Here is a 57671-nt window from a genome sequence, read left to right as displayed (position 1 = left end):
GTCGCGCGGCGAGCCCGGGGGCCGAGCGTGACCGATGGCGAGGGGTGCAAGACCATCCCTGTCACTGCGGCGCTTTGGCCCGGCACATGCGCGACGATATCCATTTACATATTGCAAAACGCGAAATTTTCGATACTAAATCCATCAACGCGATAAGAGGCGAACAATGATCGACATCCGCCGTGCCATCCTTGATGCCCTTCCCAAGCACCTCCTGCTGGATTTGGAAGATCGGTTGCGGGCTGAAGCGCTGAAGGCGCACGAGGTTGTGCGTAAAGAGTTGCCGCTGAACCCGAAGCGCAGCCGGGAAGCGGAAGGCCAAATTCGCTTCCGCCTTCAGGAGGAAGGCTACGAAGAGGTCGTTCAGCTTCACGGCGGGCACCTGCTTGTCGATGGCGTGATGCTCGGCACCGACCTGAAGGTGTTCCAGCCCTTCGCACGATTCGCTGGTCCCGAACTGGGCGTGATTCTCGGTTTCGCCGCCATGCCTGAGCGGCGGAAAATCCCCGCCAAGAACATGTCGCGAGCAGCGGGTGTGACGCTCAACGTCCATCTCCAGCCCAGCCTTCTCGCGGACGAGAAAAGCCCTCGTCCGACAGACATCTTCGCGCTGTTCTTAACTGCCAGGGATCGCGCACGCACCGGGATGATCGAAGAGATTGCGATCGGCGTGATCGGGTCGAATTATAAGGACTTCATCTTCTACGAGTCGCTGGAGAAGTTCCTTGGCGGTTATGCGGCCGATCCGGTTGTCCCTGATGGACCTGCTGGCCCGGATGACGGCGGCAAGGTCGTGAAGCTACGTCGAACCCGCAAGCTGTTCGTTCCGCCCGAAGCGCAGCCCGATACCGATACCGAAGACGGAACCGCCGGTTAGCCGGAACTCGGTTTCAGAAGGTGTGGTTGCTCCGTATCCATCGGGTACGGAGCCGATGGGATTCGAAATATGCGTACTGGCACACCGGGGTTTATACCCGCCCGTTTGAGCGAAGCTCGTGACGCGCGTCGGATTGCGACGAAATCCGCGCTCGCCAAGCGCCTCGGCGTCAGCCCTACCTCGGTGTCGCGGTGGGAAGATCAGGAAGCCGGCCAGAGTCCTGATTATTCCACGCTCGTGCGACTAGCCGGTGAGCTGGGCGTCCGACCGGAATTTTTCCTACGCCCCTCCTATCAGAGTGAACGTCCGACATTCCTGCGCTCGTTGGCCAGCACGCTCGTGCGCGATCTCGCCTACCAGAAGGCGCAGATGCATTGGCTTCAGGAAGTCAGCTTCGTGCTCGGGCATTACGTCGATCTGCCCGAGATCGATATTCCCGACGTTCTGGATGGCGCGACATACGGCGAACTACGGGACGAGGACATTGAGGCCATCGCGTTACGCCTGCGCCGGCACTGGAATATGGGCGAAGGCCCCGCCGGCGATGTCGTTGCGCTCATGGAGCGGATCGGCATCGTGGTGGCGACGATCTCGATGGGAACGACGAAGCTGGACGGGCTTTGCAGTTGGTCTCCCGTAGATGGGCGCCCGCATGTGCTTCTGGCGACCGACAAGATGTCCTTTCCCCGCCGCCAGATGGACGCCGCGCACGAACTTGCTCACGCGGTATTGCACCAGCAGGTGCCGGAGGAGGAGTTCCAGGACAATCTGCGGATGATCGAACGGCAGGCCTTTCGCTTGGCAAGCGCACTTCTCATGCCTTCGACGACCTATCCGTACGAAGTCAAACATCCTTCGCTGGCGATGTTCACCAGCCTCAAGGAGCGGTGGCGCGTCTCGATCAAGGCTCAGATCAAGCGCCTCGGTGACCTGGAGATCGTCCCCGAGGAATATGCCCGGCAACTCTACAAGCTTTACTCCGCCAAAGGCTGGTCGAAAGGTGAGCCGCTGGATCAGCATTGGCCGATCGTGGCGCCGAAGGCGCTGCGGGACAGCCTCAACCTGATCGTCGAGAACGGTGTGCGCGGTAAAGCCGACCTGCTTGCGACGGAGTTTACGATTTCGGCGGCCGACGTCGAGAGTCTGTGTGGACTGCCAAGCGGCTGGTTCGAGCGGGAGCCTGCGGAAGTCGTCTCGCTCAAATCGCGCGCCGAAGTCTCGCCCCGCGATGCCTCAGCTGTTGGGGAGTTGATTCCCTTTCCCGACAGGCGACGATAGGCCGAACCTCGACTTTCGATATCGTCGCGACGCCCTGTCTCGCATTCCGCCGACAATCTCCGGCTACCTAAGCCGCGCGGTGAGCGTTACGCTACCGACAGGAGAATAAATTGAAACGCTCGGGGGATTGCATGGCGGCTGAAGGCGCGGGTTTGGCATCTGTTTTTAAGCACGAGACGGAGGCTGTTCAGCGCCCGGATGATACGCACGTTCCGCGCGGATATGTTTGATGCCGTGCAGGCCGTCGCACCCTAACTTCGAAACGTCGCTTAAGCCCATTCCTCGGCATTTCTAAACCACCGCAACTTCAACAACATAGGTGTTCGTAGTTTCACTCTGGTCGGCGCGCCAGCAAACTCAGGACATCCCACACAGCCGAACCACAACCCAAGCTGTGTGGAGCTCGGATCATGGCTGATTCTGAGATTAGCACCAGTCTGTCCCGACCATCCCGAAGGGACATTATGTCTGCCGCCCTGCTCACGATTGGTGGCACTTCCTTCAACAGTTCGGCTGCGGCCGAGCCGCGTGACGATAGCGCGACGGAAGCGACTATCCTTGCGCGGAAAGCGTGGCGAGCCGTGCATTGGCGCACGCTCGCTCTGTGCCGGAAGCAGCGGCGTCTGGAATCCGAACTCGCCAGGAAGGTCGGGTTTCCGCATGTGCTTCTGACTGGGGCTGAGCTGCTCTCTCCGGTGCGGATCAGCTCGCTGCGGCAGTTCGATGAGCTTGCCGACGATCTGCCGTCACTCTGCGCTCGACGCGCCGAAGTCACTGCCGCTCTTCGTGCGCATCAGCAGCGTTGGGACGACGCGGATCGCGCCATTGGCTACTCCGTCACTCGGCAGGAAGAGGCGGAGGCTTCCGACTATGAGGAGCGACTGATTTCGTGGCTCTTTGCAACGGACGCCGCCTCTCTGTTCGGTCTGTCTGCGAAACTCGACGTGCTGATCCCCGTCGGCGCCGAGGGGCGGCATTTCCCGTGGCCCGAACTGCGGCGAAGCCGCAGGGATGTTGCACGACTGGCGCAGTTGTAGCCGCGAAGGGAAGCCACCCTCAGTTCTTGAAGCAGCCTCCGCGATGCCGGCGCAGGAAGTGGAGGCGGCCGCTCGAACGCCGTTGCGGGGCGATGACGCGTTCGATTCGATGAAGACGTGCTCACTGGTTGAATCCACGCCCCCGTGTGGGGGGCGACCGGCCGGCGCCGCGGTGGCGTCCGGCAAGCTGCGCGCGTTTCGATCCACGCCCCCGTGTGGGAGCGACGTGCCGGTAATTGCACGGCCGATAGCTGGTGGGTGTTTCGATCCACGCCCCCGTGTGGGGGCGACGTTCCAATGTACATGGCCGCACTGAGAGCTTGATGTTTCGATCCACGCCCCCGTGTGGGGGCGACGCGACCTACGCCGAGATCAAGGCCAACCACGATGTTTCGATCCACGCCCCCGTGTGGGGGGCGACCGTCCATCGCTCTGGCGTACTTATTGTTCCAAATGTTTCGATCCACGCCCCCGTGTGGGGGGCGACGGTGGCCTGCGGCGCCTGTGAATGCCTCCTCCATGTTTCGATCCACGCCCCCGTGTGGGGGGCGACGCCGGGTCCTGCGTCGCCAACCCGCTACCGATCGCGTTTCGATCCACGCCCCCGTGTGGGGGGCGACGTGAGCGGGACCTGCAAGCCGGCCGGGGTCAACTGGTTTCGATCCACGCCCCCGTTTGGGGGGGCGACCATCCACCCCGGCAGCGACGCGCAGGGCTTCCTTGTTTCGATCCACGCCCCCGTGTGGGGGGGCGACTCTTCGATTTCGCCCTTCGCGGTGCGGATGTCCTGTTTCGATCCACGCCCCCGTGTGGGGGGGGCGACGGCTTCCTCACTAACATGCTGGCGGCGAAGGGAGAAAGCCGCCTCTTGCGCGATCCTCGATGCCTCGGGGGAGGTCGGCGGGCGGTTGAGGCGCTCGGGGCGAGGCGTGGCGAGCGGCCGCAACGGGTTGCGGGCTGCGCGAACCGGCCCGGACCGGCATGTGCGCTTGTGGTTCGCGCGAGGCTCAGAACAGCAGCGGCCCGTCGAGATCGAGGATTGGTTTTGCCCCGACATGCTCGACCCGGCGTTTGCCGTCCGCACCGAGCCGATAGAAGCGGAGGCTGTCGGTCACCTCGTCGATCTCGGCGATGAGCCGTGCCCGCAGTGTCACCCATTGCGATGGGTCGACCTCGCATTCGAACACCGAATTCTGCACGCGCTAGCCATAGTCGAGGCAGGCCCGCGCGACGCGGCGGAGCCGGCGGCGGCCAGCCGCCGTCTCGGTTCGCACATCATAGGCGACCAGCATCAGCATGAATTATTTCCAGATGAAGCCGGGATAGCCGTCAAGATCGCCGCGCAGATGGCGGGCCAGAAGCTGCGCCTGGGCATGGGCCACAAGGCCCAGCGGCAGCGTCTCGCCGAGAAAGGGGTGGGTGAGTTCATCGCGCTTGCGCTCCTGCCAGGCGACGAGAATCTGCTTGCGCGCCGCGTCGGTCAGCCGCACGCCACCCGCCTCCTCGACGGTGAAATCACCCGGTGCGAGCTGCCGGCGATTGATGAGACTGAGCGCAAGCCGGTCCGCGAGGACGGGGCGCAGTTCCTCCATCAGGTCCGGCGCGAGGCTGGCGCGGCCGGGCCGGTCGGCATGGAGGAAACCGACCTGGGGGTCGAGGCCATGCGCCTCCAGAGCGGACCGGCAGTCATGACCGAGCAGTGCGTAGAAGAACGACAGCAGCGCGTTCACCCGGTCGAGCGGCGGGCGGCGCGAGCGCCCGCCGAAGACGAAGGCGGGATCGCCGGAGCGCAGCAGATGGTTGAAGCCGCCGAAATAGACCTGCGCCGCCTCGCCCTCCAATCCGCGCAGCAGCTCGACGCTCGGCGCGCTAAGGATACGGCGCGCCACATCGGTGAGGCGTCGCTCAGCGGCTTCCAGCGCCTCGCGGCCCTCGGCGAGCAGGGTCGCACCATGGTCGCGCAACGCCCGGCGGATGACGGTGCGCTGGTTCGCGGCTTTTGCGGCGACGATGCCGCGCACGATGGGCACCCCGCGCGCGGCATCGTCCGCGGCGCGGAACTGCGCGCGGCGGAGCAGTACGTTGCCGGTGCGGGGACCCTCGACACCGGCGAGGAAACGTCCGTTGGGATCGAGATGCGACACGGTGATGCCTGGGCGCAGAGTTGCACCTCGTCGGCGCGGTGCGCCTTCGGCTTGCCGCGCTTGTATTCGACGGGGAACGGCACGCCGGCCTCCCCGCGCCGCGCGCCGTGGAATTCCACCACATCGGCCTTGCCGGTGACGCCGAGCGCCACCGAGCGCAACGCCACGCCGCGCGCCACGCGCACGCCCGGGCGGGTTTCGGGCCGGCCGGAATCCGCCTTCTCATGCAGCAGCCGCCCTTCGGCCGTGGCGATATCCTCGGCCCAGAGCTGCTCGACATGAATGAGCGCGCATTGACGCGGGCAGAACAGATAGTGCTGCAGTGCCGAGAGTGGGATCAGCGCCTCCTCCGTCGCGCGGTCGATGGGGGAGGCGGTCATCGGCTGCCTCCTACCTCTCGATGATCTCGATGCCGTCGGGCAGGCCCTCGCGGTCGATGGTGATGGCATAATCCTCGAAGCTACGGGCCGGCGGGGCGTTGTCGAGCTTCTCGACGCCGGGATTGTGCTTCTCGTCCCGGAACAGCCGCCAGGTCTTCACGCGGTCGAACAGCTCATTGGCCTTTGCGTTGCCCAGCGCCGAGGCGTGGCGGAAGATGACGAGCTTGCGCGTCGCCATCTCCCCGCGGGCGGCGGAGCGATCATGCTGGAACATGTTGGCGAGCGCCTCGAACAGCAGGTCGAGATCGGCCTCGGAGAAGCCGGTGCCCTTGGTCGGGTGCGAGGCGAGCGGGGCGGAGACATAGCCATGCGCACGGTAGAGCCCGTAAGGCACGATGTGTTTGCGGCCCATGGTGCGCCCGCCCTTGGCGTCGGCGTCGGCTTCCGTGGTCGCGGCGAGGCGGGTGATGGAAATTTCCAGCGGCAGGATCGGCTCAACTGAGCGGGCGAAGTTGATCTGCACCGGGCCGCGCACCTGCCCGGCATTGACGCCGGTGGTCATCACCGCGCCGAAGCTGCGGATGTCCCAGAAGTTGGCACACATCCAGGCGGTCAGCTCGCGGGACTTGGCCTCGTCCTTAGGAGCCTTCTTGAGGTCCTCGGCCTTGGTCACATCCGGCAGCACGGCGGCCCAGGCGCGCTTGTGCTCGTTGTTGAGCGTTGCCCCGTCGCGCATGTAGATCTCGTGGCCCGGAGTGTCGGGCCGGGCCAGCGCCACGTAATTGCGGATCTTGCGCTTCAGAGCGACGTCGGAGACCAGCCCCTGATTGGTTTCCGGATCAAGGCGCGGCATGTTGCCGGCATCGGGGTCGCCATTCGGGTTGCCGTTGACCACGTCAAAATACAGCACGAATTCGTGGCGGCGCGTGAGGGCGTGCGACTCACTCGTCATTGTCATGGTCCTCTGCGTCGGTGCTGGCGAGTTCGGCTTCGGCCTCACGGGTGGCGAACTGTCCCTTGCGCTGGTGGTAATAGCCGATGACGAAGCGCCCCTGGGCCTCGAGAGGGAGAGAGCGCGGCAGGTGGTCGTCGAGGCGGTTAGTGATCTCCTCGATCTCGCGCTCCAGCCAGATGCCCTTGCCGCTCTTCCTCAGCTTGCCGAGATGGTTCTGCACGCCGCGCATGAGGATCGGGAAGACGCTAGCCGGCGTTGCCGAGGCGGCGCCGAAATAGCGGTCACGAATGGTGGCGTTCACCTTGCCGAGCGCCATACGCTGCGCCGTCTCATAGGCAGCGAACAGGCGGCCAAGCTGATAGGCGGGATCGGCATTCTCCCTGTGGAGACTCACGGGCAGTTCCTCCTTGGCGCGTTCGGGGCTTTCAGGCGCGTCCTTGTCGATCTTCCTCAAGCGATCCTCACGCGCGAGGACGGCCTTGATGACGGCTGCGTGCCAGCCGCTGGCGGGATCGTCGCCCGCGCGCAGCCGCATGATCGCCGCCGCCAGCAGCGAGCGCGGATAGCGGGTGCCCTCCAGCACAGCGCGCGCGACCTCACCGGCCAGCAGCGGCGGGATGTTGTCGTATTTCTCCAGCATGGCCGTGGTCTTGAGCAGCAGCCAGGAGATGGAGGGCGGCCGCTCGCCCCACGGCTTCGGCTCGATGGCGAGGTCCAGATAATGCGCGGCCAGGCGCTGCACGAAGATGCCGAAATCGTCGCTCAACCAGTAGCGCACCGACAGCCGGGCGGCGTTGGGCGCGAGGCCGAGCACATGGAAGCGGGTCTGCGGGTGCAGTCGGGAGTCGAGCGTTTCGACGCCCCGTCCCTCCATGACGAGTTCGAGCTGCTCACGGACTTTTCGCGCGGCGTCGGCATCGCTCGGCGGTTCGACCAGCGCCGCGAACCAGTCCTCCGCCGCCTGCGCCGCCGCCTCGTCAGCCACGGCGGATGTGTCGGCCCAGAACACCACCGTGGCGTCGCCAATGCCACGCGACAGGCGGTTGCGGCTGGTGTCCCGGTCCAGCAGTGCCGTCAGAGCGGCGGTGTATCGGCCTGCTGCCTCCTCGGAGGTTGGCGCGTTATAGCCCTGTTCCTTTCCGTAGGAGGTGAAGGAGGGCTCGTTGAACGACACCAGCGGAACCTCGGCCGAGGCGGTATTGTCGACGCCCTTGATCTTCGGATGGAGCCGTACGACCGGGAGTCGCTGCCCTCGAACAAGACAGAAGGCTTTGACACTGGCAGCCACCTCCGTCCGCAGCTGGTCGCAAACGGCGATGGCGGCGGCCCGCTCGTGGATAAACTCGCGTTCCGAGCCGTCGAACTGAAAGGCAACATTGAAAGCGGTCATTTTTTCGTGGAAGTGCGGCGCGGTAAACTGCTCCGGTGTCCACTTCTCCAAGAAGAGGCGTAGCGCCACTAGGGCTGGGTCGGTCTGGTCGCCGAGCATACGTCGATGGAGCGTCTTGAAGGCCTCATGATCTCGGCTGGTTTTTCCGGGCTCTTTATTACTGACACCGAGGGCATAGGCCGTGTTGTCCCAGAACAGGAACGGCGTAGACCCCTGGCCGGAGCGGCCGAACCATTTGGGAACGCGGGCCGGCAAGCCGCGCTTGCCCTTTTCGTCCAGCCGCTCGAAGACGCGCGCGATGCTGCCGTCTTTGCTGAGGACAACTATCACGCCTACAGGTTCCATAGACCATCCGGGAGGTGTGACATCGCCCCGTGCGGCCATCCGCTCATAATAGCGGTCGAGCGCCTGGAGGACGGTCACGCCACCGTCCCCCCAGCGAGGCAGGCGTTGACGTCCAGCACGCCGTCGGTCAGCCGCGCCAGAAAGAAGCGCGAGGTGTTGTCCTCAGTGAAGTCGATATCGTGAAGCATCCAGCCGAGATCGCGGTTGCGTTGGTTCTCCGGCAGCCGGCTCTCGGGGAGCGGCGCGCCGGGCTCGATCAGGGCGAAGTCAGCCACGCATTCGCGGGTACCGAGGCAGGGGCGGTGAAAGCACTGCCCGGCCGCCGCCCGGCGGTTGAACATGCTGAGATGCTTGGCCTCGCTGTCTTCCGGACCCGCTTTCGCCGTCAGCTCGAAATGCGCCTCGATGACATAGGCGACATCGTTCAGGAACATCGTCGCGCGCTGCTGGCGATTGTCCTCGACCACGAGGCCGAGACCCGCCGTGCTGCCGGCGCGCATCGCCGTGCCCGCAGTGGCTGCGCTGGCCTTGGCGCCGACCTCGTTGCGCCTGAAAGACTGAAACCGGATGGGCTTCAGCACATGAATGCGGTCGACGACCCAGCGGATCGCCGGCTTCCAATGGATCGCTTCCAGAATGCCGCGCGCCGCCGAAGGGGTCATTACGTCATAGGAGACGCGCTCGACCTTCATTTCCGGCCGGGTGAAACACGCCCGCTCACCCCAGACGTGAAGCCTGACACCGTAGGACATGCGAATCACACCTCCGCCGACAACCCATACGAGCGTATTTATTTACCGCAATCAATCGCATCTAAGGAGGTGCCCCCGGTTTGAACCGGGGGCTTGCGGCATCACAACGCGCAGCAATGTTTCAATCCATGTCACGCCTGAGGCGTGACGGACTATATGGGCTCGATCTTAACCTCGATGGAGCCGTCGGGCTGGACGAGAATGGCGATGCGTTGCCGTTGCATGCGAATCTCCCCGGTTCGTAATCCGAAGCCGATTCAGTTTCATTATCAACGGAGGTTAATATCAGCGCGCGGCACACTCCGCGCTGCAATGAAGTAAACGCGCTTATACGCCCGTCAATGACGACTTAGTCAAACACGTTGCACACCGCATCCCGATAGGTGAGATTCGCCAGATCGACGCCCGTCTCTGGCAGGTAGAGGGCGAGATCGGTGAATGTCAGCATCGCGTCGCCGAGCCCGGGATGAACCGGGCGCAGCACGCCGCGCAGCAGCCACTCGTCCCGCGCCGTCTTCGGGATCGGCACCACATATTGCTGCAGGCGCCGCAGGTCGGCGGTGCGCGGCAGTTCCTGCGCCGCGATGCTCGCCAGCAGGTTCTCCGCGTCCTTATCGTCAGCGTCGACCTTCCACGGCACCACCACCGGCTCCATCACTTCATCGATCATGCGGAACGCTTCGGCGATGGAACGGAAGGGAAAGTCCAAACTGCTGGCCGAGTCGGCGATGGCGGGAAGAATGCCGCGATAGGCTCCCACCTTCGCGGCATCGAACACCTCGGCCGCGTCGCCCTTCTGCCAGTACAGCTCGGCAAAATAGTGCTTCACCGCGTCGAGGCCGAGCGGGTCCGCGTGCTTGTTCAGCACCGGCTGCGCCGCCTGCCAGCGCAGCTTTATGTCATGTTGCAGATGGCCTGCCGCCGGTTTGAACACCACGACGCGCCCGAGCCGGGGCCGGTCCTCGGCATCGCGCAACTCACCCTCGCGGTTGCAGCGCCCGGCGGCCTGCGCGATGGCATCAATCCCCGTTGCGGCGCGCCAGACCTCGGGAAAGCTGATATCGACACCCGCCTCGATCAGCGAGGTCGCCACCAGCCGCACCGGCTCGCGAGCCTCCAGCTTCGCCCGCAGATCGGCCAGCACCAACCGTCGATGGCGGGCGCACATCTGCGTGGAGAGATGCACGGCGCCCGGCAGCGAGCGGATGGAGTCGAACAGCACCCGCGCGTGCCGCCTTGTGTTGACGATGCACAGCATCTGCGGCTGCTCGGCGAAGCGCGCGGCGATGACGTCATCGGCGATCGGGGTCTCGAACCGTTCCACGGCCACGCGCTTCAGCGCCGCATAGAGGGCGGCCGGATCGGGCGCCATTTCGCGCTCCGGGGGCAGGTCGAGCCCGATGGGCCTGCGGGCCTTGTCGAGCAGGGCGCCATCGACCTGGCGCAGCGCCGGCTGGGTCGCCGTGCACAGCACCACGCTCGCGCGGTAGTTGCGCGCCAGCTGATCGATCGCCGCCAGGCTCGGCAGCAGCAAGGGCAGGGGCAGCATCTGCACCTCGTCCAGCACCACTACGCTGCCGGCGATGTTGTGCAGCTTTCGGCAACGCGAGGTGCGATTGGCGAACAGGCTTTCGAAGAACTGCACCGCCGTGGTGACGATGATCGGCACGTCCCAGTTCTCCGCCGCCCGTTGGAGCTTGGCGACCGCGCTGGGGGCCTCGTCGTCAGCCGGCCGTTCTCTGCGTGCCTTCTCCCAGTCGAAGCTGGCGTGATGTTCGAGAATGTCGTCGTTCCCACCAAGCGCCTGCCGGAAGACGTCGGCCGTCTGCTCGATGATCGAGGTATAGGGAATGACGTAGATGACCCGGCGCAGCCCGTGCCGGGCCGCGTGCTCCAGCGCGAAGGAAAGCGAGGTCAGCGTCTTGCCGCCGCCGGTCGGCACGGTGAGGCTGAACAGGCCCGGCGCCAGTGCCGCCTTGGCCATGGCATGGTCGAGAATGCCGGCGCGCAGCGCGTTGAGCGGCGTAGCTGGGGCTGCGATGCGTTTTTCCGCCATGAAGGCGGCGAGCCGGTCGCGCAACGTGGCGAGATCGGTGTGGTTGCCCCGCTCGACTGTTGCGCCGGTCGCTTTCGAATAGAAGCGCTCCGTCGCGATGAAATCGGCGTCAACGAGGCAGGAAAACAGCATCCGCAGCAGGAAGCTTAGGGCGAAACCCTTCGGCCCTCCCGTAGGTAGCGGCACGCGCGGTTTCAGCTCTGCCACTTCCGGCAGAGGCGCGGCATGGTGTTGCCAGTCCGCAGGGACCAGCCGATGAGCCGCTTCCATACGACGGCTTAGATCACCGCCATCGGCGAGGCCCGCATGATGGGCGGCTATGATGGCGGCGAGGACCGTGCCGAGCGCCCGGCCAGACCCGGTGCCATAGCGGTCGAGCGCGATGCGCGCCCCGGCGGAGGAATGGTCGCCGCCCGAGGGACGCTGTCCGGCAATGTACGCCTGGAACTCCGGCGACACCTTGCCGATGTCATGCAATAGCCCGGCGAGGCGCAGGACCTCCGCCCAGCCGAGGGGTTCGGCCAACTCGCCGGCCAACTGGCCGACCGCAGCGCCGTGGTCGACGAGAGTCTCCCACTCGTCGCGCGGGCGACCTATAACCGAGTGCGCATAGACGGTGGACATGGGCGCGACCAGCATTCCGACTCGTGACGGGCGCAGCGTCGACCCTCGACGCCTCAGCCAAGGTTAGGGGAAGAGATATCCTGGCTGATGCCAGCAACTGCGTCGGCACGCCGACCGATGGACCACTGGGCTTTGGCGTCCCACAGATTGATTGCGGTCACTTTATCCTCCTGACCAAGTAGAAAATTATATAGTGGTTCGTGCTCGAAATTCACAGCTGGGGTTGACGTGTAGCATTCTCGGAAGCGGGCTTTATCTCCGCTGCCCTACCCACAATTTCGCTACATGGAGCCTGGTGCGCAGCGGGTGTCTCTCGTCTGCCGCGTTCGGTTTCGAACGCCTGCCTTCCCTTTCAGGCCCAAAACGCCAGCGCCTCGCTCGCTCTCATCGCTCCTAAGCTTCCCCGGCCACCCAGAGTAGCGCGTCGGCGCCGGTGGCGATCACCAGATCGCCAAGCTGCTGAACTTTGCGGGTCTTGAGCTCTCGTCCCTTGTCCTCAAATGCCTTCAGGTCCGCGTCGAAGTCCCGTGGCTTGCGCATTGGTGTCTCCATCAGCAATCGATCGGAGGATGATAGTTGAGCGGGTCGCGATGGCTGTAATGTTGCCGGGACAGACTGGGATGGGCTCGTCGCTCCCGAGATTTTTTCGAGGGTGGGCGCGCTTATACGTCGTTCCGACGTGCGCTTCGCCGTGGTGATGTTCGGATCGCGATGGCGGCCAGTAGGCGGCGAGGCTGGCAGTGCCCCTGGCACTCCGCGAAATTCGAGGCGATCGGAGATTCAGGCCAAAAACAAAAAGAAACGTCCTAAAAACAAAAGCGCCTCCGTCGGCATCAACGCACCATGCGCGTGTCAATTAGATCTAGAAAACAAGACGCGATATTGACGTTGTAATGAAGTGTAATTTTCGCATGGCTTACGTCATGCGTGAATATATCGAATAAATTCTCGTCAATAATCCGTTTATCTATCGTTGGGTGGCCTAGAATGCGCATTTTCTCGGCGGGATTATCTCTCGAAGTAAATACATTCTCACCGCTGACGACAAGCTACCAGAGTTTTCTCGACGATCAGACTTTCCGGCCCGGCGAACACCCGCCCGAGCCACGTATGTCGACCGCGGCATTCTGGGTCGCGCGAGAACGCGCAGAGAGTGAGGGCTACGATTTTATTCCAGGCTCGTGCTTCTGGGCGATGCCCAATGGCATTGCCACCCGCAGCGCCTATGAGTGCATGCGCGACGAGATCCTGAGCCAGCTCGAAGCTGCGCTGCCGGTCGATGGCGTGGTTCTGATGCTGCATGGCGCGATGGTTGCCGATGGCTATGATGACTGCGAAGGCGACTTGCTCGATGGCGTGCGGGAGATCGCCGGGTCGGATGCGGTCATCGGCGTGCTCCTCGATCCGCACTGTCATCTGACCGCCCGTAAATGTCGGGCCAGCGACATCATCGTGCTGTTCAAGGAGTATCCGCACACCGATTTCGTCGAGCGCGCCGAGGAACTGCTGGATCTGGTGCTGGCGACGGTTCGCGGCGAGATCCGGCCGGTGACGTCACTGTGGGACTGCCGCCTGATCGCGTCGTTTCCGACCAGCGCCCCGCCGATGCGCGGCATCGTCGACCGGGCGATGGAACTGGAAGGACGGGATGGAATCCTCTCGGTCTCCATCGGCCACGGCTTCCCGCAGGGGGACGTGCCCGAGAGTGGCGCTCGCGTCCTGGTGATCACCGACGACGCCAAAGAGGTCGGCGACCGGATAGCTCGCGAACTCGGCGAGGCGGTGGCTGCGATCAAAGAGATATCCGCGCCGGCTTTCCTTCAACCTGCGGCGGCCATCGACGCCGCGCTGGCACGGGTCTCCCATCGACCGGTCACCATTGCCGATACCTCGGACAATGCCGGGGGCGGCGCGCCCTCCGACAACACCACCTTCCTTCGCCTGCTGATCGAACGCGGCGTATCCGGCGCGTCCGTCGGGCCGATCTGGGATCCTGGCGCCGTGCGCCTCGCCTTCGATGCCGGCGTGGGCGGGAAAATCCGCCTGCGCTTTGGAGGCAAGGTGTGCTGGGCCTCCGGGCAGCCGATCGATGCCGACGTCGAGGTTCTCACCTGCGTCGCCGATGCCATGCAGAGCTTTGCCGGATCGCCGGTCGAGATGGGAGATGCCGTTGGGGTACGAACGGCAGAGGGGGTCGGCGCTGTGCTGGTCTCGAAGCGCTGTCAGGCGATGGGGCACGACCTGTTCGCCAATCTCGGCATCGACCCGTTAAGGGAGCGCCTGCTGGTGGCGAAGTCTAACCAGCATTTCTTCGCGTCCTTCGCGCCGATCTCCGAGCAGGTGATCTACGCGACCGGCGACGGCCTGCTGTCGTCTGATTACGCCTGTTACCCCTGGCGAAAGGTCCAGCGGCCGATCTGGCCGCTGGACGAGGCGGTCCGCGGCCGCCTGCTGCTCTGACGCGGCACCGGCGCCGGGACACTAACCAGACACATCGAACGACAGGCCGGCCGCCCCGCGCGCCCGCAACGGTGACGTGCGCCGTCTCGGCGGAAGTGCGGACCATCCGACACCAAGGGCGACGCCGGCCGTCGATCTCCTGCCTGCCTCGGCTGCGAGGCGAAGACCATGAAGGCCTGACGATGACCATCGAAGCCCCCGCCCCGCATGCAGGCGCCGCCGCCGGTGAACGGCCGCTCATTCTCCTGACCCCCGATCTTGCCGTTACCGAGCGAGGAGCGACCGAGCGCGAATATGTGCTGCGCGCCAACTATGCCGACGCGATCTCGGAAGCCGGTGGGCTTCCACTGGTGGTTCCGCTCGACCTGCGCCATCTGCCGGAGGCTCTCGACCGGGCCGCGGGGATCGTCGTCACCGGCTCGGGAGCGGGAGCGCAGGTGCCGGCGCGGCGCATCGCCTTCGAACACGAAGTGGTGGAGCAGGCGCTCGAACGCGGCATGCCGCTGCTCGGCATCTGTCACGGCATGCAACTCCTCGGCGAGCATCTTGGCGGACGGATCCAGCGTGATGTGCCGGAACTGATCGGTGACGACACTCTGCACCTGCCGGCGGAAGTGCCCGACCGGGTGGCTCACGACGTCACCCTCGCGACCGGCAGTCTCCTCGCGGGATGGTCGCAGACCGCAACGGTCCGGGTGAACAGCCTGCATCGCCACATTCTCGTCGGCGCGGGCAATTTCCATGTCACCGCCCGTTCGCTGGACGGCTTCATCGAGGCGATCGAAGGCACGGGAGATAGCTTCTGCCTTGGGGTCCAGTGGCACCCGGAATATCGGTTGACCGCCCTCGACCGGCAACTCCTCGCCGCCTTCGTCGACGCGTGCAGGGCGCATGCCGCGCACGCAGCGGGCTCAGCGCCGACGCGACGGTCCGTCGTCGCCGTGGCGAAGGGAGGCTGAGATGGCGCGCATCGCCGTCGTCGGGGCCGGCATCGTCGGCGTGGCCTCGGCCTATCTCCTGTGCAAGGCGGGGCACGACGTCACCCTGGTCGACCGCCACAGCGGCCCGGCGCAGGGAGCCAGCCGGGCCAACGGCGCCCAGCTAAGCTATGCTTACGGCGATGCGCTCGCGACCCCGTCGATGCTCGGCCATCTGCCCGCCATCGTGCTCGGCCGCGATCCCGCCTATCGCGTGCGGCTGAACACAGACCCGGAATTCCTCGTCTGGGGCCTGCGCTTCCTTGGCAATTGCCTGCCGGGTCGCTTCCTCGCCAATACGCAGCATCTTCTCCAGATGGCGGCCCGGACCAGCCTGCTGCTGAAGGATCTGCTCGACGAGTTCGATCTCCCCTTCGACTACACGGTCGCTGGCAAGATGATCCTCTATCCGAGCATCGCCGCCTGCGAGAAATCGGCGGCGGTGCAGGCGCTCAAGCGGTCGCTCGGCCTGCAGCAGGACATACTCACCCGCTCCGAAGCCACGGCCATCGAGCCGGCGCTCGACCTGTACCCCGACGAAATCGGCCGGGTTCTCTACAACGCGGACGACGCCGCCGGACGGCCCGACGCCTTCGCCGCCGCGCTGATCGAGCGGCTGAAAGAGGCGTATGGCCTGCGCACCGTCTTCGGGCACCCGGTGCAAAGCATCCTCGACAGCGGCGGCAGCATTCGAGGGCTCGCCTTTGCGTCCCGCGAACCGCTGGAGTGCGATCTCGTCGTGGTCGCGTCAGGTTCGCCGCCCGATTTCCTGCCGTGGCGCGACCGTGGCTTCGGCAGTGTCTGGCCCGTGCAGGGCTATTCGATAACGGCGCGGGCGACACCGGCGGCGATGCGTACCTCCCTTACGGATGTGCGGCGAAAGATCGTGTTCGCGCGCATCGGCGACGAGGTGCGCGCCGCCGGGCTCGCCGATATCGGCCCTCGGGATTTCCGCTTCGACGGCGCGCGCTTCGACACTTTCCGCACTGCCGCCACCACCGCGTTCGGCGGCGCCTTCGAGCAAGAAGCCAACGGTGCGGGGCTGCAACCGTGGTCGGGCGCGCGGCCCTGCGCGCCGTCCTCGCGCCCGATCATTCGGCAGGGCAGCTTGAACGGGCTCTACCTGAACCTCGGCCATGGCACGCTCGGCTGGACGCTCAGTCTCGGTTCCGCCAGCCGGCTCGTCGACATCATCCAGCCTGCGACCTCATTCGCATCTGTGTCGAAAAACCAAAGAGAATGTCGAAATCCTGAAATCCACGATCCGGCCGCCAACCCATCATGTGCTCAATCGGTGAGCGCGCCTAAACCCTGACCGAAACATCAAAACCTCCAGAGACAACAGGAACACGACGATGACCACGCTTTTGACGAGACGCATGTTCACGCTGGCCGCCGGCGTTAGCCTGGGCATCCTCACCGCCACGCTTCCCGCCTACGCGGCCACGCCGCAGGACACGCTGGTCGAGGCATTCGCCATCGACGACATCATCAGCCTCGATCCGGCGGAATCTTTCGAGCTCTCCGCTGCCGAAGTCATCAGCAACAGCTACAGCCAGCTTGTGAAGCTCGACATCAACGACACCACCAGGGTCGTCGGCGATCTGGCGGAAAGCTGGACCGTGTCGCCGGACGGGCTCACCTTTACGTTCAAGCTGAAACCGGGCGTGACGTTCGCTTCCGGCAACCCGCTTACCGCCGAGGACATAGCCTGGGCCTTCGAGCGCATGGCGAAGCTCGACAAGAGCCCGGCCTTCCTGATCGGCCAGCTCGGCATCACCGGCGACAATGTGACCGAAAAGGCCAGGGCCGTCGACGCGACGACCTTCGCGCTGACCATCGACAAGGCCTATGCACCGAGCTTCGTGCTCAACGTCATGGCCGCGAGCCCGCTCTCGGCGGTCGATAAGAAGCTCGTGCTCCAGCACGTCAAGGAAGTCACCCCGTCGGCCGACTACAAGTACGACAATGATTTCGGCAATGCCTGGCTGAAGTTGAACCATGCCGGCTCCGGCCCGTTCGCGGTGCGGACCTGGAGGGCCAACGAGATTGTCATTCTCGATCGCAACGACACGTATTTCGGCGACAAGGCCAAGCTCGCGCGGGTCATATTCCGGCACATGAAGGAAAGCGCCGCCCAGAGGCTGGCCCTTGAGGCGGGCGACGTCGATGTCGCGCGCAACCTTGAGCCCGGCGACATGGAGGCAATCGCGAAGAACAAGAACCTCGCGCTCGACAGTTCTGCCAAGGGCACCGTCTACTATATCAGCCTCAACCAGAAGAATCCCACGCTCGCCAAGCCCGAGGTGCGCGACGCTCTCAAATACCTGGTCGACTACGAGGCGCTCGGCAAGACGCTCATCAAGGGGATCGGCGAGGTGCACCAGAGCTTCCTGCCCGGTGGCCAGCTCGGCGCTCTCGATGACAATCCCTACAAGCTCGACATTGGCAAGGCGAAGGCGCTGCTGGCGAAGGCCGGGTTGCCGGACGGCTTCACGGTTACGATGGACGTGCGCTCCACCCAGCCTGTCAGCGGCATCGCCGAAGCCTTCCAGCAGAGCGCGGCCAAGGCCGGCGTGAAGGTCGAGATCATTCCCGGCGACGGCAAGCAGACCCTGACCAAGTACCGCGCCCGCAACCACGACATCTATATCGGTCAGTGGGGCTCGGACTATTGGGATCCCCATTCCAATGCCCAGACCTTCTCGTCCAACCCCGACAATTCGGACGCCGGCAAGTCGAAGACCCTCGCCTGGCGCAATGCGTGGGACATCCCCGCCATGACCGCCAAGACCGATGCCGCTCTCATGGAGAAGGAGTCCGGCGCGCGCGCCAAGATGTATGGCGAGCTGCAGAGGGACGTGATGACCAACGGCCCCTTCATCATCATCTACCAGCAGACCGAAGTCGCCGGGCACTCGTCCAAGTTGAAGGGCTTCAAGCTCGGCCCCTCCTTCGATTCCAACTTCCTCGCGCCGGTTGCGAAGAACTGACGGGAAGGGAGCCGTTGTCGGGGAGGAACAGATGACGATGATCACCATGGACAGTCGCGGGAGGCGATGGGCCCTCGGCCTGACCCGCCTCAACGGCGTCGCACGTTTCCTGCTGGTGGTCGGCACCACCTATCTGGGCCTCCTCGCCGTCACCTTCTTCATCGGCCGCGTCGTGCCGATCGACCCCGTGCTGGCGGCGCTGGGTGACCGCGCCTCCGCCGCCGCCTATGAGCGGATGCGGCACGAGATGGGCCTCGACCTGCCGCTGTGGCAGCAGTTCTTCGTCTATCTCAAGCAGGTGCTGAGCGGAGACCTCGGCACGTCCGTCCTGACCACCCGACCGGTGCTCACCGACATCGCGTATGTCTTCCCCGCGACCCTCGAACTCGCGACCACGGGCACCTTCATCGGCGTCGTCCTCGGCATTCCGCTGGGCGTGCTGGCGGCGGTCAAGCGCGGCACGCTCGCCGATCAGGCCGTGCGCCTGATCGGCCTCGCCGGGTACTCGATACCTATCTTCTGGCTGGCGCTGCTGGGCCTGCTCCTGTTCTACGCCAAGCTGCGCTGGATCGCCTTTCCCGGCCGTATCGACGTCGTCTACGAGTACACTTTCACGCCGATCACCGGGCTGCTGCTGTTCGATGCCCTGATCCAGCGCCAGTGGGACGTGGCGTGGGACGTGTTCCGTCACCTCGTCCTGCCCGCGAGCCTGCTCGGCTATCTCTCGCTGGCCTATATCAGCCGCATGACGCGCTCGTTCATGCTCAACGAGCTCGGCCAGGAATATGTCGTCGCGGCTCGGGCCAAGGGCCTGTCGGAGACACGGATCATCTGGCGCCATGCGCTGCGCAACGCCGCCGTGCCGCTCGTCACCGTCGTGGTGCTGTCCTATGCGAGCCTGCTCGAAGGATCGGTGCTCACCGAGACGGTGTTCTCCTGGCCGGGGCTCGGCCTCTACATCACCAACTCGCTGCAGAATGCCGACATGAACGCCGTGCTCGGCGGCACGCTGGTCATCGGCTCCGTCTTCATCGCCCTCAACCTCCTGTCCGATCTGCTCTATCGGACGCTCGATCCGAGGACCCGCGCACGATGACCGCTCTTTCGGAATCACGGGTGCCGGGCTGGCGCGCCTGGTTGCTCACGGAGACCCCCACCTCGCGCCGGCAGGCACGCCTCGGCCACGCTTATGCCGCCTGGCTGCGCTTTCGCGCCAACCCGCTCGCGGTACTCGGCCTCGCCATTATCCTCGCTTTGGTGCTGGTTGCCGCGGCCGCCAACATTATCGCCCCCCACTCGCCCTATGAGGGCGACCTCGCCAATGCCCGGCTGCTGCCGCCAGGCGCGGGCGGCTATCTGCTCGGCACCGACGATCAGGGTCGCGACATCCTCGCGCGGCTGATCTACGGCTCGCGGCTGACGCTCACCGTGGTGACGCTGGTCGCGATCATCGCCGCACCGCTCGGGCTGCTGATCGGCACGGTCGCCGGCTATGCCGGCGGCTGGGTGGACGCGACCCTGATGCGCGTCACCGACATCTTCCTCGCCTTCCCCAAGCTGGTGCTGGCGCTGGCCTTCGCCGCGGCATTGGGCCCAGGCATCGCCAATGCGGTGATCGCCATCGCCATCACCTCCTGGCCTCCCTATGCCCGCATGGCCCGCGCCGAGACGCTCGGCATGCGCCATTCCGACTACATCGCCGCGGTTCAGCTGATGGGCGCCTCCGGCTGGCGCGTCGTGCTGCGCCACGTCATGCCGATGTGCCTGTCCTCGCTGATCGTGCGTGTGACGCTCGATATGTCCGGCATCATCCTCACCGCGGCAGGACTCGGCTTTCTCGGCCTCGGGGCACAGCCGCCAACGCCGGAATGGGGCGCGATGATCGCCTCCGGCCGGCGCTTCATCCTCGACCAGTGGTGGGTCGCCACCATGCCCGGCATCGCGATCTTCGTCGTCAGCCTTGGCTTCAACCTGCTCGGCGACGGGCTGCGCGACGCCCTTGATCCGAAGGAGGCCGGACGATGAGCGCGCTTCTTACGGTCGACAATCTCACTGTCGAATATCCAGGCCGCTCCGGTCTCGTCAGGGCAGTGCGAGGCGTCAGCTTCACCCTCGGGCGTGAGCGCCTCGGCATCGTTGGCGAAAGCGGCTCGGGCAAGTCCCAGACCGGGCGCGCCATCATGGGGCTGACCCCGCCCCATGCCCGCATCTTTGCCGACCGGCTGGAATTTTCCGGCATCGACCTCATGAAGGCGAGCCCGCGGGAGAGACGGGCACTGCGCGGCGGGCGCATCGCGATGGTGCTGCAGGACCCGAAATATTCCCTCAACCCGGTGATGACGATCGGCCGGCAGGTCGTCGAGACCCTGGTCACGCATTCGCCGGTGGGCCGAGCCGAGGCGCGCAACCAGGCACTGGCCATGCTCGAAGCGGTGCAGATCTGCGATCCCGAACGTGTCTTCGGGCTTTATCCGCACGAGGTATCCGGCGGCATGGGGCAGCGGGTGATGATCGCCATGATGCTGGTCTGCGGGCCGGAACTCCTGATCGCCGACGAGCCCACCTCGGCGCTCGACGTGACCGTGCAGCTCGACGTGCTGGCCATCCTCGACCGGCTGGTGCGCGAGCGCGGCATGGGGCTGATCTTCGTCAGCCACGACCTGCGCCTTGTCTCCTCCTTCTGCGACCGCGTGCTGGTCATGTATGCCGGCCGGGTGGTCGAGGAACTCGCCTCCGGTGACCTGTCGTCGGCACGCCATCCCTACACGCGCGGGCTGCTCGACTGCGTGCCGAAAATCGGCGAGAGCCGGCACCCGCTCCCCATCCTCGACCGCAAGCCGGAGTGGGCCGCATGACCACGGTTCTGAGTGCCGAAAGCGTCAATGTGCAGTTCGGCAGCTATCACGCGCTTCGGGATGTCAGCATCACCGTCGACCGCGGCGAGTCCTTCGGTCTCGTCGGTGAATCGGGGTCGGGGAAGTCGACGCTGCTGCGGGCCGTCGTCGGTCTCGCGCCGATGCATTCCGGCAGCATCTCGATCGACGGGCTGGCGCAACGCGGCAAGCGGCGCCCCCGCGACTTCTTCCGCAAGGTGCAGATGGTGTTCCAGGACCCCTATGGCTCGCTGCACCCGCGCCAGACGGTCGACCAGCAATTGCTCGAACCTCTCGCCATTCACGGCTTTGACGGCGGCGAGGCCCGTATCCGCCGGGCGCTGGACGAGGTCGGGCTCGGCCGGTCCTTCCGCTTCCGCTACCCTCATCAGATGTCCGGAGGCCAACGCCAGCGGATCGCCATTGCCCGGGCACTGATCCTGGAGCCGGAGATCCTGCTGCTCGACGAGCCGACATCTGCGCTCGACGCTTCGGTGCAGGCGGAGGTGCTGAACCTGCTGGAGCAGGTACGACGCGAACGGAGCCTCACCTTCCTCATGGTCAGTCACGATCTGGGTGTCGTGACCCATATGTGCCGGCGTCTGGTGACGATGCGGCACGGCATTGTCGTCGAGGCGCTCACTTCCGCCGAGCTCGCGACCGGCGCGGTCAAGACGGATTACACACGTGACCTGATCGCAGCGAGCCGGGGCTTCACGCGCCAATAGCGCCCTCGGTCCCGGTTCAACGCAGGCTGCTGGGCGGTGCGCCGTATTTCGCCTTGAACGACGTCGCGAAATGCGCGCAGTCGGAAAAGCCGGTCTGGTAGGCGATGGCCGTCATGGGCATGTTGCTGTTCTGGACCAGCCATTTCGCGTAGCGCAGCCGGGTCTCGATGATGAAGCGCTTCGGCGTCATGCCGAGATGTTCCTGAAACAGGCGTGCGAACTGCCGGGAACTCAGCCCGACATGATTCGCCACGGTCTCCGGGTTGATCTCCTGACCCATCCGGCTCTCGATCAGCACCACGGCCCGCTGCACCCGGGAATCCGAGGAATGGCGGAAGCTCGACGCCCGGCTCTTCTCGAACTCGCTGGCATCAGGCTGCTCCGAGAGGCTGAGCTGATGCACCGTCTTGGCGGCGCGGTCCGGCCCGCAATGGGTCTTGATCAGCTGCGTCATCAGGCTGAGGATCGACACGCCGCCGGGCACGGTAATCCGGTCGCCGTCGATGACGAAATCATCGCGGGTCGAGATCTTGAGCGCGGGGAAGGCGACGCGGAAGTCTTCGCGGTGGAAGGGGTGGACGGCGACGCGCCTGTCCGCCAGCAGCCCCTCCTGCGCCAACACGAAGATGCCGGTGCATGCGGCGATCAGCGGCACGCCGGCCGCCGCCGCGGCCTTCAGGTAATCGCGATGGCGTGGCGGCCCGTCGCGCAGATGCGGCAGCAATCCGCCGATCACCACCACATAGTCGAAGTCCGTCGGGTTGATGTACGGCACATCCGCCTTGATCCGGACCCCGCAACTGGCGACGGCGGAATAGCCACGCTCGCCCATGATCGACCAGCGGCAGTGTACCGGTCGCGAATTGTCGCCGAAATCCGCCGCGTGACGAAGCGGCTCAAGGATGCCGGTCAGCGACATCATCGGGAAGGTTGGCCACAGCACGATGCCGATCGAAAGCTCCGGCTTCGGCTCGCGGGCGGTGAGCAGCCGTTGCGACCAGATATGGTCGAGCCAGCGAATGTAATCGTCGCCCGTCGCCGTCGGCTCCTTGCTGTCTGCCATGATGCGATCTCCAGTCGGCATCATACTAGGCTGGCCGAAGGGCTGGCGGGAGTCGCGATCCGGCAGATGACGACTGGTCAGGTGATGCGCTCTTCGAGCCTGGTCTCCGGAGAACCCGCGCGGCTCTCTGGAAAGATGGCCTTGTTGATCTTGGCGTGGACGCCCCAGTTTCCGTCGGCCACCTGGGTCACGCCAAAGTCTACCGCCACCGACATCAGCGAAATCGCCTCGTCCTCGTCGAGCCCGTAGCGTTCCATCAGGAACTTGCGCGCGGCACGGAAGGCGCTGCGCAGCGCGCGGCTGAGCGAGGAGCGCTTGAACACCTCGGACTGGGCGTTGCGGCCCAACTCCCGCAGATAGTTGGTGTAGCTGAAGCCGTGCAGCAGCCAGGCATCCGGCGTCTCGATCAGCGGCGCGCCGAGGCCGTTGAGGAAGGATTTGTGGGTCTCGCCGCGCTTGTGCAGCACGAGGCGCACCTCGCCGGTGAGCGAGCATTCCAAAGCCGTGCCGCTGATTTCGCCATCGCCCTGCGCCAGATGCGGGTCGCCGATCGACAGCAGCGCGCCCGGCACCGCCACCGGCAGATAGACCGACGCGCCCTTGCCGGCGCGCCAATTGTCGATATTGCCGCCGAAATAGCCGGGCGGCACCGAATCCACCATGTCGCTCTCGCGCGGCGCCACGGCGATGAAGCCGAAATGCGGGCGGACGGGGATGCGGGCGCCGGCGAGCACGCCCACGCGCTTCTCGATCCGGCGGTGATCGACCGGCACGCCGGGGTAGTCGATGGTTTCGTGAACGACGCCGAAGGGGTCGGTCTGCGGCGTCCAGCGGAAGGAATGGACCGCCTCGGCAAACCCGCTCTCGCCGGCGGCGTCGGTGCGGTAGATGGTGATGACCTCGCGCTTGCGCGGCTCGTCCAGAACATTGTCATGGTGAAAGCCCCACGCCGCCGCGGCGTTGGAGCCGAACGCATAGCCGGCATAGGCGGGATTGGCGCTGGGGCGCGGCTTCAGGTCGAGAATCTCCACTTCCAGCACGTCGCCGGGCTCGGCGCCGTGGACGAAGATGGGGCCGGTGCAGATGTGCACGCCGAAACCCTCGCCGGCGCCGCGCCCGAAAATCGAGGCATTCACCGGCCCGGCGCCGCGGCGGTCCACGGCCTTGTAGTCGGCGGTCCAGCGAAACACGCTTTCCGCGCCGGGATCGCCGGCGATCATCCGCTCATGATCGTCATAAGCGTGCTGCGTCAGGGTCTCGATGGTCACCTGCGCGCCGGAGCGCACGCGCAGCGCCGGCGGAATGCTGCGCGAGAGATAGCCCCAATGCACGGTCTCGCGGGACACCGGCAGGTGATGATGGCCAGGCTCGGCGGCCTCGCGCGGGCGCACCGGCGCCGGCAGGTCTGCGGCCTCGGCGCCGGTGGCCGCCGCCGGAGCCGGACGGACGGGCCGCGCGCCGGAATGCATGGGGCGACCACGGGTCCAGCGCGTCTCGACCGTCGCCCCGGCGGATTTGCGGTAGTCGCGCGGTGAAATGCCATAGGCGGCGCTGAACACCCGGCTGAAATGCGCCTGATCCGCGAAGCCCCAGCGAAAGCCGATCTCGGCGATCGAGCGGTCGGCATGTTGCGGATTGACCAGGTCGAGCCGGCAATGCTCCAGCCGGCGGTGGCGCACATAGTCGGAGAAGGAGCGGTCCTGCCCTTCGAACAAGCGCTGTATGTAGCGCGCCGACAGTCCCTCCGCCTTGGCGATATCGGCGACGGACAGCTCGGGCTCGCGCAGCCGCGCCTCGATCTGCGCGCACACCCTGGCGAAATGCGCCGCCTGCACCTGGGTCGCGTTGTCCTCTTCCGGCCGCGCCTCGGCCAGCAGGGCGGAGAGCACGAGTTCCGTCACCGCCGGCTCGGCGGCCATCACGTCGCCATCCTCCATCACCGCGAATTGGGAGGCCAGTGCCCGCATCAGCGGCCGCGCCGCCGCCGCCGATACGGTTTCACCCAGCACCAGCGTCGGAACGGTCGCGCCGCGGCCGAACCGGCCCACCAGCCGCTCGCGCGGCAGGCACAGCAGCAGCAGCTCGAAATCGTTGCGGAACTGCACCGAGAAGGGGTTCGCGGGGTCGCAGACCCAGAGGTCACCATCGGCAAATTCAGCGGCGCGCCGGCCGGAATCGGTGAGATGGCCGCGTCCATAGGTGACGAAGCCGATGAGTACGGGCGCGTCGCTCCTCGCCGGCTCCCCGGTCTTCCGGGCGGCCTGACCCAGGGCGGTGAGTTTCTGCGCGGTCGAACGCAGCAGGGCAAAGCTCGCCTGTGTCGGCGAGCGCTTGATCGAGACCTCGCCGAAATGGAAGGCGTCAGTGTCGGAAAGCTGCGCGGCAAGGCCGAGCGAGGCCAAAGTCTCGCGCCACGCCGCCTCCTGCTTGGAAGCCGGAAAGGCGTTGATCGAGATGGGAACGGCTCGGTTCATGGCAGCACACTCATGGGCGGACGAATGGCGCAGGCGGCGCTGGATCTCCAGTGAAACACTTTGACGAATGGCGCACAAAAACTTGTCGCGCCGCGAGCGGGCCGCTGTGCACAAATCCTCGTCATCTCGAATTAAATGTATGAATTTTATCGGTAATTTTTAGATCGTGAGGCTGTGGCGTCATCGTCGCTTCGGTGCGCTTGCCTCTTTAGGGGCATTGCCGATGCCACGTTGCGGCGGCTTAGTGGCGTCCGATCACGGCGCCGCAGCGTGGCGCCATCCGGACAAAGGGGAACAGCAATGGATCGTCGTGGATTCCTGGGCGCCGGTCTGGCGGGTACGGCCGCCGTCGCCACCATCGCCGCGCCGCATGTCGCGCGCGCCCAGCAGACCTTCAACTGGAAGATGACCAATGCCTATGGGCCGGGCGCGCCGTTCTACGTCGCCGGCCCGGGCAGCCCGACCTATTTCTGCGACCTCGTCGGCAAGATGTCCGGTGGGCGGCTGACCATCCAGCACTTCGCGGCCGGCGAGCTGATTCCGGCGCTGGAAGGCTTCGACGCGGTGTCCTCCGGCACGGTCGAGATGAACGCGGCGAACTCGTATTTCTGGGCGGGCAAGGTGCCGGCCGCGCAGTTCTTCACCTGCGTGCCCTTCGGGCTGAACTTCCAGGGCCAGAACGCGTGGATCTACCATGGCGGCGGCCTCCAGCTCTGGGAGGAGCTCTACGCCCCGTTCAATCTCGTCCCGATGCCGCTCGGCAATACCGGCGTGCAGATGTCCGGCTGGTTCCGCAAGCCGATCGAGAAGGTTGAGGACTTCAAGGGGCTGAAGATGCGCATTCCCGGCCTCGCCGGTAAGGTCTATGCGCAGCTCGGCGTCGATGTGAAGCTGCTGCCCGGCGGCGAAATCTTCCCGGCGCTGGAGCGCGGCGTGATCGATGCCGCCGAGTTCGTCGGCCCGTATCAGGACCGCCGTCTCGGCCTGCAGAAGGCCGCCAAATACTATTACACCACCGGCTGGCACGAGCCGAACAACGTCACCGAGCTCATCGTCAACAAGGGCGCTTGGGATTCGCTGCCGGCCGACCTTCAGGAAATCGTCCGCGCCGCCGCCGCCGCCTGCAACGTGCTCAGCCACACCTGGTGCGAGGCGACCAACGGCGAGGCGATGACCGACCTCGTGAAGAACCAGGGCGTGATCGCCGGACCCTATCCGACCGCTGTGGTGGACAAGCTGCGCGAGGTCACCGCCACCACGCTGCAGCAGCTCGCCGACTCCGATCCCAAGATCAAGAAGGTCTACGACTCGTTCACCAAGTTCGCGGCCGAGCACAGCCAGTGGGCCGGCCTGTCGGAAGCGGTCTACCAGACCCAGATCCGCAGGGGCGCATGACCACCGCGCTGGAAAAAATCGCCCGGGGCCTCGACGTGATCGTCGAGGCCTGCGGGTGGGTCGCGGCGTGGACGGGCTTCGCGCTCGTCCTCGTCATGGCCGGCAACGTGCTGATGCGCTACGCCTTCAACACCGGCTCGGTGGCGATGCAGGAGCTGGAATGGCACCTGATGAGCCCGCTCGCGCTGCTGTGCATCGCCTACACCATCAAGCATGAAGGCCATGTGCGGGTGGACATCCTGTTCGCCCGGCTTCCGCCGCGCGTGCAGCAGGGGATCGACCTGTTCTCCGCGCTGGCCGTGGTCGCGCTGTCGGTCATCATCATCCTGCTGTCCTGGAACTATGTGATGCAGTCCTACCGCATCGGCGAAGGCTCGCCCGATCCTGGTGGCCTGCCTTACCGCTTCATTCTCAAGGCGATGATTCCGGCAGGCTTCGCCCTGCTGCTGCTCCAGAGCCTCGGCGCCACGGCGCGCGCGCTCGCCGCTCTCTTCTCCCCGATCGTGCCCCCGATGGCGCCCTCGGAGCCGGTGCCTGCCAATGCCCTATAATGAAATCCTGGCGATCGCCTGCATCGCCTCCTTCTTCGTCATGCTGTTCGTCGGCGTGCCGGTGGCGCTCACGCTGGCGATCAGCGGCTTCTTCTTCGGCTGGCTCGGTTTCGGCACGACTTTGTTCGGCCTGCTGCCGGCGCGCATCTATGGCGTCACCGCCAACTACACGCTGATCGCGATCCCGCTGTTCGTCTTCATGGGCGTGATGCTGGAGAAGTCGCGGCTCGCCGACGAGTTGATGGAGGTGATCGGCCATCTCTCCGGCAGCCTGCGCGGCGGCATGGGGCTCGGCATCGTTCTGGTCGGCATGATGATGGGCGCGACCACCGGCATCGTCGGCGCCACCATCGTCACCCTCGGCCTTCTCACGCTGCCGACCCTGCTGCGGCGAGGCTATGACAAGAGCCTGTCCTGCGGGGCGATCTGCGCCTCCGGCACGCTCGGGCAATTGATCCCGCCTTCCACCATCCTCATCCTGCTGGCGGATATCCTCGGCGAGTCGGTCGGCACCCTGTTCGCCGCCGCGCTGATGCCCGGCCTGCTGCTGACCGGCATTTTCTGCATCTACATGATCGTCGTCGGCATCGTCTGGCCCGAGAAGGTGCCGGCGATCCCGCTCGAAGAGCGGCGCGCCATGCCGCGCAAGGAGCTGTGGCTGAAGGCGCTCAAGGTCGGCCTGCCGCCCATCGGGCTGGTGCTGGCCGTGCTCGGCTCGATCATCGGCGGCATCGCGGCGCCGACGGAAGCCGCCAGCATGGGCGCGCTCGGCTCCATCATCGTCGCCGCCGTCGCGGGTCGCTTCACCCTCAAGACCCTGGTGGACACCGTCCAGTCCACCGCCCGCATCACGGCGATGATGTTCTTCGTGCTGATCTGCTCGCAGGTCTTCGCCCTGTCCTTCCGCGGTCTCGGCGGCGAGCGGCTGGTGCACGACGCCTTCGCGCTGGTGCCCGGCGGCACGGATGGCATCCTGATCTTCATGCTGCTGATCATCTTCGTGCTCGGCTTCTTCATCGAGTGGATCGAGATCAGCTACATCGTGGTGCCGATGTTCCTGCCGCTGATGCAGAACGCCGGGGTGGATCTGGTCTGGGCGGCGGCGCTGATCGCCACCGTGCTGCAGACCTCGTTCCTGACCCCGCCCTTCGGCTGGGCGCTGTTCTACCTGCGGGGCGTGGCGCCGCCCGAGGTGCGCACCGCCGACATCTATCGCGGCGTCCTGCCCTTCATCGCACTGCAGCTCATCGCGGTCGCCCTGGTCTTCACCTTCCCGGCGGTGGCCACCTGGCTGCCCAAGGCGATCGGCTGGTAGAGGTCGCGTGACATGCTGAACACGGTACGTGCCCGTCGGGGCATGGTGACGTCGCCGCATCATCTGGCGAGCGAAGCGGGGCTGCGCGTGCTGCGCGAGGGCGGCAATGCGATCGAGGCGACAGTGGCCATGGCGGCCGCCCTGGCCGTGGTCTACCCGCACATGACGGCGATCGGCGGCGATGGCTTCTGGCTGATCGGCGCGCCGGGAGAGACGCCGGTCGGCATCGACGCCTGCAGCCGCGCCGCCGCGGCGGCAACGCCGGAGCTTTATGCGCGGGCGGGCCTCGCGGCCATCCCCCAGCGGGGACCTCTGGCGGCCAACACGACCGCCGGCACCGTCGCCGGCTGGGGCGAAGCGTTGAGGCTCAGCCTTGAGCGCGGGGGACGCCTGCCTCTCGCCCGCCTCGTGGAGGATGCCGTCTGGCACGCCCGCAATGGCTTCGCCGTGACCGCCAGCCAAAACCAGCTGACGGCCGAGAAGCTGCCGGAACTTGCGGATGTGTCGGGCTTCGCCGACGTCTTCACCGTCGATGGCGCCGCGCCCGCAACGGGGGCGACGATGACGCTGCCGGCGCTGGCGCAAACGCTGGAGCGGATCGGCCGCGAGGGCACGGAGAGCTTCTACCGTGGCCCGCTCGCCCGCGACATCGCCCATGATCTGGCCGCCGCCGGCGCGCTGGTGACGCTCGACGATCTCGCCGGGTGTTACGCCACGCGCGTGGCGCCGCTTCACGTCGACCTGCCCGGCATCCGGCTGTTCAATTTCCCCCCGCCCACCCAGGGGCTGGCCTCGCTGATGATCCTCGGGATTTTCAGCCGGCTCGGTGTGCGGGAGGCGGAAGGCTTCGCGCATCTGCACGGGCTGATCGAGGCGACCAAGCAGGCCTTCCTCGTGCGCGACCGCGTGGTCGGCGATCCCGAGGCGATGAGCGAGGACCCACGCGATTTCCTTGCCGACGAGGTGCTGGACCGCCTGGCGGCGCGCATCGACCCCGCGCGGGCGCTGCCCTGGCCCGCGCCGCCTTCCGCCGGCGATACGGTGTGGCTAGGCGCCATCGACGGCGACGGCCTCGCCGCCAGCTTCATCCAGAGCATCTACTTCGAATTCGGCTCCGGCGTGGTGCTGCCGCAGACCGGGATCGTCTGGCAGAATCGCGGATCGAGTTTTGCGCTCACGGGCAGCGGCCCGCGCGTGCTCGCTCCCGGCCGCAAGCCGTTCCACACGCTGAACCCGGCCATGGCCCGCTTCGCCGACGGGCGGCATATGGTCTACGGCACGATGGGCGGGGAGGGGCAGCCGCAGACGCAGGCCGCGCTGTTCTCGCGCTATGGCCTGTTCGGCCAGGAGCCCCAGGCGGCGATCACCGCGCCACGCTGGCTGCTGGGCCGGACCTGGGGCGCGGAGACCGTCACGCTCAAGCTGGAGGATAGCTTCCCGCCGGAGCTTATCGCCGCGCTTCGCGCCGCCGGTCACGATGTGGAGGTGGTGGCGCCGTTCGACGCGATGATGGGCCATGCCGGCGCGATCGCGCGCCATGCGGACGGGCGCCTGGAAGGCGCGAGCGATCCACGCAGCGACGGCGCCGCGATGGGTTTCTGAGCTGCCTGGAGCCGATCAGGCAGGTTACGGAGACCTCCACCGCGGCGTCGCCGCCGGCCCGCCGAAGGAGGTCAGGCCGAGCGTGAAGAAAGCTCGGAGAGACAGGGAGTCCGACCGAACGGGGACGGGAAGGCCGTGCGTCGAAAAGACAACCCTTTCAACGCTTGGGGCCAGGAACGAGAGGGCATCGCCGTCCCCCTTCGCATTTTAGCGCTTTACAGCGCGAGCGTCTGAGAGTGGAATCGTTCGAAATGACAAAAACGATCCGGGAGACGCTCAGTGTGCCAGATTTTCGCGGGTCAAGCGCCCGAGGCTTATGAAGGCCAAACCCGTTCGGTACGGATCGGTGGTCACTCGACGTCGATCCGGCTGGAGACCGCGTTCTGGGCGGTTCTGGAGGATGTCGCCGCGCATCAGGGCATGAGCCTCGGAAAATTCATCACCACGCTGCATGACGAGGTGCTGAACATCCATGGCGAGGCCCGGAACTTCACCTCATTGCTGCGCTGCTCCTGTCTGATCTATCTCGCTGAAATACGCCCGCTGCTGCACAGCGGCGGGGTGGACGCGCAGTCCGCCCGCCAGCGCTATCTCTGTGAAGCGCGCGGGCTTCACATGGAAGCAGCCGAATAGCTGCCGGAACGCGTGCCGGGATAACGCCGCCGGCGCCACCGCTCGTTTAGGCCCCTCGTCTGGAGGGTGACATGTGCGTGCGTCCCGCCGCGATCTTCACCCGGTCGTCGGCGCATGACGACGCGCGATTTCCGCGCCCGCGCGCCCGCCAAAAGGCGAGAAGGAGGGATGTGCTAACAGTCTACCACCACCGGTTTTTCGAACGACCTAGTATTCGTTTCATGCGGAGTCTCCCGCAGCAAATCGGTGTCTCGTTTCAATCTGGAGCACGAAATGGCGAAGGCCATTCATTCCATGATCCGCGTGCTCGATGAGGAGCGCTCGGTTGATTTCTACAGCCAAGCCTTCGGGCTCGCTGTTGCCGACCGTTTCGCTTTCGACGGCTTCACGCTGGTCTATCTGCGCAGTCCTGACGCCGATTTCGAGGTCGAGCTGACGATCAATCACGGCCGGACCGAACCGTATGCGCTGGGCGATGGCTACGGCCATATCGCCTTCGCGGTCGATGACCTTGAGGCCGAACATGCGCGCTTCACAGCGGCGGGGCTCAATCCCAATCCGGTCAAGGAGTTCTTTCGCGACGGCACCCTGCTCGCGAAATTCTTCTTCGTTTCTGATCCGGATGGCTACAAGATCGAAGTTCTTCAGAAGCGGGGACGCTACGTTTAGTGCCTAAACAAAAGTAATTCGAAAAGAGTTACATAAAAATATCTAGGAGGAAACGATGACGACGTTGATCGACCGGCGCGGTGTCTCGCGCCGAACCCTGCTGGCTGGCTTCGGGGCCGTCGGCGCTTTGATGGTCTCCGGCGTCGCGGTCCTAAGCCCGCGCGAGGCGTGGGGGCTTGAGGTCGCCAACCTGAAGCCGGAAACCATGCGCACGCTGATCGTGATGGCGCGCGACGTCTATCCTCATGACCGGATTCCCAACCGCTACTACGCCATTGCGATGAAGCCTTACGAGACCGAGGCGGCCGATCCGGCGGCCAAGGCGCTCATCGAGAACGGCGTGAGCACGCTCGATACGCTGGCGAAGGGCCGCTACGGCGTTCCCTATGCCGATGTCGGCTGGGAGGAGCAGCGCACCAGCCTTCTGCGCGAGATCGAAGACAGCGCCTTCTTCCAGAAGGTGAGGGGCGGGCTGGTGGTCAGTCTCTACAACCAGGAGGAGGTGTGGCCGATCTTCGGTTACGAGGGCGCCTCCGCGGAGAAGGGCGGTTACATCGACCGCGGCTTCGACGACATCGCCTGGCTGTGAGGGGAGGGCAACGCCATGTCAGCACCCTTTGATCTCAACGACGATTCCGTCGTCGTCATCGTCGGCTCCGGCGCCGGCGGCGGCACACTCGGCACCGAACTCGCGCTCAAGGGCGTAAAGGTCGTCATCCTTGAGGCCGGCAAGCGCCACAATATGGAGGACTTCGTCAACAACGAATGGGAAAGCTTCGGCCAGCTGGCCTGGAAGGATATGCGCACCACCTCCGGCTCCTGGCGGGTGCACAAGAATTTCCCCAATCTCCCGGCCTGGATCGTCAAGTCGGTCGGCGGCTCCACCGTGCACTGGGCCGGCGCCTCGCTGCGGTTTCAGGAGCATGAGTTCAAGACCCGATCGACCTATGGCGGCCTCGACGGCGCCAATCTGCTCGACTGGCCGATCACCCTTGCCGAGCTGGAGCCCTATTACGCGCGGGCCGAGGACCGCATGGGCGTCACCCGCACCAACGGAATTCCCGGCCTGCCCGGCAACAACAACTTCAAGGTGTTCGAGGCCGGCGCGAAAAAAGTCGGCTACACCGAGGTCTCGACCGGCCGCATGGCGATCAACAGCCAGCCGCGCCACGATCGCGGCTCCTGTCAGCAGATCGGCTTCTGTTTCCAGGGCTGCAAGTCGGGCGCCAAATGGTCCACCCTGATCGCCGAGATCCCGCGCGGCGAAGAGACCGGCAATCTCGAAGTGCGGCCCGAAAGCATGGTGCTCAAGATCGAGCACGATGACAGCGGCAAGGTGACGGGCGTCGTCTATGTCGACAAGGACGGCAAGACGCAGCGCCAGAAGGCCCGCATCGTGGCGGTGGCCGGCAACTCGATCGAAAGCCCGCGGCTCCTGCTGAATTCGGCGAGCAACATGTTCCCCGACGGGCTCGCCAATTCCTCGGGGCAGGTCGGCCGGAACTATATGCGGCACATGACCGGCTCGGTGTACGGCATTTTCGAGAAGCCGGTTCACATGTACCGGGGCACCACGATGGCCGGCATCGTGCGAGACGAAGCCCACCACAATGACAAGCGCGGCTTTGTCGGCGGCTATGAGATGGAAACGCTCTCGCTCGGCGTTCCCTTCATGGCCGCCTTCCTCGATCCGGGCGGATGGGGGCGCTCCTTCACCTCCGCCATGGACGGTTATGTGAACACCGCCGGCATGTGGCTGGTCGGGGAGGACATGCCGCAGGAGACCAATCGCGTGACGCTGGCCGATGTGAAGGACCAGTACGGCCTTCCGGTCGCCAATGTGCATTTCGACGACCATCCCAACGACGTCGCGATGCGCAACCACGCCTATGCGAGAGGGGCGGCGATCTACGATGCGGTGGGCGCCGTGCGCACCTTGCCCACCCCGCCTTATCCTTCGACGCACAATCTCGGCACCAACCGCATGAGCGCGAAGCCGCGCGATGGCGTGGTCAACAAGCACGGCCAGACGCACGACATCCCGAACCTGTTCATCTCCGACGGCAGCCAGTTCACCACCGGCGGCGCGGAGAACCCGACGCTGACCATCGTGGCGCTGGCGATCCGACAGGCGGAATTCATCGCCCAGGAGATGTCGCGGAAAACGATCTAGGCATCTGTGCGCAGATCGCCTTCATAAGGAGCGCGAATCCAGGGGCCGTCCAGGCTCCTGGATTTTTTTTCGGCGTGGTGGCACCGATATCCCGGGGTTACGGCGCGGTCGCGCGCCGCGCCGCCACCAGCCGCCGGACCTGCATCAGCATGAGCGCCGCCAGCGCCGAGAAGGCGGCGATCACCACATAGGTGGCCTGATAGCTGCCGAACACGTCGTGGAACTGCGAGAACAGGCTGGGGCCGACGGCGACACCGGTGAAGGTGAAGAACATCGCGGCGCCGGTGACGCTGCCGACCGCGTGGCCGGGACTGAGCCGCGCCACTTCCGACAGATACACCCCGTTCCAGGAATTGGCGGTGAGGCCGAGCAGCAGGAACAGCGCGATCAGCGCGGCGAGCGGCAGCACGCTGCCGGCCGCGGTGACCACGAGCGCCGCCGCCATCATGGCGAGCGCCAGCGCCACCAGCACGCCGAGGCCGCGCCCGGTGGCATCGGCAACCGCCCCCCACAGCACGCGGCCGAAGGCGCCGCTTAGCTGTACCCCGGCCAGCACCAGCCCGGCGGTGGCGAGGCTGACCTGCCTTTCCTCCACCAGCAGCGCGACGAGAAAGGCGACGACGGAAAGCTGCACGGCGGAAAACCAGAAGGTCGACAGCGCCAGCCAGCGCAGCGGCGGATTGCCGAACACCAGCCGGAGCGAGGTCCATGGCAGCAGCACCGGCACGCGGGTGCGCGTTTCCGGCCGGTCGAGTTCGCGCCGGCCGCGCTGCGACCACGCCATCACCGTCAGGCAGGCCGCGCCGACGGCCCAGAGCGCGGCGTGCCAACCGAAGGACAGCGCGATCCAGGGACCGATGATGCCTGCCGCCATGCCGCCGACCGGAACGCCGGCCTGCTTGATCGAGAAGATCAGGCTGCGCCGGTGCGGCGGCGCGTGCCGGATCAGCAGCTCCGAAGAGGCGGGGATGATCATGCCGTAGGCGGTGCCGATGAAGATCGAGCCGGCGATCATCGGCGTGAGACGGCCAAGGCTCATCAGCCCGCAGCCTATGGCGTCGAGCAGCATGGCAAGCTGGCCGATGCGGCAGCCGCCATGGCGCGCCACCAGCGTGCCGGCCACCAGCGATGCCGCCATCGCGGCGACATAGATCAGCGTGATCTGGTAGCCGATGAACAGGGTGGGGACGCCGAGCGAGGCGGCGACCGCCGGCGCCAGTGCCGGTACGATCAGCACCGACATGGTGCCGAGCGCCTGGACCAGAACGGTCTCGGTCAGCACGGCGGCGAGCGAGATGCCGCCATGGGGCGGGGCGGCGGCGATGCGGCTGGCGGTACGGTCGTCCACGGCGGATCCTGTCGCGGCGGCGCGGCGGGGCGCCGCGCGGCGTCTCAACGCCGGCCGGAGAAAGCCGGCATCATATCCGATGAATTCGGAATGTCCTCACTCTGTCGACCTGCGCGTTCCCGCGAGAAGCCCGTTCGGAGCCGTCGCGTCGCCGCAGCGCGCGATCTTTCGGGCTGCCGGACGTGCTGACGCCGGAGCGGCGGGAGCCGTTCCACGAGATCACCTTCCACCAGCGGCCGCTGAAACAGCCCAAGATCGGCTTCTGCACGCTGCTGCCGCCCGAGGCGCGCCTGCCGAAATCGCGTCCGCTGTTCCAGCGCCGGCGTTTTCTGGAGGAAATCAACGCGCTGTTCATCATCGAGCCGGGCAAGGCACGAGGTCGCCGCCGAACTCTCTCACATCCCGCCGCCGCCTTCCCCAGCGTTTTCCACGCGGGCGCGCGTGCCCTGCACCATGAAACCGATGATCCGGGCCAAGGGATTGGCCGCTCTGCGCAATCGCCCGGACCTGCGCCTGGCATGCCAGCCGCGCGCCGCGATTTTGCCGCGAAGCTGCTGCGATGCACCAAAACGAACCTTCATATCTTTCGTTTAATGACTATTGATGGTCCTGAATGTTTCAGATAGCGTCATTGCGAACATAAAAACGAAACCGCCCGCAGATGAAGCGGTGCGACCCGGGAGGCGTCAGGTGGCCGTCGGCACGCTGGACGAAATCTATGACCTCGCCATCATCGGCGGCGGTGTGAATGGCTGCGGCATCGCGCGCGATGCGGCGGGGCGGGGCGTTTCCGTCGTGCTGTTCGAGCAGGGCGATTTCGCCGGCGCTACCTCCTCGGCCTCGACCAAGCTGATCCATGGCGGGCTGCGCTATCTCGAACATTACGAGTTCCGGCTGGTGCGCGAGGCGCTGATGGAGCGCGAGGTGTTGTGGGCCATCGCCCCGCACATCATCCGCCCGCTGCGCTTCGTGCTGCCCCATCACAAGGGTCTGCGCCCGGCCTGGCTGCTGCGGCTCGGACTGTTCCTCTACGACCATCTCGGCGGTCGCAAGCTGCTGCCGGCGACGCGCACGCTGGATCTGCGCCGCGATGAGACCGGCCGTCCGCTGCGCGAGGGCTATGCCCGCGCCTTCGAATATTCCGACTGCTGGGTCGAGGATTCGCGCCTCGTGGTGCTGAACGCCCTGGATGCCGCCGAGCGCGGCGCCGATATCCGCCCGCGCAGCCGCGTGGTCAGCGCCACCCGCGCCGCCGATTGCTGGGAGATCGAGGTCGAGCAGGACGGCGCGCGCACCCGCGTGCGCGCCCGCGTGCTGGTCAATGCCGCCGGCCCGTGGGTGCATGAGGTGCTGGCGAAGGTGGTGCGGGTCAACACACCGGCCAATGTCCGCCTCGTGCAGGGCAGTCACATCGTGGTGCCCAAGCTCTACGATCACGACCGCGCCTATATCTTCCAGAACGCCGACGGGCGCATCATCTTCGCCATTCCCTATGAGCACGACTTCACGCTCATCGGCACCACCGACCGCGATTTCGGCTCGACCCCGTCCAGGCCGGTCGCGAGCCCGGAGGAGATTTCGTATCTCTGCGCGGCGGCGAGCGAATATTTCGCCCGTCCGGTGCTGCCGGATCAGGTGGTGTGGACCTATTCCGGCGTGCGCCCGCTCTATGATGACGGCGCCTCCAAGGCGCAGGAAGCCACCCGCGACTATGTGCTGGAGCTTGAGGAAGAGCAGGGGCGGGCGCCGCTGCTCTCGGTGTTCGGCGGCAAGATCACCACCTATCGCCGCCTCGCCGAGCACGCGCTGGAAAAGCTCAGTGCGTTCCTGCCCAAGGCCGGCAAGGCGAGCTGGACCGGCACCGAGCCGCTGCCGGGCGGCGATTTCGCGGTGCATGACCAGCCGCGCATCGTCGGCCAGCTCAAGCGGGCGCATCCCTGGCTCGACGAGGCGCTGGCCCGCCGTCTGGTGCGCGCCTACGGCACCCGCGCGCTGCGCCTGCTTGACGGCGCGCGCGGCCCGGCTGATCTCGGCCACCTGTTCGGCGCCGATCTTCATGAAATCGAGGTCCGCTATCTGATGCGCGAGGAATGGGCGCGCGGCGCCGAGGACGTGCTGTGGCGCCGCTCCAAGCTCGGCCTGCGCTTCACCCGCGAACAGGTCGACGCGCTCGACACCTATATGCGCATTCACGCGCCGCACGCCGCGTCCGCCGGCACCGAACACCGGGGGGCCGCGCAGTGACGCTGGAACTCGTCAATGTCTCCCGCACGGTGAACGCCGTTCCCCATCTGCGGGACATCTCGCTGCGGCTGGAGAATGGCAGCCTCAACGTGCTGCTCGGCGCCACGCTCGCCGGCAAGACCAGCCTGATGCGGCTCATGGCCGGCCTCGACGCGCCGACCACCGGCCGCGTGCTGGTGGACGGGCGCGATGTCACCGGGCACTCGGTCAAGAAGCGCTCGGTGGCGATGGTCTACCAGCAGTTCATCAACTACCCCGCGCTGACGGTCTACGAGAACATCGCCTCGCCGCTGCGGCTCCAGCGCCTGCCCAAGGCCGAGATCGAGGCGCGCGTCAACGAGGCGGCGCGGCTGCTCAAGCTCACGCCCTATCTGGAGCGCACCCCGCTGGCGCTGTCCGGCGGCCAGCAGCAGCGCACCGCGATCGCCCGCGCGCTGGTGAAGCGCGCCGAGCTGGTGCTGCTCGACGAGCCGTTGGCCAATCTCGACTACAAGCTGCGCGAGGAATTGCGCGAGGAACTGCCGCGCATCTTCGCCTCCACCGGCGCGGTGTTCGTCTATGCCACCACCGAGCCGACCGAGGCGCTGCTGCTGGGCGGCAACACGGCATCGCTGATGGAAGGAAGGCTCACCCAGTTCGGCCCGACCGCGCAGGTCTATCGCCACCCGGCGGACCTTGCGACCGCGCAGGTGTTCTCTGATCCCCCGCTCAACGCGCTGCGCGTGGTGAAGTCGGGCGGCACCGTGCTGCTGGAGAGCGGCGCGGTGGTGCCGGCGACCGGCGCGCTGGCTACCGTGCCGGACGGCACCTACACCGTCGGCGTGCGCGCGCATCATCTTGAGGTGGAGACGGTCGCCAAGGCCGAGCGCGACCACCGCCCCGGCATCATCCGGCTCGGCGCGCGCGTCGCGGTGACCGAGGTGACGGGCTCGGAGAGCTTCCTGCACATGGACATGGGCACCGCCGAGACCGGAAGCGCCGACGCCGGCCACCGGCTTACCGCCCTGTTGCCGGGTGTGCACCGGCTGGAGCCAGGGGATTCGGTCGAGGTGCTGATCGACCCGCGGCACATCCTTCTGTTCGACGCCGCCGGCAAAAATACCGGCACCGCGCTCGGCGCGGCGGCCTGAGGGAGGGCGCGATGGCATCCATCACACTCGACGGTCTCGCCCATGCCTACCGGCCCGATCCGCGCGGCCCGCAGGATTATGCGCTGAAGGAGATCAACCATGTCTGGCGGCAGGGCGGCGCCTATGCGCTGCTCGGGCCTTCGGGCTGCGGCAAGACCACGCTGCTGAACATCATCTCCGGCCTCGTGGTGCCGACGCGCGGAAAAATCCTGTTCGACGACCGCGACGTGACCCACCTGCCGACCGAGGCGCGCAACATCGCGCAGGTGTTCCAGTTCCCCGTGGTCTACGACACCATGACGGTGCGCGAGAACCTCGCCTTCCCGCTGAAGAACCGGCGCATGTCGCGCGAGGAGATCGCCCGCCGCGTCGAGGAGATCGCCAGCCGGCTCGACATGAGCGCGGTGCTCGACCGCAAGGCCGCCAACCTCACCGCCGACGCCAAGCAGAAGATTTCGCTCGGGCGCGGGCTGGTGCGCGAGGATGTGGCGGCGATCCTGTTCGACGAGCCGCTGACCGTGATCGACCCGCATCTGAAATGGCAGCTGCGCTCGACGCTGAAGGAACTGCACCGCACGCTCGACCTGACCATGATCTACGTCACCCACGACCAGACCGAGGCGCTGACCTTCGCCGATACGGTGGTGGTGATGCATGACGGCGGGGTGGTGCAGACCGGGACGCCCGAAGAACTGTTCGAGCGGCCGGCCCACACCTTCGTCGGCCATTTCATCGGCTCGCCGGGCATGAACGTGCTGCCGGCGCGGGTGGAAGGACGGCGCGCGATGATCGGCGACGTGGCGATCGAGCTGGCGCGGGCCTATCCCGCGCTGCCGGCCGGCGAGACCATCGAACTCGGCGTGCGGCCGGAATTCGCCACGCTCGCCCCGGCGGGCACGGGCGTGCCGGTCGCGGTCAAGCGCATCGACGATATCGGCCGCGCCCGCATTGCCCGCGTGGAGATCGCCGGGCAGCCGGCCGCGGCGATGGTGCCGGAAGGGCTGGCGCTGAACGGCGACGAGGCCGGGCTGCGGCTCGATCCGCGCCAGATCCACATTTACGCCGGCGGCGTGCTGGTGCCCGGTGAAGCCACGAACCGCGAGGGGGTCTCGTGATGGACAAGCCGCTCAATAACCGCGCCTGGTGGCTGGTCGCTCCCGTGTTCCTCATCGTCGCCTTCTCGGCCATCGTGCCGATCATGACGGTGGTGAACTATTCGGTTCAGGACACCTTCGGCAACAACCAGTTCTTCTGGAACGGCCTTGGCTGGTTCCAGGAACTGCTGGACCCCTCGACCGAGCTCGGCGGGCGCTTCTTCGCCGCCCTGTGGCGCAACCTGCTGTTCTCCGCGATCATCCTCGCCATCGAGGTTCCGCTCGGCATCCTCGTCGCGCTGTCCATGCCGCGCGAGGGCTGGAAGGTCGCCGCGACGCTGGTGGTCATGGCGCTGCCGCTGCTGATTCCGTGGAACGTGGTCGGCACCATCTGGCAGGTCTTCGCCCGCGCCGATATCGGCCTTGCCGGCTGGGGGCTCAACGCCCTCGGCATCGACTATAACTACACCGGCGACGCGCTCGCGGCGTGGATCACCATCGTGGTGATGGATGTGTGGCACTGGACCAGCCTTGTCGCGCTGCTGTGCTATGCCGGCCTCAAGTCGATCCCGGACGCCTATTACCAGGCCGCGCGCATCGACGGCGCCTCCCGCTGGGCGATCTTCACCACGATCCAGCTGCCCAAGATGAAGCGCGTCCTGCTGATCGCGGTGCTGCTGCGCTTCATGGACAGCTTCATGATCTACACCGAGCCGTTCGTGCTCACCGGCGGCGGGCCGGGCAATGCCACCACCTTCCTGTCCATCGACCTCGTGAAGCTCGCGCTCGGCCAGTTCGACCTTGGCAAGGCGGCTGCCATGAGCCTCGTCTACAACCTCATCGTGCTCGCGGTGTGCTGGGTCTTCTACACGGTGATGACCCACGCCGGCAACGAGCGTCCGCAGCGGGAGATCGCGGGATGAACCAGAGCTCGCGCGCCGGCACCTTCGTGATGATCGTCTATCTGATCTTCCTCATGCTGCCGATCTACTGGCTCGTGAACATGAGCCTGAAGACCAATTTCGAGATCAATTCGGGCGTCACCTTGTGGCCGAATGACATCACCTTCGAGCACTACATCAAGATTTTCACGGATTCGAGCTGGTATTCGGGCTACATCAACTCGCTGACCTATGTGGTGCTCAACACCATCATCTCGATCAGCCTCGCTTTGCCGGCGGCCTATGCCTTCTCGCGCTATAGCTTCATCGGCGAGAAGCACCTGTTCTTCTGGCTGCTGTCGAACCGCATGGCGCCGCCGGCGGTGTTCGCGCTGCCTTTCTTCAATCTCTATTCCGCCATCGGCCTGTTCGACACGCCTTGGGCGGTGGCGCTGGCGCACTGCCTGTTCAACGTGCCGCTCGCGGTGTGGATCCTCGAAGGCTTCATGTCCGGCGTGCCGCGCGAGATCGACGAGACCGCGGCGATCGACGGCTATTCCTTCCCGCGCTTCTTCGTGAAGATCTTCATGCCGCTGATCGCTTCCGGCATCGGCGTCGCGGCGTTCTTCTGCTTCATGTTCTCGTGGGTCGAACTGCTGCTCGCCCGCACGCTGACCGCCACCAACGCCAAGCCGATCGCCGTCACCATGACCCGCACCGTCTCGGCGGCGGGCATGGACTGGGGCCTGCTCGCCGCCGCTGGCGTGCTGACCATCATCCCCGGCGCCTTGGTCATCTGGTTCGTGCGCAACTACATCGCCAAGGGCTTCGCCCTCGGGCGGGTGTGAGCGGGGAGGGGACGATGGATTCTGTTTCCGAGAACCTCGCCTGGATGGCGTGGACCTGGCAGACCGGCCTTTTCTTCGCGGTCATCGCCGCTCTGCTGGCGCTGTTCACCCTGCTGGGCGTGTGGCGGCCGGAGCGGGCGCGCGTCGGGGTGCTCGGCATCCCCACCACGCGCGGCGACCGGCTGTTCATCACCCTGCTGGGCAGCGCCTTCATCAATCTCGCCTGGCTTGGCCTGGTGGGTCCCAATCTCGGCTGGGCGCTCGCGCTCTGCCTTGTCTACGCACTGGCGGTGTTCCGCCTCGTGTGAATTCGCCTAAGCGGCGTGAAGCCGCGGGTTCCTGGGAAGAAGCAACCGAGAGGAAACGGATATGAGACCGTTAAATCGCCGCACACGCCTCCTGCTCGCCGCCAGCGCGGCGGTGCTGTTCGCCCATGCCGCGCCGGTGCGCGCGGACGAGGCGGCCGCCAAGAAATGGATCGACAGCGAGTTCCAGCCCTCCACGCTCTCCAAGGACGAGCAGATGAAGGAGATGGAATGGTTCATCAAGGCGGCCGAGCCGTTCAAGGGCATGGAGATCAACGTCGTCTCCGAGACCATCACCACCCATGAATACGAGGCCAAGGTCCTCGCCAAGGCGTTCTCCGAGATCACCGGGATCAAGCTGACCCACGACCTCATCCAGGAGGGCGATGTCGTCGAGAAGATCCAGACCCAGATGCAGTCGGGCAAGAACATCTACGATGCGTGGGTGAACGATTCCGACCTGATCGGCACCCATTTCCGCTACAAGCAGGCCGTGCCGCTGACCGACTGGATGGTGGGCGAAGGCAAGGACGTCACCTCGCCGACCCTCGATCTGCCGGACTTCATCGGCATCTCCTTCACCACCGCGCCGGACGGCAAGGTCTACCAGCTCCCGGACCAGCAGTTCGCCAACCTCTACTGGTTCCGCTACGACTGGTTCACCAACCCGGACATCAAGGCCAAGTTCAAGGCCAAGTATGGCTACGATCTCGGCGTGCCGCTGAACTGGTCGGCCTATGAGGACATCGCGGAGTTCTTCACCAACGACGTGAAGGAAATCAACGGCGTCAAGGTCTATGGCAACATGGACTACGGCAAGAAGGACCCCTCGCTTGGCTGGCGGTTCACCGATGCGTGGCTCTCCATGGCCGGCAACGGCGATCGCGGCCTGCCCAACGGCAAGCCGGTCGATGAATGGGGCATCCGCATGGAAGGCTGCCGCCCCACCGGCTCGACCGTCGAGCGCGGCGGCGACACCAACGGCCCCGCCGCCGTCTACTCGATCACCAAGTATATCGAGTGGCTGAAGAAGTACACGCCACCGCAGGCGCTCGGCATGACCTTCTCCGAGGCCGGCCCGGTGCCCGCCCAGGGCAACATCGCCCAGCAGATGTTCTGGTACACCGCCTTCACCGCCGACATGGTGAAGGAAGGCCTGCCGGTCATGAATGCCGACGGCACGCCGAAGTGGCGCATGGCTCCCTCGCCCAAGGGCGCGTACTGGAAGGACGGCATGAAGCTCGGCTACCAGGACGTCGGTTCCTGGACGCTGCTGAAGTCGACCCCGGTGGATCGCCGTAAGGCGGCCTGGCTCTATGCCCAGTTCGTCACCTCCAAGACCGTCTCGCTGAAGAAGAGCCATGTCGGCCTCACCTTCATCCGCGAGAGCGACATCTGGGACAAGAGCTTCACCGAGCGCGCGCCCAAGCTCGGCGGCCTGATCGAGTTCTACCGCTCGCCGGCCCGCGTGCAGTGGTCGCCGACCGGCGCCAACGTGCCGGACTACCCCAAGCTCGCCCAGCTCTGGTGGCAGAACATCGGTGACGCCTCCTCCGGCGCCAAGACCCCGCAGGCGGCCATGGATTCCCTCGCCGAGGCGCAGGAATCGGTGATGGCGCGCCTCGAAAAGGCGGGCGTCCAGGGCGAATGCGGCCCGAAGCTGAACGAGAAGCACCCGATGGAATACTGGGTGAATCTCGCCAAGGAGACCGGCACGCTCGCGCCGCAGCCCAAGCTCGCCAACGAGAAGCCCCAGGGCGCGACCATCGACTATGACACGCTGATCAACTCGTGGCCGGCGACCCCGCCGAGCCGCAACTGACCGGTCCGATCCGAGCCTGACGCCGGGGCGGCGGGAGCCAGTGCTCCACCGCCCCGGCACCCCGCCCCGGACGCTCGCCGCCCGGGGCGCGCTTTTCCCGTCATGCCGTCCCCAGCGGTCTTTCCGCTCGACGTGGACGATCGTCCCGGCAAGGTGCACAGCTTCCGGGATGACGCCTTTTCGCGGAGCGCAACGTGACGACCTACCTCCTCGCCATCGACCAGGGCACCACCTCCTCCCGCGCCATCCTGTTCCGCCCCGACACCACCATCGCGGCGCAGGCGCAGCAGGAATTCCCGCAGCATTTCCCGACTTCCGGCTGGGTGGAGCACGAGGCCGAGGACCTCTGGCGCACCACGCTGGACACCTGCCGCACCGCCATGGCGCAGGTCGGGGCGCAGGCGCGCGATATCGCCAGCATCGGCATCACCAACCAGCGCGAGACCACCGTGGTGTGGGACCGCTCCACCGGACAGGCGATCTACCGCGCCATCGTCTGGCAGGACCGCCGCACCGCTGAACTCTGCGCGCGGCTCAAGGCCGAGGGTCATGAGCCGATGGTGACCGCCCGCACCGGGCTGATTCTCGACCCCTACTTCTCCGGCACCAAGATCGGCTGGATCCTCGACCATGTCCCCGGCGCGCGGGCGCGGGCGGAGCGCGGCGAACTCGCCTTCGGCACGGTGGATTCCTGGCTGCTCTGGAAGCTGACCGACGGGCGGGTGCACGCCACCGACGCCACCAATGCCTCGCGAACGCTGCTGTTCAACATCCACACCGGCGAATGGGACGACGATCTGCTGGCGCTGCTGCGCGTGCCGCGCTCGCTGCTGCCGGAGGTGAAGGATTCCTCCTCGGAATTCGGCACCACCCAGCCGCGCTTCTTCGGCGGGCCGGTTTCCATTGGCGGCATTGCCGGCGACCAGCAGGCGGCGACGGTCGGGCAGGCCTGCTTCGCCCCGGGCATGATCAAGTCGACCTACGGCACCGGCTGCTTCGCCTTGCTCAATACCGGCGCCACGGCGGTCACCTCCGGCAACCGCCTGCTCACCACCATCGCCTATCAGATCGACGGCCGGCGCACCTACGCCATTGAGGGCTCGATCTTCGTCGCGGGCGCGGCGGTGCAGTGGCTGCGCGACGGGCTGAAGATCATCGAGTCGTCGGGGGACAGCGAGGCGCTGGCGCGCGCCGCCGATCCGGCGCAGGCGGTCTATCTGGTGCCGGCCTTCGTGGGCCTCGGTGCGCCGTACTGGAACCCGGACGTGCGCGGCGCGCTGTTCGGCCTGACGCGGGCGACCTCGCAGGCGGAGATCGCGCTCGCGACGCTGGAAAGCGTCTGCTACCAGACCGTCGACCTGATCAACGCCATGCATGCCGACTGGCAAGGAGCCGCCGCACCCGCTGGCGCCGCACCCGCCGGAGCCGCCGCTGGCGCGGTCTCCACCGGAACGACCTCGAACGGCGCGCGCACGGTGCTGCGCGTCGATGGCGGCATGGTCGCTTCCGATTTCACCATGCAGCGCCTCGCCGATCTACTTGCCGCGCCGGTTGACCGGCCGGTGGTGCGCGAAACCACGGCGCTGGGCGCGGCCTATCTCGCCGGGCTGAACGCCGGCGTTCTGCCGGACCCGGAGCACTTCGCCGACCGCTGGCGGCTCGACCACCGCTTCACGCCGGCCATGTCGGCGGCAACCCGCGCCCGCAAGCTCGATGGCTGGCACGACGCGGTGCGCCGGCTCACCGCGCCGTGAGGCGCGGGGGCCGATCCGCGGCCCTGAGGCGCGGGGCGGGCGGCCGATCCGCGCGCTTTCAGACCAGCGCGCTGATCTCGCGCGAGAGATAGCTGCCCGAGCCCTTGGCGCCTTCCAGCGCGCCCTCGCGCACCATCACCTTGCCGCGCACCAGCGTGGTCACCGGCCAGCCGGTGATCTCCAGCCCTTCATAGGGCGTGTAGTCGCTGCCGTCCTTCAAGAGGTCATGGGTCAGGGTCTGCCGGCGCTCCGGGTCCCAGATCGCAATGTCGGCATCGGCGCCGACCGCGATGGTGCCCTTGCGCGGGTAGAGGCCATAGGCCTTGGCGTGGTTGGTGGCGGTCACCGCGACGAACTGGTTGATGTCGATCCGCCCCTTCATCACCCCTTCCGAGAACAGGATCGGCAGCCGCGCCCCCACGCCCGGAATGCCGTTCGGCACCCAGCGGAACGAGGTGCGGCCTTTCGGCGTGAGCTTGCCCTGCGGGTCGTCATAGCGGAACGGGCAGTGGTCGGAGGAGAACACCGAGAACACGCCCTGCTGCAATCCCTCCCAGCACGCCTGCTGGCTGTCGACATCGCGCGGAGGCGGCGAGCAGACATATTTCGCACCCTCCATGTTCAGCCCGTCGAGGTCGTTCTCGGTCAGCACCAGATATTGCGGGCAGGTCTCGCCGAAGATCTTCAGGCCGCGCTGCCGGGCGCGCCGGATTTCCTCCATCGCCTCGCGATTGGAGACATGGACCACCATCAGCGGCACGTCGGAAAGCTCGGCGAGCGAGATGGCGCGCGAGGTTGCCTCGCGCTCGGCGATCACCGGGCGCGAGGTGGCGTGGAAGCGCGGCGCGATCTTGCCCTCGGCCTCGAACTTGTCGGTGAGGAAGCGGATGATGTCGTAATTCTCGGCGTGGATCATGACGAGGGCGCGGGTGTCGCGCGCCACTTCCATCACCTCCAGAATCTGCCGGTCGTTCAGCGCCAGACCCTCATAGGTCATGAACACCTTGAACGAGGTGTAGCCGTCCTTCACCAGCGCCGGCAGTTCCTGCCCCAGAACCTGCGGCGTGGGGTCGGAAAGGATGAGGTGGAACGAGACGTCGGTGTAGCACTGGCCCTCCGCCTTGGCGTGATAGGCCTCGACGGCGGCGCGCAGCGATTTGCCCTTCTCCTGCAGGCAGAACGGCAGCACGGTGGTGTTGCCCCCGATCACCGCCGAGCGGGTCGCGCTCTCGAAGTCGTCGGCCATCACGATGCCGTCGCCGGAAGGCTGCGAGATATGGACATGGCTGTCGATGCCGCCGGGCAGCACCCATTTGCCGGAGGCGTCGATGATCTCGTGCGCCTCGCCCAGATCGGTGCCGAGCGCGGCGATGCGGCCATCGCGAATCCCGATGTCGCAAAGGAAGGTGTCGGCGGCCGTGGAGACGCGCCCGCCCCGGATGATGGTGTCGAACATGGCCATTATCTGGCTCCTCAGCTTGTGGTCGCCGAACGTGTGGTCGCCCGGCTCTTGCCGCGCGTCTTGGAGGTTTCCGCATCCGCCGCCCGCCGCATCAGCTCGACCATGGCGAGGCCGGTCAGCCGGTTATGGGTCTCCAGCCGCTCGGCAAGGTCGAGCGGCGTGCGTGCGCGCAGCGCGACGATAACGCGCTCATGCTCGGCGAAGGATTCCTGCAGCCGCTGCTCGTGCTCGTTCACGATGAAGCGGTAGCGCCAGATCTTCTGCTGCAGCGCCTCGTAGCTCTGGATCAGCACCGGGTTGCGCGTCGCCTGTGCGAGGCCGCGGTGGAAGGCGTAGTTGAGCCGGGTGTAGTCGTCATGCTCGCCCTGCGCGAGCGCGGCCTTCAGCTCGACATGGATCGCGTCCAGCGCCGCGATCTCCTCGGCGCTGGCGCGCTCGGCGGCGGTGAGGCCGATCAGCCGTTCCAGCGCGCCCTTGAACTCGAACAGCGGCGCGATCTCGTCGGGGTCGACCGGCGCGACGATGGCGCCGCGATTCGGGCGCAGGATGACGAAGCCCTCGGCCGCCATCACCTTCAGCGCCTCGCGCAGCGGGGTGCGCGAGACGCGGAAGCGCCGGCACAGCTCCGCCTCGGGAATGCGCGAGCCCGCCGGCAGCTCGCCCTCCATCAATATGGCGCGAAGCTGCGCGACGAGGTTGCCGTGCAGCGTCGCCTCGCCGCCGGCCGCCTCGGCCTCCTCCGGCGAGGGGAATCTGTCGAGCGGATCGGCGTCGATCATCGCGGTGCTGCCTCGGATTCTGTGCGCGGCTAATGGGCGAACATGATGCCGTTCCGCATCAGCCGTGTCATCGAAACTCCGGCTTCCTTCAGGCATCCCCACAGGGTGAAGGCGACCGAATCCAGCACCGGGATGCCGAGTTCCCGCTCCAGCTCGGCCGCGATCAGCGGCCCGCGCATATTGGTGCAGAGAATCGCGATCGCGTCCGGCCCGGACTGCGCCACCTCGCGGCACATCCGCGCGATCTCGTTCTCCGAAACCTCCGAGAACGAGAAATTGTCGGAGCGCCCGCTATGGCGCTCCGCCACGGTCTCGATCCCGATGGCGCGGTAATTGGCGATGATCTTCTCCTGCACGTCGGGCGTGTAGGGCGTGACCAGCCCGAGCCGGCGGGAGCCGAGCCGGTGCAGCAGCTGGTTGAGGCTCAGCACCGCGCTGGTGGCCCGCACGCCGAAGCGCTCGCGCAGCTGCGCGCACAGCTTCTCGTCGGTGTCGAAGCCCAGCCAGCTCGCCGAGGTGCCGTTCCAGGCGATGACGTCCGGCTTGGCGTCCATCAGCAGGTCGGCGGCCTGAAAGATCGGGTCGAGCGTGAACTGCTGGTTGGAATCGGCGTCGAGCGCGATGCGCCGCACGCGGAAGCGGCCGAAATGCACGCTCACCTGCGGAAACAGCGGCCAGGCCAGCGCGCTCGTATAGGGCTCGACCACCGTATTGGATGATGGCGTGAGCATGCCGATCATCGTGCGCCGGGACTCTGACGGACCATTTTGCATTCAAAAACTCGCTTTTCCGAAGCGCGCCGATCGGGAGGCCGCGCGCGGCGCCGGTCGGGGTGTCGGCGTCTTTATGAGCGGAATTCGCGGTGATTGGCAAGCGCCCTTCGCCGGGGAGGGGGCCTGCAAACTCTTGTTTCGTCGAGATTTTGCTTATGATTTTGGCAGATGTGCATGAATGTTGAGCAAATGGCCATCCTGAGCAGTTTTTCTGCATCGCAGCACGATTAGTGTTTGGCGCGCGCCGATTTATCTGCAACATTCACCTCGGAAATGAATTCAAAATCGACGAGGGTCCCCATGAGGAACATCCTTTCGGCCTCGCTGGTCGCTGCCGGTCTGATCGCGGCGTCCAGTGTGGCGATGGCGCAGACGCCGCTGCGCGTTGCCGGCAATTTCTCCCAGAACAACAAGCAGGTGGACATCGAGCGGGCCTTCTTCGAGGCGCTGCCGCAGACCTCCGGCGTGCCGTTCGCGGTGAACTACAACCCGATGGACGTGGTCGGCGTGAAGGCGCCGGACGCGCTGCGCATGCTGCGCGGCGGTTCGTTCGATGTGATGTCGGTGCAGATCGGCATGGCCTCGCGCGACGATCCGTTCTTCGAGGGCGTCGACCTGATCGGTGTCGCCACCGACATGCCGTCGCTGCGCAAGGTGGTCGATGCCTATCGCCCCGCCTTCGACGAGCGGCTGCAGACCAAGTTCAACGCCAAGGTGCTGACGCTGTGGCCGTTCGGCCCGCAGGTGTTCTACTGCAACAAGGAGATCAAGGGCCTCGACGATCTCAAGGGCCTGAAGGTGCGCTCCTTCACCCCGTCCATGTCGGCCATGCTGGAGAAGCTCGGCGCCACCCCGGTGACGCTGCAGTTCTCCGAAGTCTACCCGGCGCTTCAGCGCGGCGTCGCCTCCTGCGGCGTGACCTCGCCGACCTCCGGCAACACCGGCAACTGGCCGGAAGTCACCTCCTACCTGCTGCCGCTCTCGGTGTCCGGCTCGGTCCAGGGTCACTTCATGAACCTCGACAGCTGGAACAAGCTGACCAAGGAGCAGCAGGACGCGATCATGGTCCAGTTCAAGCAGCTCGAAGACAAGCTGTGGGACCTTGCCATCTCGGCCAATGAGGATGCGGTGGCCTGCAACACCGGGCAGGACAGCTGCAAGGGCCACAAGAAGTTCGCCATGAAGCTGGTCGAGATCAGCGATGCCGATCGCGCCACGATCAAGGAAGTGGCCGAAGACACCGTGCTGCCGATCTGGAAGAAGACCTGCGACGCGGTGGACCCGAACTGCTCGGCCACCTGGAACAAGACCGCCGGCGCCGCCGCCGGCCTGACCATCAAGTGACCGGCCGACCCTGATCCCCAAGGCCGCCCCGCAGGGGGCGGCCGTCCGCCGTTCGGAGGCGTCATGAAGGACGACAACCCGGTATCCCGGCTGCTGCTGCCGCCGGCGCGCCTGATGGCGCTGCTCGCCGGCTATCTGCTGCTCGGCCTTTCCTTTCTGGTCACCGCCGAGGTGGTGCTGCGCAGCGCGTTCAATCTCTCGCTTCAGGGCTCGGACGAGTTCGGCGGTTACACGCTGGCGGTGCTCGCCGCCTTCGGCTTTTCCTATGCGCTGCTGGAGCGCGCCCATACCCGTGTCGAGATCCTCATCGAGCGTGTCGGCACCGGCCCGCAGGCGCTGCTCAATCTGGTCTCGTGCTGGTGCATCGCGCTGATGGCGCTGTTCATGGCGTGGCGGTCCTATGCCGCGCTGATGGAGAGCGTCGAATATGGCTCGCTGTCGGGCACGCCGCTCATGACCCCGCTGTGGCAGCCGCAACTGGCCTGGTTCATCGGGCTTCTGTTCTTCGCCGCCGTCGCCTCGATCATCGCGATCCATGCGCTGATCCTGATGGTGAGCGACCGGCGCAGGCTGAATCGCTTCTACGGCATGAAGACGCTGGAGGAGATCATCGACGAGGAGCGTGTCGAGTTGCACGACGATCCGGGGGCGTTTCGCGGATGATCGGGATCGTTGGAGCCGGGCTCGGCTTTCTCATGATGCTGGGGCTGATGCTGATCGGGTTGCCGGTCGCCATCGCCCTGTTTCTCACCGCCTTCATCGGCGCCTGGTCGTTTCTCGGGTCGGCAACCCTGCTCGGCTTCGGCAACCAGATGTGGAGCGGACAGAACGACTTCATTCTCACCGCGATCCCGCTTTTCGTGTTCCTCGGAGAGATCCTGGTGCGCTCGGGCGTCGCCGACGGCCTGTATCGCTGCCTGTCGGACTGGATGCGCCGGCTGCCGGGCGGCCTGCTGCATTCCAATATCGGCGCGAGCGCGATCTTCGCGGCGGTCTCCGGCTCCTCGGTCGCCACCGCCGCCACCATCGGCACCGTGGCGCTGCCGATCCTCAAGGAGCGCCAGTATGACGAGCGCCTGACCACCGGCAGCATTGCGGCCGGGGCGACGCTCGGCATCCTCATCCCGCCCTCGATCAACATGATCATCTACGGCTCGATGACCAACACCTCGATCGGCCAGCTGTTCGCGGCGGGCATCGTGCCGGGGCTGCTGCTCACCGGGGCGTTCATGGCGCTGATCGCGGTCTATTGCATCCTCAAGCCGGAACTCGCCGGCCCGCGCCTGCCCGAACGCCCCATGGCCGAGAAGCTCGCGAGCCTGCTCGACATCGTGCCGCCCTTCATCATCTTCGCCATCGTGATGGGCTCGATCTATCTCGGCTGGGCGACGCCGACGGAATCGGCGGCGATCGGCGTGGTGGGCTCGCTTCTGGTCGCCATCGCCAAGCGGCGCTTCTCCATGCGCCTGCTGCACGAATCCATGGTCTCGACCGTGCGCATCTCGGCGATGATCCTTCTGATCATGGTCGGCGCGCAGTTCCTGAACTTCGTGATCGGCGTGCTCGGCATCCCGCAGGCGCTCACCGGCTTCGTCTCGCAGCTCGGCGCCGGGCCGCTGGAAATCATCCTGCTGCTGATCGTGTTCTACCTGATCCTCGGCTGCTTCATGGAAACGCTCTCCATGATGATCGCCACCCTCCCGGTGGTGTTCCCGCTCGTCGTGCATCTGGGCATCGATCCGGTGTGGTTCGGCATCTTTCTGGTGCTGATGATGGAAATCGGCCTCATCACCCCGCCCATCGGCATGAACCTCTATGTGGTGCAGGGCGTGCGCGGGCAGGGCTCGATCATGGACGTGATCCGCGGCGCCACGCCCTTCGTGCTGTTGATGCTGGCCTTCACCGGCCTGCTGATCGCCTGGCCCGACATGGCGCTGTGGCTGCCCCGGCAGCTGTTCTGACCATGCGCATTCTGGAGGCGGAGGCGCTGCTGGCCGACGCCGGCGCGTCGGTGATCCCCGAGGGTGCCGTCGCGGTCGGGGAGGGGCGGGTGCTTGCCATCGGCCCCGCCGCCGACCTCGCGCGGCAGTTTCCGCAGGCCCCGCGCGAGCGCTTCGAGCATGCGCTGCTGCTGCCCGGCTTCGTCAATGCGCACCAGCATGGGCGGGGATTGAGCCAGATCCAGCTCGGCTATCCCGACGATGCGCTGGAGCCGTGGATCGCGCGGCGGCGGGGGCGCGGCGCGCCCGATCCTTACGCGCTCACAAAACTCGCGGCGCTGGAAATGCTGGCGAACGGCGTCACCGCGACGCTCCACGCCAATTACAGCTACGCCTCCGGCGACTATGAGGCCGAGCTGCGCGCCTCGCTGCGCGCCTATGAGGAGACCGGGCTGCGCGCCACCGTCTGCGTCGGCTATGCTGATCGCGGCGGGCTGGTCTATCCCGACGCCGACGAGGCCGCCTTCCGCGCCGGGCTGAGCGCGCAGGCGCGGGCGCTGCTTGACGCGGCGCGGCCGGCCTACCTGCCGCTCGACGCCACGCTCGACCTGATGGACCGGCTCTGTGCCGACTATGCCGGCCATCCCACCATCACGCTGGCCTATGGCCCGGCCGGCCCCCAATGGGTCAGCGACGCGGCATGGGCCGCGCTGGCGAAGGATGCCGCCGCGCGCGGGCTCGGGCTGCATTTCCACCTGCTCGAATCGCCGGCACAGGCCCGCTGTGCGGACGCGCTCTATCCCGAAGGCGTGCTCGCCCGGCTGGAAGCGCTCGGCGTGTTCGCGGCTAAGGCCAGCGCCGCGCATTTCACGCGCGGCACCGCCCGCGACATCGCGCAGGCCCTGCGGCTCGGCCTCGTCATCGTCGCCAATCCCGGCTCCAATCTGCGGCTCGGCAATGGCGCCCCCGCCATGGCCCACTGGCGCGAGGCCGGGCTTACCGTGGCGCTCGGCACCGATAATTGCGCGCTGCAGGATAATGAGGACTATCTGAGCGAGTTGCGGCTCGGCGATCTGCTCGCGCGCGCTGCCGGGGCCGATCCCGCCGCGACGCTGCCCATGGGCACCCGGGCGGGAGCGCAAGCGTGTTTCCGCGACGATATCGGCAGCCTGCATCCCGGCCTGCGGGCCGATCTTGTCGCGCTCGATCTGTCGCGGCTTCGCGGCGCCTACCTCGATACCGATACCGGCCTCGTCGAGGCGGTGATGGCGCGGGCCTGCGGGGCTGATGTCGTGATGACGATGGTGGAGGGCGAGGAGCGCTACCGGCGCGGCCCCGCCGCCGCCGATATCCGCCGCGGCGCCGCCGATCTGGCCGCTTCGGCGGCGCTCGGCGCGCGCGACATCGGCGCGCCCGCCCGCCGCGCGGCCGAAGAGATCGCGCAGGCGCTGCGCCGTCATTACGGGGACGGCCCCTCATGAGCGCGGTTCTGGTCACCGGATGCTCCGGCTTCATCGGCGCGGCGGTGTGCGAGGCGCTGGTCGCGCGCGGCCGCACCGTGATCGGTTTCGACCGCCGCCCGCCGGCCTTTTCCGGCGCGGAATGGTTGCGGCGCCTGGTTTTCGTGCCGGGCGACATAACGGACGGCGTCGCCCTGCGCCGGCTGTTCGAAGATCATCCGATCGCCCAGGTCGTGCATGCCGCCGCGATCACGCCGGATGTGGCGCTGGAGCGCGCGGCGCCGGAGATCATCATGGAGGTCAATATCGCCGGCGCCTGCCGGCTAATGGCCGCCGCACGGGATGGCGGTGCCGGCCGCCTGCTGTTTCTCTCCTCGATTTCGGCTTATGGCGCGGCGCAGACCAATGTTTTCGGCCGCTATGACGAGGCCGAAAGCGTACCCCGCCCCGAAACGCTCTACGGAGTGAGTAAATACGCGGCGGAACAGGCACTTACCCGCCTCGCCGCCCTGGACGGCATGGACCTGCGGGTGATCCGCCTCGGCCCGGTATTCGGGCCGTGGGAGCATGAGAGCGGCGTGCGCGCCGTGCTCAGCCCCCATCACCAGATCACGAAGGCGGCGCGGCAAGGTGCTTCCTGCGTGCTGCCGCGCGCCGTCCCGGCGGACTGGCTCTATTCCCGCGAGGCCGGACGGCGCATAGCCGATGTGCTGGAAGCGCCCCCGCCCGGCGCGGGCCCGGTCAATCTCGGTGGCGGCAGCGTCACCACGCTTGCCGAGTGGTGCGCGGCCCTGGAAGCGCACCATCCCGGCTTCCGGTGGCGCCTCGACGCCGCCGCACCCACCATCCGCTATGGCTACGCCACCGACCGCCCGGCGCTGGACAATACCCGCATCGACGCGCTGTCGCCGGCCCGCGTGCTCCCGCTCGACGAAGCGGCGCGGGATTATCTTGCCTGGCTTGACCGTTTCGTTCCCCGCAATCCCCCTCTGGAGCCTTGATCATGACCCAGCGTCTCGCCGGCCGGGTGGCCATCGTTACCGGCGGCTCGTCCGGCATTGGCCGCGCCATCGTACGCACTTTCGCGCGCGAGGGTGCGCGGGTGGTGGTCGCCGACATCACCACCGAGGTCATCGAGGGCGGGCCGCCGGTCTGCGAAGTCGTGGCGGAGGAGGGCGGCATTGCGGTGTTCCACCAGACGGACATCTCCAAGGCCGCCGACGTCGATGCGCTGGTCGCCGCAACGGTCGCACGCTTTGGACGGCTCGATGTTCTCGTCAACAATGCGGCGGTGCATGCCGGCAAGCCGCTGGTGGAGACCGAGGAAAACGACTGGGATTATGTGATGGATGTCAGCCTGAAGGGTGCCTATCTGTGCGCCCGCGCCGCCGTGCGTCAGATGCTGAAGCAGGAAATTGTCGGGGAGGTGCGCGGGCGGCTGGTGCACATCTCCTCGCAGCACGGCCATATCAGCGCGCCGGAGGACTTCGCCTATGGCGTCAGCAAGGCCGGCATCGCCTATATGACGCGCCAGATCGCGGCCGACTACGCCAAGGATTTCATCGTCTCCAACGCCGTGGCGCCGGGCAAGATACTCACCGGCAAGCCCGGACGCGCGGTCGAGCCGAAATGGATCGACTATTCCCACGCCCGCACGCCGTGGCCGCGTCTTGGCACGCCGCAGGACGTGGCCAATGCCGCGCTGTTCCTCGCCAGCGACGAGGCGACCTATCTCACCGGGCACAATCTGTTCGTGGATGGCGGCTGGATGGCGGCGTGAGCGCGCCGGGACGCGGCGTTTTCCTTGACAGGTCGCGTATCGGCGTCTAAGAGCCCGACCTTGCGTAGAAGTGGGCCTAGAGCCCGCGCTGCGCGTCCCGCAACCGACCGAAAGAAGCCGACCCCGCGTTGCAAGGCGAGGAGGTCGGGCTCGAACGAAAGGACATAACATGTTCGCGGTCATCAAGACGGGTGGCAAGCAGTATCGCGTTGCCGCCGATCAGGTCATCACCGTCGGCAAGATCGATGCCGAGGATGGTGCCACCGTTTCCTTCCCGGTTCTGATGCTGGGTGGCGACAGCCCGAAGGCCGGCGCCGACGTGGAAGGCGCTTCCGTGTCCGCCGAGGTGGTCAAGCAGACCCGTGGCGACAAGGTCATTGCCTTCAAGAAGCGCCGCCGTCAGAATTCGCGCCGCAAGCGCGGCCACCGGCAGGACTTCACCGTCGTCCGCATCACCTCGATTACCGGCGCCTGAGACCGCCAAGCAGGATTAGGAGTACATCATGGCTCATAAGAAAGCAGGCGGTTCCTCCCGCAACGGCCGCGACTCGGCCGGCCGCCGTCTCGGCGTGAAGAAGTTCGGCAGCCAGGCCGTGGTCGCCGGCAACATCATCGTTCGTCAGCGCGGCACCACCTGGCATCCCGGCACCAATGTCGGCATGGGCAAGGATCATACCCTTTTTGCCCTTACCGAGGGCCGCGTCGAGTTCCGAACCAAATCCAATTCCCGCACCTACGTATCCGTGATTCCGGCCGCCGAGGCCGCCGAGTAATAGCCGGTGAGATTTCTTGAAATCCCGCCGGTCTCGCCCGACCGGTAGGATTTCTGGAAAAAGCGCCGATTTGGACGCTCCAGTGCCCGAAGGGGAGGCGAGAAAACCGCCTCCCCTTTTCGCGTTCCAGCCCCCTCGGGTTCCAAGGCACAGGAGACCGTCATGACCATCGTCGAAGCGACCACCGCGTCGCTGCTTGCGGAGAGCAGTAGCCTCGTCCTCGAAACCGGGCGCCTCATCCTGCGCGCGCCGCGCCTCGAGGACATGGCCTGGATTGCCGAGCTCGCCGACAACCGCAAGGTGGCGGAGATGACGGCGAACATCCCTCATCCCTATGGCATGGCCGATGCCGCCGCCTTCATCGCCAATCTGCCCGGCGGTCCGGAAGCGGCGACCTTCGCCATCTTCCTCAAGAACGACGCCTCGCTGCGCGGCGAGGCACCCGGCCGGCTCGGCCCGCCGATCCCGGTCGGCATGTGCGGCTTCACCCGCCGCGACGAGACGGTGCCGGAGATCGGCTACTGGCTGGGCGAGCCCTATTGGGACCGGGGCATCGCCACCGAGGCCGCGCGCGCGCTGATCGACCATGCCTTCGGCGATCGCGGGCTCGACGCGCTGGTCGCCTCGGCGCGTGTCGTCAATCCGGCCTCGCGCCGGGTTCTGGAGAAGTGCGGCTTCCAGTGGACCGGCGTCGGGCTCACCCGCGTCCGGGCCATGGGCGCCTCGGTTCCCGTGGACCGCTTCCGTCTGGAGCGGCGGTTGTGGACGTCGCTCCGTGCCTGGGGCGAGACCGCGCGGCCGACCCGCCACGAACTCGCCCATTGAGGGCGCATGCCTGATGAGCCGGCGGCGGGGAAGACGCGATTCCCGCCGCCGGATTTGCTATTCTGACGGGGCTTCGCTACGGCGGGCCGTCCTTTAACGAGCGCAACCTCCATGAAATTTCTCGATCAGGCCAAGATCTATGTCCGTGCCGGTGACGGCGGCGCGGGCTGTCTGTCGTTCCGCCGCGAGAAATTCATCGAGTTCGGCGGCCCGGATGGCGGCGATGGCGGGCGTGGCGGCGATGTGTTCGTCGAATGCGTGGACGGGCTCAACACGCTGATCGACTACCGTTTCCAGCAGCACTTCAAGGCCAAGAAGGGCGGCTACGGCATGGGCTCCAACCGCGCCGGCGCCAAGGGCGACGACGTGGTGCTGCGCGTGCCCGCCGGCACCGAGGTGCTGGACGAGGATGGCGAGACCGTGCTCGCCGACCTCACCGAGATCGGCCAGAAGATTCGCCTGCTCAAGGGCGGCAATGGCGGCTTCGGCAATGCCCATTTCAAGACCTCGACCAACCAGGCCCCGCGCCGCGCCAATCCGGGGCAGGAGGGCGAGGAACGCTGGATCTTCCTGCGGCTCAAGCTGATCGCCGATGCCGGCCTCGTCGGGCTGCCCAATGCCGGCAAGTCCACCTTCCTCGCCGCGACCACGGCGGCCAAGCCCAAGGTGGCGGATTATCCGTTCACCACGCTGCATCCAGGTCTCGGCGTCGTGCGTTCGGACGGGCGCGAGTTCGTGCTCGCCGACATTCCCGGCCTGATCGAGGGCGCGCATGAGGGCGTGGGCCTCGGCGACCGCTTCCTCGCCCATGTCGAGCGCTGCCGCGTGCTGCTGCACCTTGTCGACGGCACCAGCGAACATGCCGGCAAGACCTACAAGACCGTGCGCAAGGAGCTGGAGGCCTATGGCGGCGGGCTTGCCGACAAGCCGGAGATCGTCGCGCTCTCCAAGATCGATGCGCTCGACCCGCAGACGCTGAAGGACCAGCTCGCCCGCCTGCAGCGCGCGGCGAAGAAGAAGCCGCTGGCGCTCTCCGCCCAGTCTGGCGAGGGCGTGACGCAGGCGCTGCGCGCGCTGGCCTATGTCATCGACGAGGGCCGCGAGCAGGAAGTGGAGAAGGAAGTCCACGAGCCCTGGCGCCCGTGAGGCTTCCTCTCGCGTCCACCCGGACCGCTTGGCTGGCGCCGAGCCGGAATTGTCCGCCGAGCTGAGCGGGGACGCGCGCCCGGACCGGCGCCTTGGGGGCGTCCGCGATGACGATGAGCCCCAAAATTTTGCGCCATTGTGCGCAAATCGGCGTATGAAGCCGGCATCTTCAACGAACGTCTTAAAGCGCCACGCCGATGAACCGTCCCGCCGCCCCGC

General features: G+C 66.4%; 50 protein-coding genes, 3 pseudogenes and 1 CRISPR repeat array. Of the genes and pseudogenes, 39 read left to right on the top strand and 14 right to left on the bottom strand.

The genetic code is table 11. The annotated features are described in order from the left end of the window. Positions 1-166: 166 nt before the first annotated feature. The 3 genes from VRZ77_RS15355 (at position 167) to VRZ77_RS15345 (ending at position 3192) form a co-directional block, all read left to right on the top strand. The gene (locus tag VRZ77_RS15355) at positions 167-877 is read left to right on the top strand and encodes a hypothetical protein (protein WP_414593507.1); all 711 of its coding nucleotides are present in this window, start codon (positions 167-169) and stop codon (positions 875-877) included. Positions 878-946: 69 nt separating this feature from the next. Further along, positions 947-2155 (top strand): helix-turn-helix domain-containing protein, encoded by a 1209-nt coding sequence (locus VRZ77_RS15350; RefSeq protein WP_414593506.1) that lies wholly within the window; start codon positions 947-949, stop codon positions 2153-2155. Between the two features lie 464 nt (positions 2156-2619). Next, on the top strand, positions 2620-3192 hold the full coding sequence (locus tag VRZ77_RS15345; RefSeq protein ID WP_414593505.1) for a hypothetical protein: 573 nt from the start codon (positions 2620-2622) through the stop codon (positions 3190-3192). A gap of 126 nt (positions 3193-3318) precedes the next feature. Then, positions 3319-4006: a CRISPR direct-repeat array (repeat unit 25 nt; unit sequence GTTTCGATCCACGCCCCCGTGTGGG). A gap of 193 nt (positions 4007-4199) precedes the next feature. On the opposite strand, the pseudogene cas2 reads toward VRZ77_RS15345, so the two are convergent. From cas2 to traD, 8 genes and pseudogenes are all read right to left on the bottom strand, one after another. Continuing rightward, positions 4200-4490: pseudogene (cas2, locus tag VRZ77_RS15340) on the bottom strand (CRISPR-associated endonuclease Cas2). A gap of 3 nt (positions 4491-4493) precedes the next feature. After that, complete coding sequence (cas1c, locus tag VRZ77_RS15335) at positions 4494-5336, bottom strand: type I-C CRISPR-associated endonuclease Cas1c (RefSeq protein ID WP_414593504.1); 843 nt, start codon at positions 5334-5336, stop codon at positions 4494-4496. 65 nt (positions 5337-5401) lie between these two features. Continuing rightward, positions 5402-5716 (bottom strand): annotated as a pseudogene (locus VRZ77_RS15330) (Dna2/Cas4 domain-containing protein); the annotation flags it as partial. A 10-nt stretch (positions 5717-5726) separates the two neighbouring features. Then, positions 5727-6668, bottom strand: coding sequence for a type I-C CRISPR-associated protein Cas7/Csd2 (gene cas7c / locus VRZ77_RS15325; RefSeq protein WP_414593503.1), 942 nt, complete (start codon positions 6666-6668; stop codon positions 5727-5729). Then, on the bottom strand, positions 6658-8484 hold the full coding sequence (gene cas8c, locus VRZ77_RS15320; protein WP_414593502.1) for a type I-C CRISPR-associated protein Cas8c/Csd1: 1827 nt from the start codon (positions 8482-8484) through the stop codon (positions 6658-6660). The genes cas7c and cas8c overlap by 11 nt, the downstream gene beginning before the upstream one ends. Continuing rightward, entirely contained in the window at positions 8481-9158 is a 678-nt protein-coding gene (gene cas5c / locus VRZ77_RS15315; protein WP_414593501.1) for a type I-C CRISPR-associated protein Cas5c, read from the bottom strand. The genes cas8c and cas5c overlap by 4 nt, the downstream gene beginning before the upstream one ends. A 349-nt stretch (positions 9159-9507) precedes the next feature. Further along, entirely contained in the window at positions 9508-11853 is a 2346-nt protein-coding gene (cas3, locus tag VRZ77_RS15310; RefSeq protein ID WP_414593500.1) for a CRISPR-associated helicase Cas3', read from the bottom strand. 402 nt (positions 11854-12255) lie between these two features. Next, a pseudogene (gene traD / locus VRZ77_RS15305) lies at positions 12256-12393 on the bottom strand (conjugal transfer protein TraD); the annotation flags it as partial. Between the two features lie 432 nt (positions 12394-12825). Between traD and VRZ77_RS15300 the strand changes: the two are divergent. From VRZ77_RS15300 to VRZ77_RS15265, 8 genes are all read left to right on the top strand, one after another. Continuing rightward, on the top strand, positions 12826-14298 hold the full coding sequence (locus VRZ77_RS15300) for a M81 family metallopeptidase (RefSeq protein ID WP_414593499.1): 1473 nt from the start codon (positions 12826-12828) through the stop codon (positions 14296-14298). A gap of 182 nt (positions 14299-14480) precedes the next feature. Beyond that, complete coding sequence (locus VRZ77_RS15295) at positions 14481-15257, top strand: gamma-glutamyl-gamma-aminobutyrate hydrolase family protein (RefSeq protein ID WP_414593498.1); 777 nt, start codon at positions 14481-14483, stop codon at positions 15255-15257. A gap of 1 nt (position 15258) precedes the next feature. Then, a complete protein-coding gene (locus tag VRZ77_RS15290; protein WP_414593497.1) occupies positions 15259-16590 on the top strand; it encodes an FAD-dependent oxidoreductase in 1332 nt (443 codons plus the stop codon). Positions 16591-16630: 40 nt separating this feature from the next. After that, positions 16631-18268 carry an ABC transporter substrate-binding protein gene (locus VRZ77_RS15285; RefSeq protein ID WP_414593496.1) on the top strand — a complete coding sequence of 546 codons (1638 nt, stop codon included), beginning with the start codon at positions 16631-16633 and terminating at the stop codon, positions 18266-18268. Positions 18269-18305: 37 nt separating this feature from the next. Beyond that, the gene (locus VRZ77_RS15280; protein ID WP_414593516.1) at positions 18306-19364 is read left to right on the top strand and encodes an ABC transporter permease; all 1059 of its coding nucleotides are present in this window, start codon (positions 18306-18308) and stop codon (positions 19362-19364) included. After that, positions 19361-20293, top strand: a complete 933-nt coding sequence (locus VRZ77_RS15275; RefSeq protein WP_414593495.1) for an ABC transporter permease — start codon at positions 19361-19363, stop codon at positions 20291-20293. Before VRZ77_RS15280 ends, VRZ77_RS15275 begins: the two co-directional genes overlap by 4 nt. Further along, positions 20290-21123, top strand: a complete 834-nt coding sequence (locus VRZ77_RS15270) for an ABC transporter ATP-binding protein (protein WP_414593494.1) — start codon at positions 20290-20292, stop codon at positions 21121-21123. Before VRZ77_RS15275 ends, VRZ77_RS15270 begins: the two co-directional genes overlap by 4 nt. Then, on the top strand, positions 21120-21869 hold the full coding sequence (locus tag VRZ77_RS15265; RefSeq protein WP_414593493.1) for an ABC transporter ATP-binding protein: 750 nt from the start codon (positions 21120-21122) through the stop codon (positions 21867-21869). Before VRZ77_RS15270 ends, VRZ77_RS15265 begins: the two co-directional genes overlap by 4 nt. Positions 21870-21885: 16 nt before the next feature. Here the strand turns inward: VRZ77_RS15265 and VRZ77_RS15260 are convergent, their stop codons facing one another. After that, positions 21886-22932, bottom strand: a complete 1047-nt coding sequence (locus VRZ77_RS15260; protein WP_414593492.1) for a GlxA family transcriptional regulator — start codon at positions 22930-22932, stop codon at positions 21886-21888. Positions 22933-23009: 77 nt separating this feature from the next. Continuing rightward, on the bottom strand, positions 23010-25406 hold the full coding sequence (locus VRZ77_RS15255) for an acetamidase/formamidase family protein (RefSeq protein ID WP_414593491.1): 2397 nt from the start codon (positions 25404-25406) through the stop codon (positions 23010-23012). Positions 25407-25706: 300 nt separating this feature from the next. On the opposite strand from VRZ77_RS15255, the gene VRZ77_RS15250 reads away from it, so the two are divergent. The 8 genes from VRZ77_RS15250 (at position 25707) to VRZ77_RS15215 (ending at position 33744) form a co-directional block, all read left to right on the top strand. Next, positions 25707-26801, top strand: coding sequence for a TRAP transporter substrate-binding protein (locus tag VRZ77_RS15250; protein WP_414593490.1), 1095 nt, complete (start codon positions 25707-25709; stop codon positions 26799-26801). Next, positions 26798-27352: a TRAP transporter small permease subunit gene (locus tag VRZ77_RS15245; RefSeq protein ID WP_414593489.1), complete on the top strand. Its 555-nt coding sequence runs from the start codon at positions 26798-26800 to the stop codon at positions 27350-27352. The genes VRZ77_RS15250 and VRZ77_RS15245 overlap by 4 nt, the downstream gene beginning before the upstream one ends. Then, positions 27342-28667: a TRAP transporter large permease gene (locus VRZ77_RS15240; RefSeq protein WP_414593488.1), complete on the top strand. Its 1326-nt coding sequence runs from the start codon at positions 27342-27344 to the stop codon at positions 28665-28667. The genes VRZ77_RS15245 and VRZ77_RS15240 overlap by 11 nt, the downstream gene beginning before the upstream one ends. Before the next feature lie 12 nt (positions 28668-28679). Continuing rightward, the gene (locus tag VRZ77_RS15235; RefSeq protein WP_414593487.1) at positions 28680-30269 is read left to right on the top strand and encodes a gamma-glutamyltransferase family protein; all 1590 of its coding nucleotides are present in this window, start codon (positions 28680-28682) and stop codon (positions 30267-30269) included. 279 nt (positions 30270-30548) lie between these two features. After that, entirely contained in the window at positions 30549-30902 is a 354-nt protein-coding gene (locus VRZ77_RS15230) for a ribbon-helix-helix domain-containing protein (RefSeq protein ID WP_414593486.1), read from the top strand. A gap of 273 nt (positions 30903-31175) precedes the next feature. Next, complete coding sequence (locus VRZ77_RS15225) at positions 31176-31571, top strand: VOC family protein (protein WP_414593485.1); 396 nt, start codon at positions 31176-31178, stop codon at positions 31569-31571. A gap of 55 nt (positions 31572-31626) precedes the next feature. Further along, complete coding sequence (locus VRZ77_RS15220) at positions 31627-32160, top strand: Twin-arginine translocation pathway signal (protein ID WP_414593484.1); 534 nt, start codon at positions 31627-31629, stop codon at positions 32158-32160. A gap of 15 nt (positions 32161-32175) precedes the next feature. Next, positions 32176-33744 (top strand): GMC family oxidoreductase, encoded by a 1569-nt coding sequence (locus VRZ77_RS15215; protein ID WP_414593483.1) that lies wholly within the window; start codon positions 32176-32178, stop codon positions 33742-33744. A gap of 97 nt (positions 33745-33841) precedes the next feature. Here VRZ77_RS15215 and VRZ77_RS15210 read toward each other — a convergent pair whose 3' ends face one another. Then, positions 33842-35092: an MFS transporter gene (locus VRZ77_RS15210; RefSeq protein WP_414593482.1), complete on the bottom strand. Its 1251-nt coding sequence runs from the start codon at positions 35090-35092 to the stop codon at positions 33842-33844. Positions 35093-35274: 182 nt separating this feature from the next. Here VRZ77_RS15210 and VRZ77_RS15205 point away from each other — a divergent pair, with 182 nt between their 5' ends. The 9 genes from VRZ77_RS15205 (at position 35275) to glpK (ending at position 45170) form a co-directional block, all read left to right on the top strand. After that, a complete protein-coding gene (locus VRZ77_RS15205) occupies positions 35275-35718 on the top strand; it encodes a hypothetical protein (RefSeq protein ID WP_414593481.1) in 444 nt (147 codons plus the stop codon). A 79-nt stretch (positions 35719-35797) separates the two neighbouring features. Further along, positions 35798-37336 (top strand): glycerol-3-phosphate dehydrogenase, encoded by a 1539-nt coding sequence (glpD, locus tag VRZ77_RS15200; RefSeq protein ID WP_414593515.1) that lies wholly within the window; start codon positions 35798-35800, stop codon positions 37334-37336. Further along, positions 37333-38466 carry an ABC transporter ATP-binding protein gene (locus VRZ77_RS15195; protein WP_414593480.1) on the top strand — a complete coding sequence of 378 codons (1134 nt, stop codon included), beginning with the start codon at positions 37333-37335 and terminating at the stop codon, positions 38464-38466. The genes glpD and VRZ77_RS15195 overlap by 4 nt, the downstream gene beginning before the upstream one ends. 11 nt (positions 38467-38477) lie before the next feature. Continuing rightward, entirely contained in the window at positions 38478-39581 is a 1104-nt protein-coding gene (locus VRZ77_RS15190) for an ABC transporter ATP-binding protein (protein ID WP_414593479.1), read from the top strand. Continuing rightward, entirely contained in the window at positions 39581-40483 is a 903-nt protein-coding gene (locus tag VRZ77_RS15185; RefSeq protein WP_414593478.1) for a carbohydrate ABC transporter permease, read from the top strand. Before VRZ77_RS15190 ends, VRZ77_RS15185 begins: the two co-directional genes overlap by 1 nt. Further along, positions 40480-41289: a carbohydrate ABC transporter permease gene (locus VRZ77_RS15180; RefSeq protein WP_414593477.1), complete on the top strand. Its 810-nt coding sequence runs from the start codon at positions 40480-40482 to the stop codon at positions 41287-41289. Before VRZ77_RS15185 ends, VRZ77_RS15180 begins: the two co-directional genes overlap by 4 nt. Positions 41290-41303: 14 nt before the next feature. Further along, on the top strand, positions 41304-41597 hold the full coding sequence (locus VRZ77_RS15175) for a DUF2160 domain-containing protein (protein ID WP_414593476.1): 294 nt from the start codon (positions 41304-41306) through the stop codon (positions 41595-41597). 61 nt (positions 41598-41658) lie between these two features. Next, entirely contained in the window at positions 41659-43416 is a 1758-nt protein-coding gene (locus VRZ77_RS15170; RefSeq protein ID WP_414593475.1) for an ABC transporter substrate-binding protein, read from the top strand. A gap of 194 nt (positions 43417-43610) precedes the next feature. Next, positions 43611-45170, top strand: a complete 1560-nt coding sequence (gene glpK, locus VRZ77_RS15165) for a glycerol kinase GlpK (RefSeq protein ID WP_414593474.1) — start codon at positions 43611-43613, stop codon at positions 45168-45170. 58 nt (positions 45171-45228) lie between these two features. Here glpK and hydA read toward each other — a convergent pair whose 3' ends face one another. The 3 genes from hydA to VRZ77_RS15150 are packed head-to-tail and all read right to left on the bottom strand — an operon-like array spanning position 45229 to position 48142. Further along, entirely contained in the window at positions 45229-46632 is a 1404-nt protein-coding gene (gene hydA / locus VRZ77_RS15160) for a dihydropyrimidinase (protein WP_414593473.1), read from the bottom strand. 11 nt (positions 46633-46643) lie between these two features. Continuing rightward, positions 46644-47411 (bottom strand): GntR family transcriptional regulator, encoded by a 768-nt coding sequence (locus VRZ77_RS15155; protein WP_414593472.1) that lies wholly within the window; start codon positions 47409-47411, stop codon positions 46644-46646. Positions 47412-47440: 29 nt separating this feature from the next. Next, a complete protein-coding gene (locus tag VRZ77_RS15150; protein ID WP_414593471.1) occupies positions 47441-48142 on the bottom strand; it encodes an aspartate/glutamate racemase family protein in 702 nt (233 codons plus the stop codon). On the opposite strand from VRZ77_RS15150, the gene VRZ77_RS15145 reads away from it, so the two are divergent. From VRZ77_RS15145 to obgE, 11 genes are all read left to right on the top strand, one after another. Further along, complete coding sequence (locus tag VRZ77_RS15145; RefSeq protein WP_414593470.1) at positions 48135-48362, top strand: hypothetical protein; 228 nt, start codon at positions 48135-48137, stop codon at positions 48360-48362. The two genes, VRZ77_RS15150 and VRZ77_RS15145, sit on opposite strands and share 8 nt — an antisense overlap. A 122-nt stretch (positions 48363-48484) precedes the next feature. Beyond that, entirely contained in the window at positions 48485-49528 is a 1044-nt protein-coding gene (locus tag VRZ77_RS15140) for a TRAP transporter substrate-binding protein (protein ID WP_241620290.1), read from the top strand. A gap of 63 nt (positions 49529-49591) precedes the next feature. Further along, complete coding sequence (locus VRZ77_RS15135; protein WP_414593469.1) at positions 49592-50191, top strand: TRAP transporter small permease subunit; 600 nt, start codon at positions 49592-49594, stop codon at positions 50189-50191. Further along, complete coding sequence (locus tag VRZ77_RS15130; RefSeq protein WP_241620294.1) at positions 50188-51489, top strand: TRAP transporter large permease; 1302 nt, start codon at positions 50188-50190, stop codon at positions 51487-51489. The genes VRZ77_RS15135 and VRZ77_RS15130 overlap by 4 nt, the downstream gene beginning before the upstream one ends. A gap of 2 nt (positions 51490-51491) precedes the next feature. Then, a complete protein-coding gene (locus VRZ77_RS15125; protein ID WP_414593468.1) occupies positions 51492-52949 on the top strand; it encodes an amidohydrolase family protein in 1458 nt (485 codons plus the stop codon). Beyond that, complete coding sequence (locus VRZ77_RS15120; protein ID WP_414593467.1) at positions 52946-53929, top strand: NAD-dependent epimerase/dehydratase family protein; 984 nt, start codon at positions 52946-52948, stop codon at positions 53927-53929. Before VRZ77_RS15125 ends, VRZ77_RS15120 begins: the two co-directional genes overlap by 4 nt. A 2-nt stretch (positions 53930-53931) precedes the next feature. Continuing rightward, on the top strand, positions 53932-54708 hold the full coding sequence (locus VRZ77_RS15115; RefSeq protein WP_414593466.1) for an SDR family NAD(P)-dependent oxidoreductase: 777 nt from the start codon (positions 53932-53934) through the stop codon (positions 54706-54708). 169 nt (positions 54709-54877) lie between these two features. Continuing rightward, the gene (rplU, locus tag VRZ77_RS15110; protein ID WP_241620302.1) at positions 54878-55183 is read left to right on the top strand and encodes a 50S ribosomal protein L21; all 306 of its coding nucleotides are present in this window, start codon (positions 54878-54880) and stop codon (positions 55181-55183) included. Between the two features lie 28 nt (positions 55184-55211). Then, a complete protein-coding gene (gene rpmA / locus VRZ77_RS15105) occupies positions 55212-55481 on the top strand; it encodes a 50S ribosomal protein L27 (RefSeq protein ID WP_414593465.1) in 270 nt (89 codons plus the stop codon). Between the two features lie 162 nt (positions 55482-55643). Beyond that, complete coding sequence (locus VRZ77_RS15100) at positions 55644-56306, top strand: GNAT family N-acetyltransferase (protein ID WP_414593464.1); 663 nt, start codon at positions 55644-55646, stop codon at positions 56304-56306. 111 nt (positions 56307-56417) lie between these two features. Beyond that, positions 56418-57452, top strand: coding sequence for a GTPase ObgE (gene obgE, locus VRZ77_RS15095; protein ID WP_414593463.1), 1035 nt, complete (start codon positions 56418-56420; stop codon positions 57450-57452). Positions 57453-57671 lie beyond the last annotated feature (219 nt).

Source organism: Ancylobacter sp. G4_0304 (assembly GCF_047501495.1).
Classification (GTDB): domain Bacteria; phylum Pseudomonadota; class Alphaproteobacteria; order Rhizobiales; family Xanthobacteraceae; genus Ancylobacter.
This window is presented reverse-complemented; position numbering and strand designations above follow the sequence as displayed.

Coding starts and splice junctions, on each gene's coding strand:
- VRZ77_RS15355 (WP_414593507.1), top strand. CDS start 167: ATGATCGACATCCGCCGTGCCATCCTTGATGCCCTTCCCAAGCACCTC.
- VRZ77_RS15350 (WP_414593506.1), top strand. CDS start 947: ATGCGTACTGGCACACCGGGGTTTATACCCGCCCGTTTGAGCGAAGCT.
- VRZ77_RS15345 (WP_414593505.1), top strand. CDS start 2,620: ATGTCTGCCGCCCTGCTCACGATTGGTGGCACTTCCTTCAACAGTTCG.
- cas7c (WP_414593503.1), bottom strand. CDS start 6,668: ATGACGAGTGAGTCGCACGCCCTCACGCGCCGCCACGAATTCGTGCTG.
- cas5c (WP_414593501.1), bottom strand. CDS start 9,158: ATGTCCTACGGTGTCAGGCTTCACGTCTGGGGTGAGCGGGCGTGTTTC.
- cas3 (WP_414593500.1), bottom strand. CDS start 11,853: ATGCTGGTCGCGCCCATGTCCACCGTCTATGCGCACTCGGTTATAGGT.
- VRZ77_RS15300 (WP_414593499.1), top strand. CDS start 12,826: ATGCGCATTTTCTCGGCGGGATTATCTCTCGAAGTAAATACATTCTCA.
- VRZ77_RS15295 (WP_414593498.1), top strand. CDS start 14,481: ATGACCATCGAAGCCCCCGCCCCGCATGCAGGCGCCGCCGCCGGTGAA.
- VRZ77_RS15290 (WP_414593497.1), top strand. CDS start 15,259: ATGGCGCGCATCGCCGTCGTCGGGGCCGGCATCGTCGGCGTGGCCTCG.
- VRZ77_RS15285 (WP_414593496.1), top strand. CDS start 16,631: ATGACCACGCTTTTGACGAGACGCATGTTCACGCTGGCCGCCGGCGTT.
- VRZ77_RS15280 (WP_414593516.1), top strand. CDS start 18,306: ATGATCACCATGGACAGTCGCGGGAGGCGATGGGCCCTCGGCCTGACC.
- VRZ77_RS15275 (WP_414593495.1), top strand. CDS start 19,361: ATGACCGCTCTTTCGGAATCACGGGTGCCGGGCTGGCGCGCCTGGTTG.
- VRZ77_RS15270 (WP_414593494.1), top strand. CDS start 20,290: ATGAGCGCGCTTCTTACGGTCGACAATCTCACTGTCGAATATCCAGGC.
- VRZ77_RS15265 (WP_414593493.1), top strand. CDS start 21,120: ATGACCACGGTTCTGAGTGCCGAAAGCGTCAATGTGCAGTTCGGCAGC.
- VRZ77_RS15260 (WP_414593492.1), bottom strand. CDS start 22,932: ATGGCAGACAGCAAGGAGCCGACGGCGACGGGCGACGATTACATTCGC.
- VRZ77_RS15255 (WP_414593491.1), bottom strand. CDS start 25,406: ATGAACCGAGCCGTTCCCATCTCGATCAACGCCTTTCCGGCTTCCAAG.
- VRZ77_RS15250 (WP_414593490.1), top strand. CDS start 25,707: ATGGATCGTCGTGGATTCCTGGGCGCCGGTCTGGCGGGTACGGCCGCC.
- VRZ77_RS15245 (WP_414593489.1), top strand. CDS start 26,798: ATGACCACCGCGCTGGAAAAAATCGCCCGGGGCCTCGACGTGATCGTC.
- VRZ77_RS15240 (WP_414593488.1), top strand. CDS start 27,342: ATGCCCTATAATGAAATCCTGGCGATCGCCTGCATCGCCTCCTTCTTC.
- VRZ77_RS15235 (WP_414593487.1), top strand. CDS start 28,680: ATGCTGAACACGGTACGTGCCCGTCGGGGCATGGTGACGTCGCCGCAT.
- VRZ77_RS15225 (WP_414593485.1), top strand. CDS start 31,176: ATGGCGAAGGCCATTCATTCCATGATCCGCGTGCTCGATGAGGAGCGC.
- VRZ77_RS15220 (WP_414593484.1), top strand. CDS start 31,627: ATGACGACGTTGATCGACCGGCGCGGTGTCTCGCGCCGAACCCTGCTG.
- VRZ77_RS15215 (WP_414593483.1), top strand. CDS start 32,176: ATGTCAGCACCCTTTGATCTCAACGACGATTCCGTCGTCGTCATCGTC.
- VRZ77_RS15190 (WP_414593479.1), top strand. CDS start 38,478: ATGGCATCCATCACACTCGACGGTCTCGCCCATGCCTACCGGCCCGAT.
- VRZ77_RS15185 (WP_414593478.1), top strand. CDS start 39,581: ATGGACAAGCCGCTCAATAACCGCGCCTGGTGGCTGGTCGCTCCCGTG.
- VRZ77_RS15180 (WP_414593477.1), top strand. CDS start 40,480: ATGAACCAGAGCTCGCGCGCCGGCACCTTCGTGATGATCGTCTATCTG.
- VRZ77_RS15175 (WP_414593476.1), top strand. CDS start 41,304: ATGGATTCTGTTTCCGAGAACCTCGCCTGGATGGCGTGGACCTGGCAG.
- VRZ77_RS15170 (WP_414593475.1), top strand. CDS start 41,659: ATGAGACCGTTAAATCGCCGCACACGCCTCCTGCTCGCCGCCAGCGCG.
- hydA (WP_414593473.1), bottom strand. CDS start 46,632: ATGGCCATGTTCGACACCATCATCCGGGGCGGGCGCGTCTCCACGGCC.
- VRZ77_RS15155 (WP_414593472.1), bottom strand. CDS start 47,411: ATGATCGACGCCGATCCGCTCGACAGATTCCCCTCGCCGGAGGAGGCC.
- VRZ77_RS15150 (WP_414593471.1), bottom strand. CDS start 48,142: ATGCTCACGCCATCATCCAATACGGTGGTCGAGCCCTATACGAGCGCG.
- VRZ77_RS15140 (WP_241620290.1), top strand. CDS start 48,485: ATGAGGAACATCCTTTCGGCCTCGCTGGTCGCTGCCGGTCTGATCGCG.
- VRZ77_RS15135 (WP_414593469.1), top strand. CDS start 49,592: ATGAAGGACGACAACCCGGTATCCCGGCTGCTGCTGCCGCCGGCGCGC.
- VRZ77_RS15130 (WP_241620294.1), top strand. CDS start 50,188: ATGATCGGGATCGTTGGAGCCGGGCTCGGCTTTCTCATGATGCTGGGG.
- VRZ77_RS15125 (WP_414593468.1), top strand. CDS start 51,492: ATGCGCATTCTGGAGGCGGAGGCGCTGCTGGCCGACGCCGGCGCGTCG.
- VRZ77_RS15120 (WP_414593467.1), top strand. CDS start 52,946: ATGAGCGCGGTTCTGGTCACCGGATGCTCCGGCTTCATCGGCGCGGCG.
- VRZ77_RS15115 (WP_414593466.1), top strand. CDS start 53,932: ATGACCCAGCGTCTCGCCGGCCGGGTGGCCATCGTTACCGGCGGCTCG.
- rplU (WP_241620302.1), top strand. CDS start 54,878: ATGTTCGCGGTCATCAAGACGGGTGGCAAGCAGTATCGCGTTGCCGCC.
- rpmA (WP_414593465.1), top strand. CDS start 55,212: ATGGCTCATAAGAAAGCAGGCGGTTCCTCCCGCAACGGCCGCGACTCG.
- VRZ77_RS15100 (WP_414593464.1), top strand. CDS start 55,644: ATGACCATCGTCGAAGCGACCACCGCGTCGCTGCTTGCGGAGAGCAGT.
- obgE (WP_414593463.1), top strand. CDS start 56,418: ATGAAATTTCTCGATCAGGCCAAGATCTATGTCCGTGCCGGTGACGGC.